General features: G+C 61.1%; 55 protein-coding genes (1 of these 55 cut by a window edge). 44 read left to right on the top strand and 11 right to left on the bottom strand.

The window, feature by feature from the left end:
• The 4 genes in view from iolC to iolG are tightly spaced (at most 14 nt apart) and all read left to right on the top strand, a layout consistent with a single transcriptional unit that may run on beyond the window.
• On the top strand, nt 1-539 hold the 3' portion of the coding sequence (iolC, locus tag GTF44_RS14195; protein WP_171562048.1) for a 5-dehydro-2-deoxygluconokinase. Its footprint begins 430 nt before the window's first position; only the last 539 of its 969 coding nucleotides appear in the window; its start codon lies beyond the left edge, outside the window; the stop codon is at nt 537-539.
• A 14-nt stretch (nt 540-553) separates the two neighbouring features.
• The gene (locus tag GTF44_RS14200; protein WP_171562047.1) at nt 554-1,396 is read left to right on the top strand and encodes a 5-deoxy-glucuronate isomerase; all 843 of its coding nucleotides are present in this window, start codon (nt 554-556) and stop codon (nt 1,394-1,396) included.
• Nucleotides 1,393-2,232: a class II fructose-bisphosphate aldolase gene (locus GTF44_RS14205; RefSeq protein WP_171562046.1), complete on the top strand. Its 840-nt coding sequence runs from the start codon at nt 1,393-1,395 to the stop codon at nt 2,230-2,232. The genes GTF44_RS14200 and GTF44_RS14205 overlap by 4 nt, the downstream gene beginning before the upstream one ends.
• A gap of 4 nt (nt 2,233-2,236) precedes the next feature.
• Entirely contained in the window at nt 2,237-3,232 is a 996-nt protein-coding gene (gene iolG, locus GTF44_RS14210) for an inositol 2-dehydrogenase (protein ID WP_171562045.1), read from the top strand.
• On the opposite strand, the gene hutU is transcribed toward iolG, so the two are convergent.
• Genes hutU through hutI form a run of 4 tightly spaced genes read right to left on the bottom strand, consistent with a single transcriptional unit; the run spans nt 3,229 to nt 8,400 of the window.
• A complete protein-coding gene (gene hutU, locus GTF44_RS14215; RefSeq protein ID WP_171562043.1) occupies nt 3,229-4,899 on the bottom strand; it encodes a urocanate hydratase in 1,671 nt (556 codons plus the stop codon). The genes iolG and hutU overlap by 4 nt on opposite strands.
• Nucleotides 4,896-5,696, bottom strand: a complete 801-nt coding sequence (gene hutG, locus GTF44_RS14220; RefSeq protein WP_171562041.1) for an N-formylglutamate deformylase — start codon at nt 5,694-5,696, stop codon at nt 4,896-4,898. Before hutG ends, hutU begins: the two co-directional genes overlap by 4 nt.
• A complete protein-coding gene (gene hutH / locus GTF44_RS14225; protein ID WP_171562039.1) occupies nt 5,693-7,216 on the bottom strand; it encodes a histidine ammonia-lyase in 1,524 nt (507 codons plus the stop codon). Before hutH ends, hutG begins: the two co-directional genes overlap by 4 nt.
• Nucleotides 7,207-8,400: an imidazolonepropionase gene (hutI, locus tag GTF44_RS14230; RefSeq protein WP_171562037.1), complete on the bottom strand. Its 1,194-nt coding sequence runs from the start codon at nt 8,398-8,400 to the stop codon at nt 7,207-7,209. The genes hutH and hutI overlap by 10 nt, the downstream gene beginning before the upstream one ends.
• Before the next feature lie 79 nt (nt 8,401-8,479).
• Between hutI and GTF44_RS14235 the strand changes: the two genes are divergently transcribed.
• Both GTF44_RS14235 and GTF44_RS14240 read left to right on the top strand, forming a co-directional pair.
• Nucleotides 8,480-9,841, top strand: a complete 1,362-nt coding sequence (locus GTF44_RS14235; protein ID WP_171562035.1) for a formimidoylglutamate deiminase — start codon at nt 8,480-8,482, stop codon at nt 9,839-9,841.
• A complete protein-coding gene (locus tag GTF44_RS14240; RefSeq protein WP_171562033.1) occupies nt 9,838-10,533 on the top strand; it encodes a GntR family transcriptional regulator in 696 nt (231 codons plus the stop codon). The genes GTF44_RS14235 and GTF44_RS14240 overlap by 4 nt, the downstream gene beginning before the upstream one ends.
• 37 nt (nt 10,534-10,570) lie before the next feature.
• Here GTF44_RS14240 and GTF44_RS14245 read toward each other — a convergent pair whose 3' ends face one another.
• Complete coding sequence (locus GTF44_RS14245; RefSeq protein ID WP_171562032.1) at nt 10,571-11,593, bottom strand: LacI family DNA-binding transcriptional regulator; 1,023 nt, start codon at nt 11,591-11,593, stop codon at nt 10,571-10,573.
• Between the two features lie 353 nt (nt 11,594-11,946).
• On the opposite strand from GTF44_RS14245, the gene GTF44_RS14250 reads away from it, so the two are divergent.
• From GTF44_RS14250 to GTF44_RS14270, 5 genes are all read left to right on the top strand, one after another.
• Entirely contained in the window at nt 11,947-13,248 is a 1,302-nt protein-coding gene (locus GTF44_RS14250) for an extracellular solute-binding protein (RefSeq protein WP_171562031.1), read from the top strand.
• A 70-nt stretch (nt 13,249-13,318) separates the two neighbouring features.
• Nucleotides 13,319-14,200 (top strand): ABC transporter permease subunit, encoded by an 882-nt coding sequence (locus GTF44_RS14255; protein ID WP_145216851.1) that lies wholly within the window; start codon nt 13,319-13,321, stop codon nt 14,198-14,200.
• A gap of 14 nt (nt 14,201-14,214) precedes the next feature.
• Nucleotides 14,215-15,135 (top strand): sn-glycerol-3-phosphate ABC transporter permease UgpE, encoded by a 921-nt coding sequence (gene ugpE / locus GTF44_RS14260; protein WP_171562030.1) that lies wholly within the window; start codon nt 14,215-14,217, stop codon nt 15,133-15,135.
• Between the two features lie 12 nt (nt 15,136-15,147).
• Nucleotides 15,148-16,200 (top strand): sn-glycerol-3-phosphate ABC transporter ATP-binding protein UgpC, encoded by a 1,053-nt coding sequence (locus GTF44_RS14265; protein ID WP_171562029.1) that lies wholly within the window; start codon nt 15,148-15,150, stop codon nt 16,198-16,200.
• The gene (locus GTF44_RS14270; RefSeq protein ID WP_171562028.1) at nt 16,197-17,201 is read left to right on the top strand and encodes an endonuclease/exonuclease/phosphatase family protein; all 1,005 of its coding nucleotides are present in this window, start codon (nt 16,197-16,199) and stop codon (nt 17,199-17,201) included. The genes GTF44_RS14265 and GTF44_RS14270 overlap by 4 nt, the downstream gene beginning before the upstream one ends.
• 57 nt (nt 17,202-17,258) lie before the next feature.
• Here the strand turns inward: GTF44_RS14270 and GTF44_RS14275 are convergent, their stop codons facing one another.
• Complete coding sequence (locus tag GTF44_RS14275) at nt 17,259-18,260, bottom strand: ester cyclase (RefSeq protein ID WP_171562027.1); 1,002 nt, start codon at nt 18,258-18,260, stop codon at nt 17,259-17,261.
• 119 nt (nt 18,261-18,379) lie between these two features.
• Between GTF44_RS14275 and GTF44_RS14280 the strand changes: the two genes are divergently transcribed.
• The 12 genes from GTF44_RS14280 (at nt 18,380) to GTF44_RS14335 (ending at nt 30,683) form a co-directional block, all read left to right on the top strand.
• On the top strand, nt 18,380-19,429 hold the full coding sequence (locus GTF44_RS14280) for an ABC transporter ATP-binding protein (RefSeq protein ID WP_171562026.1): 1,050 nt from the start codon (nt 18,380-18,382) through the stop codon (nt 19,427-19,429).
• Nucleotides 19,430-19,519: 90 nt separating this feature from the next.
• Nucleotides 19,520-20,749 carry an ABC transporter substrate-binding protein gene (locus GTF44_RS14285; protein ID WP_171562024.1) on the top strand — a complete coding sequence of 410 codons (1,230 nt, stop codon included), beginning with the start codon at nt 19,520-19,522 and terminating at the stop codon, nt 20,747-20,749.
• A 69-nt stretch (nt 20,750-20,818) separates the two neighbouring features.
• Entirely contained in the window at nt 20,819-21,844 is a 1,026-nt protein-coding gene (locus GTF44_RS14290) for a carbohydrate ABC transporter permease (protein ID WP_171562022.1), read from the top strand.
• 1 nt (nt 21,845) lies between these two features.
• On the top strand, nt 21,846-22,727 hold the full coding sequence (locus tag GTF44_RS14295) for a carbohydrate ABC transporter permease (protein ID WP_145216878.1): 882 nt from the start codon (nt 21,846-21,848) through the stop codon (nt 22,725-22,727).
• Nucleotides 22,724-23,263, top strand: a complete 540-nt coding sequence (locus GTF44_RS14300) for an ester cyclase (RefSeq protein WP_171562020.1) — start codon at nt 22,724-22,726, stop codon at nt 23,261-23,263. Before GTF44_RS14295 ends, GTF44_RS14300 begins: the two co-directional genes overlap by 4 nt.
• Nucleotides 23,264-24,574, top strand: coding sequence for a histidinol dehydrogenase (gene hisD / locus GTF44_RS14305; protein ID WP_171562018.1), 1,311 nt, complete (start codon nt 23,264-23,266; stop codon nt 24,572-24,574). It begins immediately after the preceding gene.
• A complete protein-coding gene (locus tag GTF44_RS14310) occupies nt 24,571-25,623 on the top strand; it encodes an ester cyclase (RefSeq protein ID WP_171562016.1) in 1,053 nt (350 codons plus the stop codon). Before hisD ends, GTF44_RS14310 begins: the two co-directional genes overlap by 4 nt.
• The gene (locus GTF44_RS14315; RefSeq protein WP_171562014.1) at nt 25,623-26,387 is read left to right on the top strand and encodes an SDR family NAD(P)-dependent oxidoreductase; all 765 of its coding nucleotides are present in this window, start codon (nt 25,623-25,625) and stop codon (nt 26,385-26,387) included. Before GTF44_RS14310 ends, GTF44_RS14315 begins: the two co-directional genes overlap by 1 nt.
• The gene (locus GTF44_RS14320) at nt 26,387-27,406 is read left to right on the top strand and encodes a LacI family DNA-binding transcriptional regulator (protein ID WP_171562013.1); all 1,020 of its coding nucleotides are present in this window, start codon (nt 26,387-26,389) and stop codon (nt 27,404-27,406) included. Before GTF44_RS14315 ends, GTF44_RS14320 begins: the two co-directional genes overlap by 1 nt.
• The gene (locus GTF44_RS14325) at nt 27,403-28,392 is read left to right on the top strand and encodes an ester cyclase (RefSeq protein ID WP_171562011.1); all 990 of its coding nucleotides are present in this window, start codon (nt 27,403-27,405) and stop codon (nt 28,390-28,392) included. The genes GTF44_RS14320 and GTF44_RS14325 overlap by 4 nt, the downstream gene beginning before the upstream one ends.
• Before the next feature lie 180 nt (nt 28,393-28,572).
• Nucleotides 28,573-29,541 carry a cupin domain-containing protein gene (locus GTF44_RS14330; RefSeq protein WP_171562009.1) on the top strand — a complete coding sequence of 323 codons (969 nt, stop codon included), beginning with the start codon at nt 28,573-28,575 and terminating at the stop codon, nt 29,539-29,541.
• A 17-nt stretch (nt 29,542-29,558) separates the two neighbouring features.
• A complete protein-coding gene (locus tag GTF44_RS14335; RefSeq protein ID WP_171562007.1) occupies nt 29,559-30,683 on the top strand; it encodes a cobalamin-independent methionine synthase II family protein in 1,125 nt (374 codons plus the stop codon).
• A 25-nt stretch (nt 30,684-30,708) separates the two neighbouring features.
• On the opposite strand, the gene GTF44_RS14340 is transcribed toward GTF44_RS14335, so the two are convergent.
• A complete protein-coding gene (locus GTF44_RS14340; RefSeq protein WP_216365162.1) occupies nt 30,709-32,736 on the bottom strand; it encodes a 4Fe-4S binding protein in 2,028 nt (675 codons plus the stop codon).
• 129 nt (nt 32,737-32,865) lie between these two features.
• On the opposite strand from GTF44_RS14340, the gene GTF44_RS14345 reads away from it, so the two are divergent.
• The 14 genes from GTF44_RS14345 to GTF44_RS14410 all read left to right on the top strand — a co-directional run bounded on the left by GTF44_RS14345 (nt 32,866) and on the right by GTF44_RS14410 (nt 45,068).
• On the top strand, nt 32,866-33,576 hold the full coding sequence (locus GTF44_RS14345; protein ID WP_171562005.1) for a biotin/lipoate--protein ligase family protein: 711 nt from the start codon (nt 32,866-32,868) through the stop codon (nt 33,574-33,576).
• Entirely contained in the window at nt 33,573-34,148 is a 576-nt protein-coding gene (locus GTF44_RS14350) for a DUF6505 family protein (protein WP_171562003.1), read from the top strand. The genes GTF44_RS14345 and GTF44_RS14350 overlap by 4 nt, the downstream gene beginning before the upstream one ends.
• A complete protein-coding gene (locus GTF44_RS14355; RefSeq protein ID WP_171562001.1) occupies nt 34,145-35,158 on the top strand; it encodes a DUF6352 family protein in 1,014 nt (337 codons plus the stop codon). Before GTF44_RS14350 ends, GTF44_RS14355 begins: the two co-directional genes overlap by 4 nt.
• Nucleotides 35,158-35,694: a DUF3305 domain-containing protein gene (locus GTF44_RS14360; protein ID WP_171561995.1), complete on the top strand. Its 537-nt coding sequence runs from the start codon at nt 35,158-35,160 to the stop codon at nt 35,692-35,694. Before GTF44_RS14355 ends, GTF44_RS14360 begins: the two co-directional genes overlap by 1 nt.
• A gap of 4 nt (nt 35,695-35,698) precedes the next feature.
• On the top strand, nt 35,699-36,442 hold the full coding sequence (locus GTF44_RS14365) for a DUF3306 domain-containing protein (RefSeq protein WP_171561993.1): 744 nt from the start codon (nt 35,699-35,701) through the stop codon (nt 36,440-36,442).
• A 340-nt stretch (nt 36,443-36,782) separates the two neighbouring features.
• A complete protein-coding gene (locus GTF44_RS14370) occupies nt 36,783-37,328 on the top strand; it encodes a molecular chaperone (RefSeq protein WP_171561991.1) in 546 nt (181 codons plus the stop codon).
• A 62-nt stretch (nt 37,329-37,390) separates the two neighbouring features.
• Complete coding sequence (locus GTF44_RS14375; RefSeq protein WP_145216927.1) at nt 37,391-37,600, top strand: hypothetical protein; 210 nt, start codon at nt 37,391-37,393, stop codon at nt 37,598-37,600.
• 2 nt (nt 37,601-37,602) lie between these two features.
• On the top strand, nt 37,603-40,566 hold the full coding sequence (locus GTF44_RS14380) for a formate dehydrogenase subunit alpha (RefSeq protein WP_171561990.1): 2,964 nt from the start codon (nt 37,603-37,605) through the stop codon (nt 40,564-40,566).
• Nucleotides 40,567-40,581: 15 nt separating this feature from the next.
• A complete protein-coding gene (gene fdh3B, locus GTF44_RS14385) occupies nt 40,582-41,178 on the top strand; it encodes a formate dehydrogenase FDH3 subunit beta (protein WP_145216933.1) in 597 nt (198 codons plus the stop codon).
• Between the two features lie 13 nt (nt 41,179-41,191).
• Nucleotides 41,192-42,220 (top strand): formate dehydrogenase subunit gamma, encoded by a 1,029-nt coding sequence (locus tag GTF44_RS14390; protein WP_171561988.1) that lies wholly within the window; start codon nt 41,192-41,194, stop codon nt 42,218-42,220.
• A 97-nt stretch (nt 42,221-42,317) separates the two neighbouring features.
• Nucleotides 42,318-43,427: an Mrp/NBP35 family ATP-binding protein gene (locus tag GTF44_RS14395; protein ID WP_171561986.1), complete on the top strand. Its 1,110-nt coding sequence runs from the start codon at nt 42,318-42,320 to the stop codon at nt 43,425-43,427.
• 3 nt (nt 43,428-43,430) lie between these two features.
• Nucleotides 43,431-43,586 (top strand): hypothetical protein, encoded by a 156-nt coding sequence (locus GTF44_RS14400; RefSeq protein ID WP_171561985.1) that lies wholly within the window; start codon nt 43,431-43,433, stop codon nt 43,584-43,586.
• A 1-nt stretch (nt 43,587) separates the two neighbouring features.
• Nucleotides 43,588-44,823, top strand: a complete 1,236-nt coding sequence (locus GTF44_RS14405) for a c-type cytochrome (RefSeq protein ID WP_216365160.1) — start codon at nt 43,588-43,590, stop codon at nt 44,821-44,823.
• Nucleotides 44,824-44,861: 38 nt separating this feature from the next.
• Nucleotides 44,862-45,068: a DUF6494 family protein gene (locus GTF44_RS14410; RefSeq protein WP_145216939.1), complete on the top strand. Its 207-nt coding sequence runs from the start codon at nt 44,862-44,864 to the stop codon at nt 45,066-45,068.
• 133 nt (nt 45,069-45,201) lie between these two features.
• Here GTF44_RS14410 and GTF44_RS14415 read toward each other — a convergent pair whose 3' ends face one another.
• The 4 genes from GTF44_RS14415 to xylB form a co-directional block, all read right to left on the bottom strand.
• Nucleotides 45,202-46,011 (bottom strand): substrate-binding domain-containing protein, encoded by an 810-nt coding sequence (locus GTF44_RS14415; protein WP_171561983.1) that lies wholly within the window; start codon nt 46,009-46,011, stop codon nt 45,202-45,204.
• A 4-nt stretch (nt 46,012-46,015) separates the two neighbouring features.
• Nucleotides 46,016-46,732, bottom strand: a complete 717-nt coding sequence (locus tag GTF44_RS14420; protein ID WP_171561981.1) for an energy-coupling factor ABC transporter ATP-binding protein — start codon at nt 46,730-46,732, stop codon at nt 46,016-46,018.
• On the bottom strand, nt 46,726-47,430 hold the full coding sequence (locus tag GTF44_RS14425) for an ABC transporter permease (protein ID WP_145216950.1): 705 nt from the start codon (nt 47,428-47,430) through the stop codon (nt 46,726-46,728). The genes GTF44_RS14420 and GTF44_RS14425 overlap by 7 nt, the downstream gene beginning before the upstream one ends.
• A gap of 150 nt (nt 47,431-47,580) precedes the next feature.
• Entirely contained in the window at nt 47,581-49,038 is a 1,458-nt protein-coding gene (gene xylB, locus GTF44_RS14430) for a xylulokinase (RefSeq protein ID WP_171561972.1), read from the bottom strand.
• A gap of 224 nt (nt 49,039-49,262) precedes the next feature.
• Here xylB and GTF44_RS14435 point away from each other — a divergent pair, with 224 nt between their 5' ends.
• From GTF44_RS14435 to GTF44_RS14465, 7 genes are all read left to right on the top strand, one after another.
• Nucleotides 49,263-50,294 (top strand): LacI family DNA-binding transcriptional regulator, encoded by a 1,032-nt coding sequence (locus GTF44_RS14435; protein WP_171561970.1) that lies wholly within the window; start codon nt 49,263-49,265, stop codon nt 50,292-50,294.
• 92 nt (nt 50,295-50,386) lie between these two features.
• On the top strand, nt 50,387-51,706 hold the full coding sequence (locus GTF44_RS14440; RefSeq protein ID WP_145216959.1) for a sugar ABC transporter substrate-binding protein: 1,320 nt from the start codon (nt 50,387-50,389) through the stop codon (nt 51,704-51,706).
• Between the two features lie 121 nt (nt 51,707-51,827).
• Nucleotides 51,828-52,706, top strand: a complete 879-nt coding sequence (locus GTF44_RS14445) for a carbohydrate ABC transporter permease (RefSeq protein ID WP_145216962.1) — start codon at nt 51,828-51,830, stop codon at nt 52,704-52,706.
• Between the two features lie 9 nt (nt 52,707-52,715).
• A complete protein-coding gene (locus GTF44_RS14450; RefSeq protein WP_171561969.1) occupies nt 52,716-53,546 on the top strand; it encodes a carbohydrate ABC transporter permease in 831 nt (276 codons plus the stop codon).
• Nucleotides 53,547-53,558: 12 nt separating this feature from the next.
• Complete coding sequence (locus GTF44_RS14455; RefSeq protein ID WP_171561967.1) at nt 53,559-54,563, top strand: ABC transporter ATP-binding protein; 1,005 nt, start codon at nt 53,559-53,561, stop codon at nt 54,561-54,563.
• Nucleotides 54,560-55,333 carry an L-iditol 2-dehydrogenase gene (locus tag GTF44_RS14460; RefSeq protein ID WP_367383410.1) on the top strand — a complete coding sequence of 258 codons (774 nt, stop codon included), beginning with the start codon at nt 54,560-54,562 and terminating at the stop codon, nt 55,331-55,333. The genes GTF44_RS14455 and GTF44_RS14460 overlap by 4 nt, the downstream gene beginning before the upstream one ends.
• Nucleotides 55,321-56,826, top strand: a complete 1,506-nt coding sequence (locus GTF44_RS14465; protein WP_171561965.1) for a mannitol dehydrogenase family protein — start codon at nt 55,321-55,323, stop codon at nt 56,824-56,826. The genes GTF44_RS14460 and GTF44_RS14465 overlap by 13 nt, the downstream gene beginning before the upstream one ends.
• Nucleotides 56,827-57,084: the final 258 nt, after the last annotated feature.

Here is a 57,084-nt window from a genome sequence, read left to right on the forward strand (position 1 = left end):
CAGAGCCCTCTCGCAGCGCGACATTTCACGCCTTCGATCTGGCCAAAGCCGCCGGGCTCCCACTGATTTTCGACATTGATTATCGGCCGTATTCGTGGCCCTCGGCGGAGGTGGCGGCGGATGTCTATTCCCGCGCCGGGGCCATGTGCGACGTGATTATCGGCAATGACGTGGAGTTCGGCTTCATGGCGGGGGATTACGATAAAGGGCTCGAAAAGGCCCGGTCGCTTGTGGCCGACGGCGCGCAGATTGTCGTTTACAAAATGGGCGAAAAGGGCGCGGTCACAATCACGCCCGAGCGTGAATTCCGCACCGGGATCTACCCGGCCAATGCGCTGAAACCCACCGGCGCGGGGGACAGTTTCATGGGCGGGTTTATCGCCGCGCTGGCCGCCGGGCGCGATGTGGAAGACGCCGTGCTGCGCGGCTCGGCCTCCGCCGCGATTGTCGTCTCGCGCGTCGGTTGCGCGCCCGCCATGCCCACCACCGAAGAATTGGAGGCATTCCTCGCCTCCCATGCCGGGCCGACAGCGGCCTGAAAGGACCCAGAAACATGCATATCCCGCCCTTTGACAATCAGAACAGACCCATCGTCGATGTGGATCATGATCTGGTGCCGCTGAACTATTTCAACATTGTGAAGCTCAAGGCCGGGGAGCATTTCGATTATGCGGTGCCGGGCTATGAGACTTGCGTGGTTCCCGCGACTGGGACGGTGACGGTTGAGGTGGCGGGCGAGACTTATCGCCATATCGGCAATCGCACAGTGGATGTCTGGGATGGCGAGCCGGAGGGCGTTTATGTTCCGACCGGTGAGGGCACGCGGATCACCTGCCAAACAGAGGCCGCTGAGGTGTTCATTGCCGGTGCGAAATACGATGAGGTTCTGAAGCCCTTCGCCGTGCGCGAGGCGGAGCTGGATTTGGTCCAATACGGCTCTGACGACACCAAAACCCATCGCAAAATCAAACACATCCTGGGCGCGGGGTATCACGACCGGGTGGGGCGGCTTTTGGTCTCCGAGCTTTATACCGTGGGGCAGGGTGGCTGGTCCGGCTTCCCGAGCCACAAACATGACACCGACCGTCTGCCTGATGAGACGCGCCATGACGAGACCTATAATTTCCGGTTCAAACCGAATTACGGGTCGGGCATGCAGATGTTGCAGCGTGTCGATAATGAGCCGGGCGATGCGTACCACATCGTCGATGGGTCCACGATTCTGATCGATAAGGGGTATCACCCCTGCGCCGTGCTACCCGGCTATGAGATGTATTATTTCACCATTCTGGGTGGGCTGAGCCAGCGCAGCTTGAAGCAATATTTTCAGCCGACCCATGAGGCGCAGCTTCATACCATTCCCGGCATCATGGATATGGTGGCCAAGTTCAAATGACGCTTGTGACCCTGTCGGAGGTTGTGCAACCCGCGCTCAAGGGCGGCTATGCGGTGGCTGGCTTGGTCTGTCTGGGCTGGGAAGATATGCGCGCCTATGTGGCGGCGGCGGAAGCTGAGCGGGCACCGGTGATTTTGCAGGCCGGGCCAAGCTGCCGGGAGCATACCCCGCTGCCGGTTTTGGGAAAGATGTTCAGGTATTTGGCGGACAGTGTTGACGTCCCCGTCGTGGCGCATCTGGACCATGGATACACGCTCGAAGAGTGCCGAGAGGCGATCGAGTCTGGGTTCTCTTCTGTCATGTTTGATGGGTCTCGGAAGACCCTGACTGAGAATATTGCCGAGACCGCCGCGATTGCCGAAATGGCGCATGCGGCAGGCGTATCTTGCGAGGGCGAGATCGGCTTTGTCGGTTATTCCGGAGGCGAGATGTCAGCAGGCACCGACCCAAGCGAGGCGGCGCAGTTTGCCCGCGAAACGGGGGTCGACGCCATGGCGATCTCGGTCGGCAATGTGCATTTGCAACAAGATCGGGAAGGCGGTTTGGACGAGCCCCGCATCCGGGCGATTGAGGCGCTGACGGAGGTGCCCTTGGTGATCCATGGCGGATCAGGCGTGCCTTTGGCGCAGCGTGAGGCGCTGGCCGCCGGTTCCAGCATCTGCAAATTCAATATCGGGACGGAATTGCGCATGGCCTTTGGTGCCGCGCTGCGCCAAGCGGTCACTGCAGATCCAGATCGGTTTGATCGGGTGCAGATTTTGAAAGAGACACATGATCCGGTGATGGATGCCGCGCGCGTGGCGATCCGGGCCGTCGGGGCCAGCGGGCGAGGGTAGAGCGATGTTGAGATTGGGAATTCTGGGTTGCGGCCGGATCGGCCAGGTACATGCCCAATCGATTGGCCAAGTGCCCAATGCAGAGTTGGTCGCCGTGGCCGATGCGATGCCCGCAGCAGCGGATGCGCTTGCGTCCGCGAGTGGGGCGGAAGCCCGGGCGGCGGAGGATATTCTGGGCGCGGGCGATATCGATGCCGTGGTAATCGGCACGCCGACAGATACCCATTTCGACTTGATCCAGGCGGCTGCCGCCAATCGGAAGGCGGTTTTCTGCGAGAAGCCGATCGATATGGATGTGGCCCGCATCCGCGCCTGCATAGACGCGGTCGAGGCTGCAGGGGTCGCCTTTATGTCGGGCTTCAACCGTCGGTTCGATCCGAATTTCGCCGGGTTGCAGCGGCGTTTGCGGGAAGGCGAGATTGGTGAGGTCGAGATTGTGACGATCCTCTCGCGCGACCCATCTCCGCCGCCGATCTCTTACATCGAAAGCTCCGGCGGGCTGTTCCGCGATATGATGATCCATGATTTCGACATGGCGCGGTTTTTGCTTGGTGAAGAGCCGGTGCGGGTACAGGCGGTCGGCGCGGCGCTGGTCGACCCGGCAATTGGGGCCGCAGGCGATGTGGATACCGCCGCAGCGATCCTAACCACGGCCTCGGGGCGGATTTGCCAGATTTCCAACTCGCGCCGGGCGACATATGGCTATGATCAGCGGATCGAAGTGCATGGCGCGAAAGGTCTGCTCAAAGCCGAAAACCAGTTGGAAAGCACCGTGGAATTGGCCACCGAAGCCGGGTTCCGTCGCGCCCCAACGCAGCATTTCTTCCTCGAACGATATGCGCAGGCATATGTGTTGGAACTGGCGGAGTTTGTCGGCGCCGTGCTGGATGGCAAGGCACCGGCGCCCAGCATTCACGATGGCCTCCGCGCCCAAGCCCTGGCCGATGCGGCGGATCTGGCGCTTCGCGAAGCGCGGCTGGTCGAGGTGGATCTGACCTAGCCGAGAATACCCGGCAGGCGTAGCCCGTGTTCTGTGGCGCAATCCCGGGCGATTTCATAGCCGGCATCGGCGTGGCGCATCACGCCGGTGGCCGGATCGTTCCAAAGCACGCGTTCCAACCGCCGGTCGGCATCCTCGGTGCCGTCGCAGACCACGACCATGCCGGAATGCTGTGAGAAGCCCATGCCGACGCCGCCGCCGTGGTGCAGACTGACCCAAGTCGCACCGCTGGCGGTGTTGAGAAGCGCGTTTAGAAGCGGCCAATCGCTGACCGCGTCGGAGCCATCTTTCATCGCCTCGGTCTCCCGGTTCGGGCTGGCCACCGAGCCGCTGTCCAGATGGTCGCGCCCGATCACCACCGGCGCGGACAGTTCGCCCGTCCGCACCATTTCGTTAAACGCGAGCCCGGCGCGGTGGCGGTCTCCGAGGCCGATCCAGCAGATCCGCGCGGGGAGGCCTTGGAACGCAATCCGCTCCTGCGCCATGTCGAGCCAGTTGTGCAGATGGGCATTCTCAGGGAAGAGCTCTTTCATCTTGGCATCGGTTTTGTAGATATCCTCCGGATCGCCCGACAGGGCGCACCAGCGGAACGGGCCAATGCCCTTACAAAACAGCGGGCGGATGTAGGCGGGCACGAAACCTGGGAAAGCGAAGGCGTTTTCCAGGCCTTCCTCCAGCGCCACTTGGCGAATGTTGTTGCCGTAATCCAAGGTCGGCACGTCGGCGTTCCAGAAATCCACCATCGCGGCCACATGGGTTTTCATGCTGGCCCGCGCGGCGGCCTCGACCGCTTTTGGATCACTCTCCTGTTTCTCGCGCCACTCAGCCACGCTCCAGCCTTGCGGCAGATAGCCATGGATCGGGTCATGGGCGCTGGTCTGGTCGGTCACCATATCGGGCCGGACGCCGCGCCGGTAAAGCTCGGGGAAGACATCGGCTGCATTGCCGATCAAGGCCACGGATTTCGCTTCGCCGGCCTTGATCCAGCGCGCGATCATCGCGAGCGCTTCGTCGAGATCATGCGTCTTTTCATCGACATAGCGGGTGCGCAGGCGGAAATCGGCCCGGGTTTCGTCGCATTCCACGGCGAGGCAACTGGCGCCCGCCATAACGGCAGCCAGCGGTTGCGCGCCCCCCATGCCGCCCAGGCCGGCGGTCAGAAGCCAGCGGCCCTTGAGATCGCCGTCATAATGTTGTCGCCCGGCCTCGGCGAAGGTCTCATAGGTGCCCTGCACGATGCCTTGGGTGCCGATATAGATCCACGATCCGGCGGTCATCTGGCCGTACATCGCGAGGCCGCGCTTATCCAGCTCGTTGAAATGGTCCCAAGTCGCCCAATGCGGCACCAAGTTGGAATTGGCGATCAGCACACGCGGCGCATCCTTTTGGGTGCGGAAGATGCCCACCGGTTTGCCCGACTGCACCAGAAGCGTTTCATCCTCTTCCAAGTCGGTCAGCCCGGCGACAATCCGGTCAAAATCCTCCCAGGTGCGCGCGGCACGGCCAATGCCGCCATAGACCACCAACTCATGCGGGTTTTCGGCCACGTCCGGATGCAGATTGTTCATCAGCATCCGCATCGGGGCCTCCGTCAGCCAGGATTTCGTGGTGATGTCCGGGCCGGTTGGGGGGAAGACGTCACGGGTGTTGTGGCGGGGATTGGTCATGGAGAGCCTCGCAGAGTTGGGGCCAGCCGAGCCAGCGCATGCAGGATATTGGAGAGAACCGGGCGGAGCACGGCGGCTTTGGCGCGGTCAAAGGCCCAAGGCGGGGCCTCGGTACTCAGATAGGTGGATTGTGCCAGTTCCATCTGGATCGCGTGGTAGCCCTCGCTCGGCCGCCCGTAATGGCGCGTGGTCCAGCCGCCTTTAAAGCGGCCATTCAGAACTGTGCTATAGCCATCGGCCCTTTGGCAGATTTCGTCAGTGGCGGTTTCGATCTCTGGCGCACATGTCATACCGCCATTCGTGCCGATGTTGAGATCCGGCAGCGTGCCCTCGAATAGAAATGGGATCGGAGATCGGATCGAGTGGCAATCATACAAGATCGCCACGCCGTGCAGGTCGCGCACCCGGGCCATCTCGGCGGTGAGCGCCGCATGGTAAGGCGCGTGAAAACGCTCCTGTCGGTCGGCGATGTCGGCGTCATTCGGTGGCTCGGTCCAGATCGGTCGCCCATCGAAATCGGTCAACGGCACCAGCGTGGTCGTGTTCTGCCCCGGATAGAGGCTCGCGCCCGAGGGGTCGCGATTGGCATCGATGACATAGCGATGGACATTGGCGCGAACCGTCGTCGCGCCGGGCAGAAGGCCGTCATACAGCCGATCCACATGCCAATCGGTATCGGCCAGAGCGCGCCCGGTGTCATTGAGCTTGGCCCAGATCTTGGGCGGAACATCGGTTCCGGCATGGGGCAGGCCCAAAATGACCGGGCTGTCCCCCTGGCTGACAGTCACGATGGTCATGGGAAGGTCAGCCCGATTGGCTCGATCAGCGCCCCATCCCGGATCAGCGCCGCTGCCGCGGTTATGTCCGGCGCGAGGTAGCGGTCCTCGGCCAAGCTTGGAACTGCCGCGCGGATCACGGCAATGGCGGCTTGCAAGCTTGGGCTGGTCTTGAGCGGCGCGCGGAACTCTACCCCTTGTGCGGCGCAGATCAGCTCTACGCCCAGGATCACGTCAAGATTATCCGCCATCCGAAGCAGCCGCCGCGCCGCATGGGCCGCCATGCTGACATGATCCTCCTGATTGGCGGAGGTCGGTGTGGAGTCAGTGGAACATGGCGTGGCCAGATGCTTGTTTTCACTCATCAAAGCGGCCGTGGTGACCTCGGCGATCATCAGGCCGGAATTCAACCCTGGCTCAGGCGTGAGGAAAGGCGGCAGATCATAGCTGAGCGTCGGATCAACCATCAGTGCCACGCGGCGTTGGGCGATCGCCCCGATTTCCGAGAGCGCGATGGCGATCTGGTCCGCGGCGAAGGCCACGGGTTCGGCATGGAAGTTGCCGCCGGAGACAATCAATCCTTCTTCAACCAGCACCAAAGGGTTGTCGGTTACGGCATTGGCTTCGATTTCCAATGTCCGGCCAGCTTGGGCCAAGAGGTCGGCGGCGGCACCCGTCACCTGTGGCTGGCATCGGATGCAATAGGGGTCTTGGACCCGTGTGTCGCCATCGCGATGGCTTTCCCGAATCTCCGAGCCGGTCATCAAGTCGCGTATCGCGCGGGCGACGGCAATCTGCCCCGGTTGACCGCGCAGCGCGTGAAGCGCGGGCTGCAATGGGGCGGTCGAGCCCATAATGGCGTCGGTGGAGAGGGCGGAGGCGATGAGCGCACCTTGCAAGCACCTTTCCGCCCGCCAAAGCCCGGCGAGCGCGCAGGCGGTCGAGAACTGCGTACCGTTGATCAGGGCCAGCCCTTCCTTCGGGCCCAAGACGAGTGGTTGAAGCCCTGCCAGGCGGAGCGCCGCACCGCTTGCCATGCGGTCGCGCCGATAAAGCGCGTCGCCCTCACCGATCATCGTGGCGGCCAGATGTGCCAGCGGGGCAAGATCACCCGAGGCCCCAACAGAGCCCTGCGCAGGGATCACAGGCGTCAGATCGGCGGCCAACATCGCCTCAATCATCTCGATGATCTGCCAACGAACGCCAGACGCACCGCGCCCGAGGCTGAGCAGTTTCAAGATCATCATCAGCCGGATGGTGCCCGTGTCCAACACGTCGCCGACGCCGCAGCAATGGGAGAGGACCAGATTGTGTTGCAGCGTTGTGGTTTGATCTGGCGCGACCTTCACGCTGGCCAGCTTTCCGAAGCCGGTGTTCACACCATAGATCGGCGCATCGCCCGCGGCGGCCTCCGCGACGATGGCGGCGGCGGCCTCGACCGCAGGTCGAGCGCTCCGATCAATCTCGACTGCGGCACCGTCTCGCCAAAGGCGTTCCAACTGAGCCAAGGAGGTCGCACCTGGTGTCAAAGTCACACGCATGTTGCCCCTCCGAATATCCGCTCCGAGAGCGGGTTGAACCCGATGCGGTAAGACAGTTCGGCGGGGTGCTCGACATCCCAAATCGCCAGATCGGCGCGCAGTCCTGGCGCGATCTGCCCACAATCGGTGAGGCCCAAGGCCTGCGCGGCGTGGCGTGTGACGCCTGCCAAGGCCTCCGCCGGTGTCAGCCGGAAGAGCGTGCAGCCCATGTTCATCGCTAGCAAAAGGGAGGTTAGAGGTGACGAGCCCGGGTTGTTGTCGGTTGCCAAGGCCATCGCGACGCCGTGTTCGCGGAAAGCGGCAATTGGCGGGATTTTCGTCTCGCGCAATGTGTAAAACGCGCCGGGCAGCAATACCGCCGCTGTCCCGGCTTTCGCCATGGCGGCCGCGTCTTCCGGCGTTGCATATTCGACGTGATCGGCCGAGAGCGCGCCATATTGGGCCGCAAGTGCTGCGCCGCCGAAGTGGGACAACTGCTCGGCATGAAGCTTTACCGGCAGGCCAAGCGCCTGGGCTTCGTCAAAGACCTGGGCGATTTGGTCTGGCGTGAAGGCGATCCCCTCGCAAAACCCATCCACCGCATCGACCAAGCCTTCGGCGGCGGCCGTGCGAAGCGTGGGAAGACAGACCTCCTCAAGATATGCATCAGCGCGCCTGGCATACGCCTCCGGCACCGCATGAGCGCCGAGAAAGCTGGTGATTACACGCAGCGGTCGGGCGATCTCAAGGGCGCGGGCGGTGCGCAACTTGCGCAACTCGGTGTCACGGTCCAACCCATAGCCGGATTTGACCTCCAGCGTTGTGATGCCTTCGGCGATCAGCGCGTCCACGCGGGGCAGGGCGGCCTCCAAAAGCGCCGCCTCGGACGCCGCGCGCGTGGCGTGGACTGTGGACATGATGCCGCCGCCCGCCTTGGCGATGTCTTCATAGCTCGCGCCATTCAAACGCAGCTCGAACTCTCCCGCGCGATGGCCGCCATGGATGATATGGGTGTGGCAATCGATCAAGGCGGGCGTTACCAACTTGCCGCCAAGGCTCCGGTGTTCACCCGATTGAGGGGGCATCTCTTGCTGCGGCCCGGCCCAGGTGATCATGCCGTCCGAGATCACCATGGACCCATCCTCAATGAGCCCATAAGGCGTGCCGGGGGTCATCGTGGCCAAGGTGCAATCGGTCAGGATCATCAAGGGCGACTCACTTGCGAAGAGACGTGGTTGCGATAATATGTATATACATATTAAATCGGTCAAGATGAGGATCGGGATGAGACGGATCTGGGCGGAACAGGCGCTTTTGCCCGAGGGCTGGGCCGAAAACGTGGCTGTTGAGATTGGCGCAGACGGGCGGATCGCTACTGTGACGACAGGTGCCGATCCGGGCGGTCAGCGTCTAACTACGTTGCTCCCCGCGCCGGCAAATCTTCATTCTCACGCGTTTCAACGGGCCATGGCGGGGATGACGGAACGGCGCGGTGTCCAGTCCGGCGACAGTTTCTGGACCTGGCGGCAGTTGATGTTCCGCTTTCTGGACCAGGTGACCCCGGATCATGTGGAGGCGATTGCGGCGTTTGTGCAGATGGAGATGCTGGAGGCGGGATATGCCACCAATGTGGAGTTCCACTATCTCCACCATCAACCCGGCGGGGCCGCTTATGCCAATATCGCCGAGATGTCCGAACGGATCGCCGCGGCGGCGGGGCAAAGCGGAATCGGGCTGACACTTCTGCCGGTGCAGTATCAGTTTGGCGGTTGCGATGGGCGGCCGCTTGGCCCGGGGCAGGTTCGGTTTGGCACCACGCCGGACACTTACGCAAAGCTGCAGGATCATGCGGGGCGGGCATTACACGCATTGCCTGCGGACACCGCGCTTGGTGTTGCGCCGCATTCCTTGCGCGCGGTGGCGCCGGGCACTCTTGCCGATATCGCCGAGCTGACAGAGGGGCCAGTTCATATGCATCTGGCCGAGCAAATCGCGGAGGTGGCGGAAGTTCAGGCGCATCTCGGCGCTCGACCGGTCGAGTGGCTGATCGGCAATGTTGCGGTCGACTCAAGCTGGTGTTTGATCCATTGCACGCAAATGCGGCCCCATGAGACCGAGGCCTTGGCCAAAACCGGGGCGGTGGCAGGCCTTTGCCCAATCACCGAAGCCTCACTTGGCGATGGCATTTTTGATGGGGTGCGCTGGCAGGCGGCAGGCGGGGCGTTCGGTATTGGATCGGACAGCAATATCCGCATCTCGCTTTCTGAAGAACTGCGGAGCCTGGAGTATTCGCAACGCCTGCGCGACCAGAGCCGGGCCACGCTTGCGACGCCTGAGCGCTCCACGGGCCGGGTCCTATTCGATGCGGTGACCCAAGGCGGCGCTCAAGCTGCGGGGCGGGCGAGCGGGGCCATTCAGCCCGGGCTTTGGGCCGATCTGATGGCTTTGGATGGCACGGCGGTAGACCTCGACGGCAGGCGGGGCGACGATACGCTCGACACGTACATCTTCGCAGGGGACGATCGGATGGTTACGGATGTCTGGGCCGCCGGTCGCCATTTGGTGCAAAGTGGACGGCATATTGGACATGACCGAATTACAGCTGCATATCGCGCCGCGATGATTGATCTGAGAGGGCGGATATGAAGCAGGCGCGCGGGACCGGCTGGCAACAGGTGCAGGACGAGGTTCGGCGGCGGATTCAAACCCGCGAATGGGCGCCGGGCGACGCGATCCCGAATGAAAGCGATCTGGCCGAGGAACTGGGCTGCGCCAGGGCGACAGTGAACCGGGCGCTGCAAGCGCTGGCCGACGATGGCCTGTTGGAGCGTCGACGGCGGGCGGGAACACGCGTGGCCCCTTTGCCGGTGCGCCATGCGCGGTTCCGTATTCCGGTTTTGCGGCAGGAGATCGAGGCGACGGGGGCCCGTTATGGCTATCGGCTTCTGACGCGCGAGATGAAGATGCCGCCGGTGGGGCTTCTCCCGTCCGAGGGCATATCAAAAGAGGTGCTGCATCTTTGCGCCCTACATCTCTCCGATGGGGCGAGCTTTGCCCACGAGGACCGCTGGATCAATCTCGCCGCGATCCCCGCCGCGGCAGAGGTGGATTTCGCGCAGATCAGCGCCAATGAATGGCTGGTTCAAAATGCGCCGATTTCCGATGGCGAGATCAGTTTCTTTGCTAAGGCCTGCACGGTGGAGGAGGCGGCCCTCTTTGGCTGCAACCGAGTGGATGCCCTGTTTCGGGCTGAGCGGAAGACCTGGCATGACGGGCAGTTGATCACCTTCGTGCGCCAAAGCTTTCGCCCAGGATATCGGATGACCACCCGGATTTGAGCGCACCACATAGGGTTTCGCCGCCAGGTCCCGGCTTTCAGTGTGTGCCGCGCGCGATCAGTTCCGGGTCGATCATGACGGTTTCGCTGTCTTTGGAGGGATCTTTAAGGCGCGCCTCCAGAAGGCGCAGGATCTCGGCGATGGTTTTGTCCAAAGGATTGCGGATCGTGGTGAGATCGAAATCCGGCCAAGCGCCAAGAGCGATGTCGTCGAAGCCAATAATCGACAGTTGATCTGGGACAGCGCGGTTTTGGTTGCGTGCAGCAGAGAGCGCCCCCAGGGCCATCGCGTCATTTGCGCAGAACAGCGCGTCGATATCGGAGGTCGCGAACATCGTCTCGGCGGCGGCCCGGCCGCCGTCGAATGTGTAGTCGGATTGCGTCAGGGCGCATAGTTCCAGCCCGGCCTCTGCCAACGCGTGTCGCACGCCCGCCAAACGTTCGGTTTCCGAAGACCAGGATGCAGGCCCGCCGATATAACCAAAGCAGGTCCGCCCGCGGGCCAAAAGGGTTCTTATCGCCAATTCGGCGCCATCCTTGTTCCGGCAAGCCGCACAGTCGGTCGCGGGGGCGTCGACCACTCGGCCCGATGAGATGACCGGAATGCTGAGCCTTGCGCAGTCCTGAAAGACCGAGGCTGGTAGACTGCCGCCGCGGACGATCACCGCGTCTAGCGGGTAGCGCAGAACCGAGCGGATCGATTGTTCGGTCAGTTCATCCGAACCGCTCAAGACCAGCGGCCATTTCTGGTGTGCGTTGAGTTCGGCGACCAACGCACCGACAAATGCAGCATCGTAGTGATTGGCCATGTCACCGGCGATAACGGCAACCAAATCGGTGCGGTTGCCCTGCAAACTCGCGGCCAGAGCATTTGGCCGATATCCCAAGCGCTTGGCGGTTGCCAGGATTGCGACCCGCTTTGCCGAATCGAGATAGGCCCCAGGTGTAAAGGCGCGTGAGACAGCGGATCGGGAGACGCCCGCCGCTTTCGCGACATCGGCGGCGGTGACCCGGCGGGCGCGCTTAAACGTCTCTTTCGAAACAGATTTCTCCGTCGACATCAGGTGAAACCCTCGCGGATTTGTGAGGCACAAAACAGCACGCCGCTTGCGTCGTTGTCATCAGTCTGTCACTCAATAGGGCTATGTGAACACGTGCGCAGAAAGAGCGCAATCCGACGGGGAACCTAACAAGGTTAGATCGAGCAGGCAGGGGCGCGGACGGCATGTAAGCCCGGTTGCGTCACGCGTCGTGCAATAGTCGCTTGGCGCCCCAACAGATTGGAGATCGTGTTCTGGTGTGCCGTTGCGGACATGTTGTTCGTGACGTTTTGAAGGCCTTTCTCTTCGAACAGGAGGGGGAAGGAACGAAACAAATGAAGCCATTTGGCATCCACAAGTGTTGGGAGCTCAGCATGACACTTAAAACAACCGCGGCCCTTGGCGTTGCATTCGGCCTGATGGCCGGCGTGGCCCAGGCCCAAACCGAGATTGAATTTTGGCACGCAATGGGCGGCCAGCTTGGCGAAAGCGTCAACGCGATGGCCGAGGAATTCAACGCCAGCCAAAGCGATTACGTGATCACGCCGGTTTTCAAAGGCACCTATGAAGAGACATTGACCGCCGGGATTGCCGCATTCCGCGCTGGTGAGCAGCCCAACATCATTCAGGTCTTCGACGCGGGCGCCGCGACCGTGATCGGCGCGCAGGGCGCAACCATTCCGGTGCAGCAGTTGATGGCCGAGAATGGCGTTGATTTCGACATCAATGACTACATCGCCGGCGTCCGGTACTTCTATGCCGACACCGAAGGCCAGATGATCGGCATGCCGTTCAACTCCTCCACGCCGATCTTGTATTACAACCAAGCGGCTCTTGATGCGGCGGGCGTTACGGCGCCGACGACTTGGGAAGAGTTCGCCGAAGTCACCGGCCCCGCGCTTTTGGAAGCGGGTTACGTGCCGCTGGCGCAGTCGCATCTGCCTTGGATCTTCACCGAGAACTTCTTCTCGCGTCACAACCTGCAATTCGCCTCGAACGACAATGGATATTCCGGCGTCGACACCGAGATCATGGTGAACCACCCCGCGATCCGCGCCCATTTTGAGGCGTTGGTTGAGTGGCAAGACGCTGGTCTCTTCAACTGGTATGGCACCGGTTGGGCCGATAACCAAAACCCGTTCGAAAGCGGCGACGTGGCGATGTGGCTCGGCTCCTCCGGCTCCTTCGGTGGTATCCAGGAACGCGTTGACTTCCCGTTCTCCGCGACTTTGCTGCCTTATTGGGAAGCCGTAACCACCGAGCCGACCCAAACCTTCATCGGCGGCGCGGCGCTTTTCGCCATGTCCGGCTTTGATGCGGCGGAGAACGAAGCCACCGCGGCCTTCTTCGAGTTCCTCGCGTCCCCCGAAGTGCAGTACACCTGGCACCGTGACACCGGCTATGTGCCGATCACCGAAGCCGCCTATGCGGTTGCGCAGGAAGATGGCCATTACGAGCGGTTCCCGGCGGCCGAAGTCGGCATCCAACAGTTGTCCTTGCCGGGTGGCGAATGGACCCGCGGGTATCGCATGGGCTTCTACGTTCAAATCCGTGACGTGATGAACCGGGAATACGGGCGCATCTTGACGGGCGATGCTTCGGTTGATGAGGCTTTCGAGACGATCCAAGAAGAAGCCAACGATCTTCTGTCGCGTTTTGCTCAGACTCAGGGCTAATCTAGACTGATAAACCTGCTCAGTGGCCGCCATCTGTGCGGCCACTGAGGTCTATTGAGGGGCAGATACCGTGAAGCGCACAACATTCCGAAACCCGTGGTTGCCGATCTTGCTGCTATCGCCGCAACTGGCGATTATTGCGGTGTTTTTCTATTGGCCGGCGGGCTATGCGATCCAATCGTCCTTCTATCTGCAGGACCCGTTTGGGTTCGGGTCCACCTTTGTCGGGATGGACAACTACTCGCGTTTGACGCGGTCGACGAACTACCTCGACTCGCTCAGTTTTACGGTCATCTTCACGCTTCTTGTGACCTTCTTGTCGCTGGCGATTGCCTTGGTTCTGGCGGTCAAGGCCGACAAGGTGATCCGCGGCGCGCAAACCTATCGGACGCTTCTGATGTGGGTCTATGCGATTGCGCCGCCGGTTGCCGGTTTGATGGGGGTTATGCTCTTCGACCAAAGCCGCGGTAACCTCACGCAACTCTTTCAATCCTTCGGGTGGGATTATCGGCTTGGAGTCAATTATTGGGACACAGCCACCGCGATGATCACTGTCTCGGTTTGGAAGCAGATCCCAGTGAATTTCATCTTCTTTTTGTCGGGTTTGCAGGCCATTCCACAATCGGTGCGCGAGGCCGCGATGATCGACAACCGCTCCGGCATGGGACGATTTTGGGACATCACCTTCCCGCTTTTGGCACCAACGGCGTTCTTCCTTCTGATCATCAACATCACCTACGCCCTATTCGACACATTCGGCATCATCGACACGCTGGTGAAGGGCGAGCCGGGCAACAACCCGATGACACTGGTGTATCGAGTGTTCGTCGACGGGTTCCGGGGCGGTGACCTTGGCGGCTCCTCGGCGCAATCGGTCGTGTTGATGGTGCTGGTCTTGATCCTAACCATTGTGCAGTTCCGCTTCTTGGAACGCCGCATCCATTACACGTGAGGGGGAGGGGCACGATGACCGATATGAGTGAAACAAGCACTGCCACCATCCCCGCCGCCGCCACGCCGGTGCAACGGCGCCGTCGGCGGATCCGCTGGGGCCATGTGGGCGACCATGTTATCCTGATCCTCGGGGCGCTTTTGATGCTGGTGCCGGTCTGGATGATGCTGGCCAGTTCGAGCCATGATGACATCACCATTCACCGCGAGGGCCTACAATTCTGGTTCGGCGATCAGTTGGTCGAGAATTACGACGCGGCGTTGTTTGAATATGGCGGCTTCACCGACAGTGTGAATGGCGTGACCATGTTGACCAACTCACTGATCCTGGGTCTTGGCTTCGCGATAGGCAAAATCATCGTCGGGATGATGGCGGCCTATGCGATTGTCTATTTCCAACTGCGGTTTGGCACATTGGCGTTTTGGATGATCTTCACCACGCTGCTCTTGCCGCTAGAAGTGCGGATCTTGCCGTCTTACGAAGTGATCCAGAATATGGGGCTGGCCAACACCTATACCGGTTTGATCGTGCCGCTCATCGCCTCGGCCACAGCGACCTTCTTCTTCCGGCAATTCTTCCGGTCCGTTCCCGAAGAACTGATCGAAGCTGCGCGGATCGATGGGGCAGGGCCTGTGAAATTCTTCATCGACATTCTGGTGCCACTCAGCCGCACCATGATCGCAGCGATGTTCATCATCATGTTCGTGTTTGGCTGGAACCAATATCTCTGGCCCACGCTGATTACGACCGATGAGAGCCTCTTCACCCTGGTGCGCGGCATCCGGCAGATCATTCAAGCCTATGCCGATGGCTCCACCACCCCCGAATACGGAGAGGCCGCAGCGCTGGCGATCATCGCCATGGTGCCGCCGGTGCTCATCGTCATTTTCTTCCAGAGCTGGTTCGTCAAGGGCCTGACGGAATCCGATAAGTAAGGATCAAATCACGTGGCAAATGTGACGCTCGATACTGTACGCAAGACCTATCCCAACGGGCACGAGGCGCTTCAACCGTGTAGCTTCGATATACCCGACGGGGAGTTGGTCGTCCTGGTGGGCCCGTCGGGTTGCGGGAAATCCACGCTTCTGCGGATGGTGGCGGGGCTCGAAGAGATTACCGAGGGCACGTTGTCGATCGGGGGTGAGCCGGTCAACGATGTGGACCCGGCAGATCGCAATATCGCGATGGTGTTCCAGAATTACGCGCTTTATCCGCATATGACCGTGGCCAAAAACATGGGCTACGGCTTGAAGAACCGGGGCCTGCCGCGGGGCGAGATCGACCAGAAGGTGCGCGAAGCGGCGGCGATGCTGAACCTTTCGGAGTATCTCGACCGTCGGCCCAGCCAGCTTTCGGGTGGCCAGCGGCAGCGGGTGGCGATGGGCCGGGCGATTGTGCGCGACCCGGAACTGTTCCTCTTTGACGAACCGCTTTCAAACCTCGACGCGAAACTGCGCCACCAGATGCGGATCGAAATCCGCGCGCTTCAGCGGCGTTTGGGCGTGACCTCAATGTATGTGACCCATGACCAGGTCGAAGCGATGACGATGGCGGATCGGATCATTGTGTTGAATGCGGGCCGGATCGAACAAATTGGGACACCGGCGGAGATTTATGGTCATCCGGCCTCGACCTTTGTGGCCAGCTTCATGGGCGCGCCGCCAATGAACTTGTTGAAGGGGACCGCCGCGAATGGCCGCATAACCATTGATGGTGGTCCGGCGCTGTCGCAAGTGGGGCAGGGAGCTGCGGCGGGCGCGGTTTCGGTCGGCATTCGGCCCGAAGATGTGATGCTGACAGCCGAAGGCGATTTGCCCTTCGATGTGCAGATCATCGAAGAATTGGGCGCGCAACGTCTGCTTCACGGGCAACTGGGCGGTCAGGCCTTTTCTGTCAGCGTTCAGAAGGACGAAGCCGCAGAAGCCGGGGGACCAGTGCGATTGGCGCTGAAACCCGATGCTGTGCATCTCTTCGACGCCGAAAAGGGCCAGCGTTTGTGACACAGATCTTTGCGGAACTGCCTCGGATCACCGAGGCAGACCGTGCCCGTATCTTATCGGCGACCCGCACGGCAGACGCGCATCGGGCCCTGTTGTCCGAGATGCCCGCTATGAGCGGCGTGGAATTGGGCGGTGAGGCCGCAGCGACCACGCTGCCAGAGCGCTTCAAGGTTGCCGCCTGGAATGTCGAACGCTGCCTATTCCCAGCCAAAAGTGCGATCCATCTTGCAGGCCACAACCCCAAAATTGTGCTTTTGAGTGAGATGGATAACGGCATGGCGCGGACAGCGCAGCGCCATACGACTGCCGAGATGGCCACCGAGCTTGGCATGGCCTATGCGTATGGCGTCGAGTTTTTCGAGATGGATCTTGGCGGCCCAACCGAGCGGCAGTTTTGCACCCAAGACTTCAATGAACGTGGCTGGCACGGCAACGGCATTCTCTCCTCGGTGCCGTTTGATCAGGTGGCTCTCTTCCGCCTCGACGAAGACGGGCATTGGTTCGTCACAGACAACGCGGGTGCGGGCGACACGGAGCAGCCGCGTATGGGCGGACGGATGGCCGTTGCAGCGATCGTGCCCGGCGCATCGGGGCCGATCTGTGTTGTCTCAACCCATTTGGAGAGCAACGCGGACGTTGCCTATCGTCATGTGCAATTTGCCAAGCTGCTCGACGAGGTTGATGGATTTGCGCCTGGTTTGCCTGTGCTCATCGGCGGCGATCTAAACACTGGAAATCACCTGCCGCCCGATTATGACTGGCGGTCCGAGACGTTGTTCGATCTGGCGCGGGACCGGGGTTATCATTGGGATCTGACACCGGAGGGGATCACGACCCGCAACAGCTTGATCACGCCGCATGACACGCGGCGGATGAAGCTTGATTGGTTCTGCGCGCGGGGTTTGACCGGCCAGTCGGGTCCGCTTCTGCCGTCGCTTGATCCGGATGGCACACCGCTTTCGGATCATGAAGCCGTCTTCTGCGAGGTTGGCGCGACCTGAGAATATCCGCCGCGCTGCGCCGAGTTTCGCGTCCGATGCTATGGTGATCCCCTGCGCTCATGATTGATGGCGTTGCGCTTCGGCCAGGAAATCAAAGCCCTGCATCTTCCAGAAATGGAGTAGGTCGATGAAGACCCAATTCTCGGCCAGTTTATCCCCCTCCCGCCGGTAGATGTCGATCACGCGGAACTCTCCGGCGATGTCGCTGCCGGGCAGGCCCATGAACCCTCCGGTGGGGCGGGCGGTGAAGTTCGGCCAGCCGAAAAATCCGCCATAGTTCCCCTCGGCCAAGCGGGCGATATGCGACGTGACGGACCGATCTGTCAGACCGGCGCGAAACGGCGCTGCGTGCTGCTTGGCATAGCGTTCGATGGAATAGGTGGACCCAATCCCCTCGGGCCCCCACCAAATCATGTCATCATGCCATGTCTGCGCCAGTTCTTCTTCCAGCGGCAGGCCTGAACGCCATTGGCCGAGGTCGCGGATCATCGCGTTGATGGTCGCGAGCGTCTTTTGGCCCTCTGCCGCAGGCTGATCTTCATAGAGTAGGCCATTATGGGTTTGCGGGCCGGGTTGGACCAAATGCGCTGCGGTCTGGTTGGAAAATGGGCTTTGACCGGCCTGCGCCATCAGGTGCGGAACATCGAAATACATCGCGGTCTCGGCAATCTGGTTTTCCTCGACGCGGTGAAATGTGCAATAGCGGAGAAAGGCCATCTTCGCGGTAGGAGCTATGCCGAGCCAAGGCGCGTCAAAGAGGCCCATCAGATGCCCCATCGAAACGACCCAGATGCTTTGGCCATCATCCATCTGATTTCGGCCCGCGAAGAAGACATCTTCGCGTCGCTGGAGCCGCGTGAGCGCGGTTTTGAGTGGCGACCAAAAGGTCTCTGCAACCGCCGCGGCGCCGTGCAACTCGCCAAAGGGATGGAACCCTCGCCAGACGTAATCCTCGGATGTGAAATCCGCCAGGGCCGGTAGCAAATCCGCTGTCTGAGCCTGATCCAGCGCCGCGTGATGCGCTCTGACAAGGTCTTTAGCGCTTTGAAAATGTTCCATAAAGCTGTCCGAACTCACGATTTTTGCATGCGTCTGCAAAAATATCTTGCCGTTTTTGACGCGGGTGTCTAGCCTTTTTGCAAAGGTATGCAAAAACCGATTCCACGGGGAGGACGATCTTGGCCGAGATCACTTTGGCGGGCGTTTCAAAACGCTGGGGGTCATTCGTAGGTGTCGATAAGTTCGACCTCACGATCGCGGATCGTGAGTTTCTGGTTTTGCTTGGGCCATCGGGCTGCGGCAAGACGACAACCATGCGTATGATCGCCGGGCTGGAAGACCCGACGGATGGGGAAATCAGGATCGGCGACAAGGTCGTGAATGATCTGGAACCCAAAGATCGCGATGTGGCGATGGTGTTTCAGAGCTACGCGCTTTACCCCAACATGAACGTCTACGAAAACATCCGCTTTCCCCTGCGCGTGCGCGGGATCGACCCGGCGGGCCATGAGCAAAAGGTCCGCCGCGCCAGCGCGATGGTTGAGTTGGATGAGTTCTTGCATCGCAAGCCGGCCGAGCTGTCCGGCGGTCAGCGGCAGCGTGTCGCGCTGGCCCGCGCAATTGTGCGAGAGCCCAATGTGTTTTTGATGGATGAGCCGCTTTCGAACCTGGATGCGAAGCTGCGCGTCTCGACGCGGGCGCAGATCAAGAACCTCAGCCACGAACTGGCTGTGACGACAATCTATGTGACCCATGACCAGATCGAAGCCATGACCTTGGCCGACCGTGTTGTCGTGATGGAAAAGGGCGTCGTTCAGCAGGTCGGCAGCCCGACCGAGATCTATGATCGCCCGGCAAACACATTCGTGGCGAGCTTCATCGGCAGCCCGGCCATGAACCTGATGGAAGGCGATGTCGCGGGCGGTGTTTTCAGTGCGGAGCGGACGGCGATTTCCGGCCTCAATGTGCCAGACGGCCCCGTAACGCTCGGCTTTCGAGCCGAGGACGCGGAGGTGTGCGAAAGCGGCGGGCAGATCACGGCGCCGATCTACACGCTGGAACTGCTTGGCGACGCCACAATGGTCAGTGTTCGGATCGGCGGGGCATTGGTCAGTGCGAAGACAGACAAAACATTCCGCGCCGAAATCGATGACATGATCTCGATCCGCGTTCCCACCGAACATGTGCATTTGTTCGATGCCACAACAGGGGCGCGGATCGATGATTGATGCCGAGGTTACTCACGTCCAATGGGCTGAGCGGCTGAGGAAAGATGCGGGATTTCAGGACGCATCGCGAACGGAAACAGGGAGGAAAACATGTTTCTAAGAAGTCTGACAACAACAAGTGTGTTTGCAATCGTGACCGCAACCGCAGCATTGGGCTGCGAGATTGACGCGCGGGTTAGTGTGGTCGGCAATGAGTTCCCGGCGATTCAAACCGTGGGGGCCGGGGCGCAGGAATGCACCGGCGCAGAGGTGTCCACGAACCTCACATCTGAGCACCAGTCGATCAACCTGCCGGGGATGCAGGGCACCCCGGCAGAATACACCACAGCGATCATTGCGAATTCGTCGATTGTGGCGCTGATGAATGAAGACGTGATCCGCCCGCTGGGTGATCTGGTGGCCGCCCATGGCGAGGGTCTGAATTCAAACCAGTTGATCACCATCGGTGGAGAGGTGATGGCCGTGGCCTTTATGGCAAACGCGCAGCATTTGGTTTACCGGGCCGACATTCTGGAACAGATCGGCGTGGAACCGCCCTCCACTTATGAGGAAATGCTGGCTGCGGCCGAGATGATCCGCGACCAGGGCATCATGGAGAACCCTGTGGGCGGCGCTTACGCCTCCGGCTGGAACCTGGCGCAGGAATTCAACAACATGTTCCTGGGATATGGGGGCACACATTTCGAACCCGGCACGGCGGTTCCCAATGTCAACTCCGAAGCAGGTCTTGCCGCGCTTGAAATGATGCGGTCGCTTTCGGACTACATGAACCTTGATTTCCTGACCCATGACAGCAACGCGACCAACGCCGAATTCCGCGCCGGCAACGTGGCGTTGATGAATATGTGGGGCAGCCGTGCTGCCACCATGTTGGACGTTGATGGCCTGCCGCAGGGTGTGATTGACGGGTTTGCCATTGCCGGGCCAATGACGGTTGGCGGCGGCGATATCCCGGCATCAACGCTTTGGTGGGACGGCTGGACCGTGGCCAGCAACATCAGCGATGCAGAGGCGGAGGCAACCTTCATCGCAATGATGAACGGTATCCGCCCGGATATCCTGGAAGACGAGACGGTTGCGGCGCAAGCCGTCTGGCTGATCCCTGGCTATGAGCCGACGGATGCCGCAGTCGGCGTTTTCGCGGCGGCCGAAGCGGGCACCATCCCGTACCCGATGCTGCCCTATATGGGCCTTCTGCACACGGCGCTTGGCAATGAGCTGGCCGATTTCATGCAAGGCAATGAAAGCGCGGAGCAGGCCCTCGCGGATGTGGAGGCGGCCTATACCGCCGCCGCGCGCGAGCAAGGCTTCCTCCAGTGATGCCCTTGCGGAGGGGGCCTGACCCCCTCCGCTCCAATTCTTCCTGAGCATGACGGCGACAGAAATCCGATGAAACATCGTACTTTCTTTTGGTTTTTCCTGCCCACAGGGCTGGCGATGTTGTTGTTCATCGCGGCGCCCATCGTGTCGGTGGTGATGCAATCGCTGTTTGCCCCGCATGAGGCCGTGCTCACGACGGTCGAAAGCTGCGGTCCGTTCGGATGCAGGGAAGAAACGACAATCGATCAAGAGGCCACGCAGGCTTTGCGCGATGCGCAGCCTCTGGGTCGCTTTGTGGGGCTGGATATCTATCTCGACCGTGGGCATCTGGCCGTGAACGAAGTGGCCGAGGCCTGGCGCACGTCCGGTGATTTGGGCACGTTTTTCGATGCGCTCGGCAATCTGCCCTTCTATCGCGCGATGGCTTTCACGCTGACCTACACATTCACCGTGACGCCGCTTTTGATCATCCTCGGGTTGATCATTGCGCTGGCAGTCAACACGTTACACCGCCATCTCAAGGGCTTGGTGATCTTCTTCTCGCTTTTGCCGATGATCGTGACACCCCTTGTTGGCTCTCTCATCCTGGTTTGGATGATCGATAGCCGTGGGATCATCGGAACATTCCTGCAATGGGCCGCGAATGACCCCGATCTGTCGATGAGAGCCTCAACCGGGCTGACCTGGGTCATGCTGATCGTCTATGGGGTTTGGCACTCGGCGCCCTTTGCCTTTGTCGTCTTTTATGCCGGGTTGCAGACCCTGCCCAAGGATCAGCTTGAGGCGGCGCAGATTGATGGCGCAACCCGCTGGCAACAGGTCCGGTTCGTCGTCATCCCGCATCTTATGCCATTGGTCACGTTCGTGGCGCTCATTCAGCTCATGGATAACTTCCGGGTGTTTGAGCCGATCGTGGGGTTCTCGGCCTCGGCCCATGCCACATCGCTGAGCTGGATCATCTTCAACGACCTTGGCGGCGAAACCCGGCAGCTTTCCGCAGCCTCCACCACATCCGTCATGACGATCATCGGCGTCGCGATCCTGCTGTCGCCCGTTCTGGTCCGCACATGGCGCGATTTTAAGGGCAAGCACTGACATGGCATCGAAAGCACAACGCACGCCAACCGGCCTGAAACTGGCCACCAACGGCTTTGTCATCATCTGGCTGATCCTGGCGGCCTTCCCGTTCCTCTGGACCCTGTGGGGGTCGTTCAAGGTCGAACTTGATTTCTTCTCGATCGCCGATTGGACCAACGCATTGACCGGCGAAAACACCGAAAACACCCATGGCAACGCCTTCACCGGCGCCGGGTATGAAGGCGCATGGGTGCAAGAGGAATTCTGGCGCTCTGTGTTGAACACATTCATCGTGTGTTTCTTTGTGGTCTGCACGTCTTTGACCATTGGCACCTTGGGCGGTTATGCCCTGTCGCGCTCAGGTTTTCGCTACACGTTTTGGCTGTTGATCATCGCGCTGATCTTTCGGGCCATGCCGCCGATCACGCTGGTCGCCGGATACCTTTTACCGTTCTTTGAATGGAACCTTTGGGGCATTCTTCCAACCACGATCATCGTGCTGGTTGCGATCAATCAGCCTTTCACACTCTGGATGTTGCACAGCTTTTTTCAGAACATTCCCAAAGAGTTGGACGAAAGTGCCAAGGTCGATGGCTGCACCCAGTTTCAGGCGTTTCGCCACGTGATTGTGCCGGTGATGTGGCCCGGTGTGATCACGACGGGTCTGTTCAGTTTCCTGTTGGCCTATAACGACTTCGCGGTGACCTCGATGCTGCTGAGCGAAAGCAACCGCACCATGGTTCCGGCAATCGCGGCCTTCCTGGGCACGACGCAGACAGAGGGCAATGTGATGTTTGCCGTGGCGGCGGTTGTATCGGCGACCGCACCGCTCTTCATCCTTGTGATGTTCTTCCAACGCCAGATCGTATCCGGCCTGACCGCGGGGGCGGTGAAAGGATGAAAGGCGCGCGACCAGAACAGGCGACGCTCAGCCGGGACACCGACATGTCCAAGACCGAGGCGACGCGCGCGGTGATCGAAGGCATGGTTGATGGCCTGAACGACCATCGCATCGATGATATCGGTGAGTTCTTTGCCGAAGGGTTTCGTTGGTTGGGCAACACAGGCTGCGGCACCAAGACCGGTCTGAAAGAGTTTCAGGAAAACTGGCAGCGTCCGTTTCAAGCGGCCTTCTCTGACAAGGTCTGCATCGATGAGGCGCGGCTTTACATGGGCGAATGGGCCGCGGCCTTTGGGCGCCAGGAGGCCACGCATAGTGGCGCGTTCCTCGGCATCCCCGCGACGGGGAAGCGTGTCGAGATCCGTTACATGGATTTCTGGAAAGTGGTGGACGGCAAGATCGTCGACAACTGGGTGAATGTCGATTTCGCCCATGTCGCCGCACAGTTGGGCGTGGACGTCTTTGGCGGCCATGGCTGGGAAGCATATGACCGGGGCGAGCGGCGGCCGCCGCACCCGAACCCTAAGGAAGATTAGATGGCCATCGAGTACCTCAAACGCAGCAAATCCGACGCCGAGAAAGCCGGTGACAATGCCAAGGTCAGCGCGGTTGTCGCGGAGACCCTGGCCGATATCGAGGCGCGGGGTGACGCGGCGGTGCATGAACTGGCGGTGAAGTTCGACAATTATGATCGGCCCTCTTATCGGCTCAGCACCGCGGAAATCGATGCGCTGATCGCGAAGGTCAGCCCGCGAGACATGGACGATATCCGCTTTGCGCATGAGCAGGTGGTCAACTTCGCCAAAGCACAACGCGCCAGCATGACGGATATCGAGGTTGAGACCTTGCCGGGCGTCATTCTGGGCCACAAGAACATCCCGGTTCAGTCTGTGGGTTGCTATGTGCCGGGGGGAAAGTTCCCGATGGTGGCCAGCGCTCATATGTCGGTGGCCACGGCCAAGGTTGCCGGTGTTCCCCGGATCATCGCCTGCACACCGCCGTTCAATGGCGAGCCGAACCCGGCGGTCATCGCAGCGATGCATTTGGGTGGGGCGGACGAGATTTATGTCTTGGGTGGGATCCAGGCCGTAGGCGCCATGGCTATTGGAACAGAGTCGATCGAGCCGGTGCATCTTCTGGTTGGGCCTGGAAATGCTTTCGTGGCCGAAGCAAAGCGTCAGCTTTTTGGCCGGGTGGGGATCGATCTTTTTGCGGGCCCGACTGAAACCATGGTGATCGCTGACGACACCGTTGATGCCGAGATGTGCGCGACGGATCTTTTGGGGCAGGCGGAACATGGCTTCAACTCACCTGCCTGCCTAATCACCAATTCGCGCAAATTGGCCGAGGAAACCTTGGCCGAGATCGACCGGATTCTCGACATCCTGCCGACCGCGCAGACGGCCTCGGCCAGTTGGCGCGATTTCGGCGATGTCGTGCTGTGCGATAGCCATGACGAGATGCTGCAAGTCGCCAATGACATGGCCTATGAGCATGTGCAGGTCATGACTGATCGCGATGATTGGTATCTTGAAAACATGCATTCTTATGGCGCGCTTTTCCTGGGGCCACGCACGAATGTCGCGAACGGCGACAAGGTGATTGGCACAAACCACACGCTGCCGACCATGAAGGCAGGGCGCTATACCGGCGGCCTTTGGGTTGGGAAGTACCTGAAAACGCACAGTTATCAGCGCGTCACAACCGATGAAGCCGCCGCGATGATTGGCGAATATGGCTCGCGGCTCTGCCTTCTGGAGGGGTTTGTGGGCCATGCGGAGCAGTGCAATCTGCGGGTGCGGCGCTATGGCGGTAAAAACATACCCTACGGGGCAGCGGCGGAATGACATCTGCCCATGCAGCCAACCAAGCAGCGCTCGGTCCGCTGCGCGCCGCCCAATATGATTGGGATGCGGGTGGGCTACGGGCTGCTTTGGATGCGGTTGTCGCCTCGGATGCGGTCATCCACTTATGTCACCCGTTTGGCGACCTGATCGGGCCGGATGCGTTTTTCAATGATGCTCTGGCCGTGCTGCACGCCGCCTGGCCGGACGTCGAACGGCGCGACTGGATCGTAATGGCGGGCGATACCGCGGCGGGGGAGGCTTGGGTTGGCTGCGCGGGCCATTTTTTTGGAACCTTTATGGCACCGTTGTTGGACATCCGGCCCACCGGCCATCTGACTCATATGCGGTTTCACGAGTTCTATCGGTTCGAGGATGGAAAGGTGGTGGAGGTTCAAGCGATCTGGGACTTGCCCGAAGTGATGATGCAAGCCGGGGCATGGCCGCTTGCGCCGTCATTGGGGCGGGAATTCTGTGTCCCCGGCCCGGCGTCTGACGATGGCCTGATACGGGCGGCGCGGGATGCGGCGCAGAGCCAAGCCAGTTGCGATCTGATCATCGAAATGCTGTCGCAGATGGTGCGCCATCCCAAGGACGGTGGCCCCGATGTGATGGAGCTGCCGCGGTTCTGGCATCCTGCGATGAACTGGTATGGCCCCGCCGGCATTGGGTCGGCGCGGGGCATTGCGGGGTTTCGAACCTGGCATCAGGTTCCGTTCCTCAACGCGATGCCAGATCGTGGCCAGCACAAGGGCGCGGTGACCCATCATTTGTTTGGAGACAACAACTACGTGGCTGTGACAGGGTGGCCCAATATGGCACAGACACTCACCGCCGATGGTTGGTTGGGAATTGCCCCATCCGGCAAGGGGGTTACCCTTCGTTCCCTAGATTTTTGGCGCATTGAGGGCCGAAAAATCCGCGAGAATTGGGTGCTTATTGACCTGCTGGATGTGTATCGCCAACTGGGTGTCGATGTGTTTGCCCGGCTGCGTGAATTTAACAAAGCGCGCGTGCCGGGTGTTGTCTCTTTTCCTTTGGGAGCGGCGTGATGGATCTTCCGCATACACCGTCTTTTCGTCTTGATGGCAAACGCGCCCTGGTTGCTGGGGCGTCCTCTGGCATCGGCCTCGCCTGCGCGGTGGCTCTGGGTGAGGCTGGGGCAGAGGTCACCGTTGCCGCGCGCCGCCAGGACGCGCTCGACGATCTGGTCGCCACTATGTCTGCGGCCGGGATGATGGCCCACGCGCTTGTGCTGGATGTGTCGGACGTGTCGGCGACCCAATCCGCGGTGGCTGAACATGGCCCCTTCGACATTCTCGTCAACAGCGCCGGTTTCGCCCGGCACAGCCCGGCGGAGGAGACGACCGAAGAGGATTTCGACGTTGTTGCGGGGCTAAACGTCAAGGGCGCCTATTTCCTGACTCAAGCCGTGGCAAAGGGCCTTATCGAGGCCGGAAAACCGGGCTCTCTTGTGAACATCAGCAGCCAGATGGCCAAGGTCGGCGGGCCCGATCGCGCGGTTTATGCCGCCACCAAACACGCGGTCGAAGGGTTCACAAAATCCATGGCGATCGAATGGGGTCGCAAGGGCATTCGGGTCAATACGATCTGCCCGACCTTCATTGAAACGCCTTTGACCAAGCAGACGTTTGACAGGCCAGAACGCCGCGCCTGGATCGAAGAGAAAATCAAACTCGGGCGGATTGGCAAGGTCGAAGACATCATGGGCGCCGTCCAGTTCCTGGCCTCGGATGCCTCTGCACTGATCACCGGAACGGCCCTGATCATTGATGGCGGGTGGACTGCGGAGTGATGAGTAAAACCAAGGTCACATCCTTCGAAGTCGCCGCCCGGGCCGGGGTCAGCCAATCGGCGGTCAGCCGGGTCTTTACCCCCGGGGCGTCGGCGTCGAAAAAGACCGTCGAAAAGGTCCGCAAGGCCGCTGATGAGCTGGGTTACCGCCCCAATGTCCTGGCCCGCGCCATGGTCTCGGGCAAAAGCCGGATCATCGGGCTTGTCGTCTCCTATCTGGATAATCAGTTTTATCCCGTCGCGCTCGAGGCCCTGTCGAATGCCTTGCAGGCGCAGGGCTATCATATCTTGATTTTTACCGCGCCAAACTCCGTCGATGGGGTCGAGGCCGTTGTCCAAGACCTGATGGACTATCAGGTGGATGGCATTATCGCCGCATCGGTTTCGATGACCTCGGGTCTTGCGGATCGCGCGCGGGATGCGGGCATCCCGATTGTGTTGTTCAACCGGGGTCAGGAGGGTGATGGGTTTTCTTGCGTCACGTCGACCAATCATGCAGGTGGGCGCAAGGTTGCGGAATTCTTACTGGCGGGCGGGCACAAGCGGATTGCCCATATTGCCGGGTGGCAAGGCAGCTCGACCGGGCGCGATCGCCAAGCGGGCTTCGTAGAAACCCTGCAGCAGGCGGGAATGGAGCCCTTCGCGTTGATCGATGGGATGTACAAACGGCCCGTTGCGATGGAATGCGCGCGTCAGCTTATTCAGGGCGACACGATCCCCGACGCGATCTTCGTTGGCAATGATCACATGGCTTTTGCGGTGATGGACGCGCTGCGGGAGGCCGGGATCACGGTTGGGCAAGACATCTCGATTGTCGGATATGATGACGTCCCGCTTGCCGGGTGGGCGTCTTATGATCTGACGACAGTCAGGCAGCCGGTCAACCGGATGGTGGACAGCACGGTTGAGCTTCTGATGAGCCAGATGGCCAATGATGCGCCGGAGCCGGGTTGGATCGAAATTGATGGCGAGCTCATTTTGCGCAGCTCAGCCCGCATTCCCAAAGGATGGTCGTCATGAAGGGGTTTGACCCGAAATTCGCGAATTTCCCCGATTACATCATCGGCATCACCAAGGAGATTTGGGAAGATCGCGGCATCGCGACTCTGCATGACTACTATGCGCCAGACATTGTGGTGCGGATGCCGGGCGGGGTGTCGACGGGCAATCAGAACGTGATCGGCGCAACGATGGCGACCTTGGCGGAGTTTCCAGATCGAACGCTTTTGGGCGAGGATGTGATTTGGTCGGGCACGCCGGAAGAGGGGATGCTGTCGAGCCACCGCATCTTGTCGACGGCGACCCATTTGGGTGAGGGTGTCTATGGCAAGGCGACCGGTAAGCCCTTGGTTTATCGCATCATTGCCGATTGCCATGCGAAAAATAACGCGATTGATGACGAGTGGCTGATCCGGGATCAAAGCGCGATCCTGCGTCAGATGGGGTGGGATCCAGTTGACTATACCCGCGATCTGATCGCACGTGAGGGGGGGGCAGAGGCCTGCGCGCAGCCTCTAACGCCGGAAAACGATATTGCGGGGCCTTACACAGGGCGCGGGAACTCAAATGAATGGGGTCAGCGCTACGCCGATATTCTGACCCGGATCATGGGCGCCGATATGGCCGTGATTGAGGCCGAATATGACCGCGCAGTCGAAACCGCATATCCGGGCGGTGACATCGGGCATTCCTACGCATCGGTCGATCGGTTTTGGATGGGCCTACGCGCTGCGTTTCCAGACGCGGTGTTTGAAATCCATCATCAGATCGGGCGCGACGACGCAACTATGCCGCCGCGCGCCGCCCTCCGATGGAGCCTGACCGGCACCCATTCCGGCCATGGCAGGTTTGGCACGCCCACAGGTGCCAAAGTGCATGTGATGGGCATGTCTCATGCCGAGTTTGGCGCGGTGATCCCGGGGCAGGTCAAGCTGCGTCGGGAATGGGCCTTGTTCGACGATACCGCGATTTGGAAGCAGATCCTGCTGCAGACCGGGAATCTCTAAATGGGCTTTTTAACACCTCATACGGATCGGCTCACCGGCCTAAGAGAGACGCAGGCCATGCGGCGGTTCCATGCGTTCCGCCAAAGCTTGCGTGCGCGCCGTCTGAACCTGCGACCGCCCGGGACATAAGAGAAGTCCAACCATTCTCTTATGTTCCGAACGCATCAAAGGATTCTCAACATGACGACCGCCACAATTCAGGACCGTATTGTCCGCTACGGCGACCTCAAACCCTGCAAAACCGCCTTTATCGACGCGCATACGCCGGGCAGCGATCAGAAGGAAAACTTCACCATTATCGGCGGGGGCGTATCTGAATCCCCCGATCAGCACGTCCATATCCGCGAGACGCCGGGGTTCAACATTGGCGCGGCTGGTCAGCCGCCGAAATGCCGAAACTCCCTCCACAGCCACACAACCGCCGAAGTGTTCTTCGTCCTGAAGGGCCGCTGGCGGTTCTTCTGGGGCAGATGGGGCAATGCCGGGGAGTTCGTGGCCGAGGAAGGCGATATCTTCAACATTCCCACCGGTATCTTCCGCGGCTTCGAGAATATCGGCACGGATTACGGAATGATCATGGCCATCCTGGGCGGTGACGATGCCGGTGGCGGTGTCACCTGGGCCCCGCAAGTGATTGAAGATGCGAAAGAACACGGATTGATCCTGGGTGACAATGGCGTGCTCTACGACAGCAAAAGGGGCGAAACACTGCCACCAGATGTGCAGCCGATGCCGCTTCTGTCGGAGGATCAACTGAAAGCGTTCCCAGAAGTGCCGGTTGAGGCCGTGGTGCGGGACTATGTCGCCCGTTATTGGGATTTGATGGCGCTGGCCCATGACAAACCTGCGAAGGTGATCGGCGAAGACGCGCTGTTGAAGGATAAGCCCGGCTTTGAGGTGGATTTTCTGACGCGCGGATCAATCCCGACCGGCAGGCATAGCCCCGAAAAACACACGGTTCTGATGCCGGTTCGCGGGTATTGGAAGCTGCGTTGGGACGGTGGCGAGACCGCGTTGAACCCGGGCGACACGGCACTTTTGCTGCCGGGTGAGGCCCATAGTCTCGAACCTTCGATGACTGGTGAGGCCAGCTTGTATCGGGTCACTGCGACGGATGATCCGGCTGGCGCCACTTGGTCAGCGGCCTAAACAAACGGGAGAGCCATATGACACAGATTTTGACGACCCATGTGGGCTCTTTGCCGCGGTCACAAGACGTGGTCGATTTCATCTTTGCCCGAGAACGCGGCGACGCTTTCGACCAAACCGCGTTCGACAACTGCATGACAGCGGCAGTGTCCGAGACTGTGCGGAAGCAAAAGGATGCAGGCGTTCAGATCGTCTCGGACGGCGAAACCTCGAAAATCAGCTATGCGACCTATGTCAAGGATCGCTATACCGGATTTGATGGGGACAGCCCGCGTAATGCACCGGCGGACCTGAAAAAATTCCCGACCTTTCTGAAACGGCTGGCAGCGGATGGCGGTACGCCAAAATATGCCCGCCCGATGTGTGTTGGAGAGGTGACATCCAAAGGCCAGGGGGAGTTGCAGAAGGACATTGTGAACTTCAAACGCGCCATGGCCGAACATGGGGTTTCACGCGGATTTATGAATGCTGCGTCGCCAGGTGTGATCTCTCTGTTTTTGCAGAACGATCACTATCCAACCCGCGACGCCTATCTCGCCGCACTGGCCGACGCGATGAAAGAGGAATACGAGACCATCGTTGCCAGCGGTCTCGACCTCCAGCTGGATTGCCCCGACCTCGCCTTGTCGCGGCACATGTTGTTCAACGATCTGAGCGATGACGAGTTTCTGAAGATCGCTGCATCCCATATCGAAGCTTTGAACCACGCGCTGCAGGATGTGCCAGAGGACAAGATCCGCATTCACATCTGTTGGGGCAATTATGAGGGGCCGCATGTCTGCGACATCCCGATGGCCAAGATGTTTGACACTTTGATGCGTGCCAAGGCCCGTTACGTGCTGTTTGAAACATCGAACCCGCGCCATGGCCATGAATGGGCTGTGTTTCGCGACCGCAAATCGGATATTCCCGACGACAAAGTGTTGGTGCCCGGTGTCGTCGACACCACCACCAACTTCGTTGAGCATCCCGCGCTTGTGGCCGAACGGCTTGAGCGGTTCGTGGACATCGTTGGGGCCGATCGCGTGATCGCTGGATCAGACTGCGGCTTCGGAACATTTGCCGGATTTGGGGCGGTCGACCCCGACATCGCCTATGCCAAATTGTCCGCATTGGCCGAGGGGGCCGCTTTGGTGCGGTGACAGCGAATCTGGGGCTTTCTCGGGGTCAGTGTGGTTTGCCGCGATCTTCTTCGGCGATGTGATCCTCGATCGTGCGCACGCGCCGGGTGTCTTCGGCATGCGGGTCGAAACCTTCGTTGACCACGGCCTCAACGCGGCAATCTTCGCACATTTCAAGGACCTTCAGGCGCTTATCGCCATCGTCGCCAACGAACATCCAGTGCGTGCTCAACTTCTCTTGAATCCGCGAGATCGCACTCTGGGTCGCAAATGGTTTGCCGCAAGAGGTGCAGCAGAAGGCAGGCTCTTCATTCAGGATGCGTTTGGGGGTTTCCCACGCCTCGAAATCGACTTGCGGCACCAGGGAAATCGCGTCTTCTGGGCAGGTCTGTTCGCAGAGCCCGCATTGTACGCAGGCGGTTTCGGTAAAGCGCAACATTGGCGCTTCGGGGTTGTCCAAAAGCGCATTGGCGGGGCAGGCGCCGGTGCAGGCCATGCATAAGGTGCAGGCATCGGTATCGACGACGACCGTGCCGAAAGGTGCGCCTTTCGGCAGCGGCACCTTTGTCGCCGGGGTCGGCGCGGCCCGGTTCATCTCAGCAAAGGCCATAACCAGAAGCCCGCGCTTGTCATCCGGCGGCAGGAAGCCCGCCGGCGCGGCGCGGCGCGGCGTGCGGGGCAGGGCGGCCAGTGCGGTTTCCAACTGGTCCGGATCGTCGGTTTCGATCAGGGTGCACGGGCCGTGACCTGTCGCTTCGGCGACCTCGGACACCAGCGCCAGCCCAGCCTCCAGCCCTGCAAGATCGTGCAAGGGGCGGGCCCGGCCCAGAAGCGCCACAGCACCCGCACCATAGGCAAGCGCGGCGGCCATCACCTCGGGACCGACCTGGGAAATCTCATTGACGGCAAAGGGGATCACATGCGCCGGCAGACCGTTGCCATAGCGGCCCGAGGCGTCGATCAGCGGCTCGCCATGGTCCGCATCGTGGAACAGCACGACCGGAGCCAGCGTGCCGCCCGCATCGTGCCAAGCCCGCAGCCCCGCCCGCAATTGGCGGGCCACCGTTGCCACATCGGGCAGCGCGTAAGACGCCGCGCCGGTTGGGCAGGCTGCGGCGCATTGGCCACATCCGGCGCAGATATTCGGATCGATCACCACACTGTCGCCATCGGGCATGATCGCGCCGGTCGGGCAGAGCGACAGGCAGCGGGTGCAGCCGGTGATTTCATTGCGGGAATGGGCGCAGAGATCGGCTGAAAAATCGATGAAGATCGGTTTGTCGAAGGTGCCGACCATTTGCGAGGTCGTGGTCACCAAACGGGCGACGGCGAGAGGGTCGCGCGGATCGGCACGGTAATATCCGGGGCGGAGCGCGTCGGCGGCGAAGAGCGGCGTGTCACCGGTCAAATCGATCACGAGATCGGTCCGTGACACCGCCCCGTCGCGTGCAGGCCCGAAGGTGAGCGTGCGGCGGGAAGAAGGTTCTGGCGCGGCATAATCATCAACCGTGAGGCTGAAGGCCCCCAAATGGCCCTCAGCCTTACGGATTGCACCTTGTAGGACCGGGAAACGGGTTTGGCGTGGCGGCGTCACGTCCGCGCCGGGTTTCAGAAGCACGGTGATATCAAGCGTGTCGGCCAGATCCTGTGCCACTTGCAACGCGACTTCATCACGGCCAAGCACCAGGGCGATGCCGTTGCTCTCCATTGTTGTATAAGAAAAGGCGGCCGGTTGCACCGCCGCCGCGGCCACCAGGGCCGCCATTTTCGGGCCGCTTTCTGCCGCCTCGGCGGTCCAGCCCGCGGTTTCACGGATATTGGCAAAGCTCAGATCGACACCGGGCGCTTCGGCCTCGGCAACCTCTTGAAATAGCGGCGCTTCCTGTGTGCACGTCACCGTCACCGGCCCACCTATTGCCAGGGCCTCGCGGAACCGGTCCAGATTCGCGCGGCAGAGCTGATGCGCCGCCGGATCGCCACTGCAGCCGGCTTTTTCAAGCGCCGAACCATCCGGGGTCATCGTGCCTTCGCAGGTGCAGGTCAGAATCGTCCGAGTGCGATCGGCATGAACCATGAGACGTGTGCCTCCCTTTTTCTGTTGCTTGCGCGCGTTGCCAACCCTTGTTCGGGACAACACTTGCGCTTGCTGCATTTCCCGTTAGGACTCTCCTGAATTCTCAGCATATGCAAGGCAGGTTCTGTTTTGGACGCACTCGCCCAGCCGCGGCAACTCGTGTTGCCCCCTCCCTATACCGCCCATTGGCTGCCCGATGGCAGCCCGTTTGAAGATGCACAGCGCCGCGCCGCGGAGGAGGGCGCAGGCACGCTTGTCTGGCAACAGACCGCCGGTGGGAACGGCCCGGGGCGGTTGGATTTTGCCGTCGTGCTAGAGCCGGACATGCCCCTGGAGGACGCGCGCAAAGCCGTGTTGGTCGGCATGGTTGCCTTGGGTGATGCGTTGGCGGCCCATGCGCCGCCTGAGCGTGATGTGCGATTTATCTGGCCGACCGGCGTGATCCTTGATGCAGGGCTTTTGGGAGGCATGCGCCTGGCTGTCGCGCCCGGCGCGGAAGAGGGCACGCCGCCCGATTGGATGGTTTTGGGTGTCGAACTGATCGCGGATCGCGATCACCTTGACCAGGCCGGGGAGAATCCCGGCTCTGTTTCGCTGAAAGAGGAAGAGTTCACCGACCCTCCGGCGGTTGTTGAAAGCTTTGCCGCGCATCTGATGCTGAATTTCGATCGCTGGATTCATGCTGGTTTCGATACCATTGCGCCGCATTATGTCGGGCGGTTGACCGATAAGGCTGCGATTAGCGACGCGGGGGAGCGGGTGCTGGACGCGACGGTGGAGTCGATCGAAAACGGTTTGGCGAAAGCGGATTGGCGCGACGCGGACGGGCCAAAGCTGTGACGCGACTGCTGCGGACGATCCGGCTCGACCAATCTGACACGGTGGTTTTTGCCCAGGCAGCAGAGCCCGGGGAATGGGCGGTGCCGGGCACCTTCCTCTTCGCAGGGCGACCACAAGAGAGCCTGAGCCGTAAGGAACAGATTGCCTTCCGCTCCGGATTTCTGGGCGTGACAAGTTTCGGCTGGTCGACCCTTGCGGTTGTTACCGAAACGCAAGGCGACGATCAGGATCAGGCGGTATTGGCGCTGGCCCATCAACTGGTGCACCATTTGGGCGCGCCCGATCTGGACGCCGCCTTGCCCGCCGCGCGGGAGGAAATCGCGCTGGCCAGCGATCTGTGCCGCGGGCATGATGAGGGCACGCTGATCGCGCTGCACCGGCGGATCGATGAGACCGGCGCGATGCGCGAACAGTTCCGCTCGTTGAAGCCGCGCGAGGAAACGGCGTTTTCCGCAGGCTACTTGCAGGGTCATGACAAGGCGTTCCATTTCGTCGAGACCGAAGACGACGAAGAAGAGCCCGGGATGCAGATCGATCTGACCGCCTTCGGCCGCGAGGAGGGGGAGCGATGAGAGAGTTCTGGGTCGCATCGGGCCATCATCTAACCCAACGGGGCGCCGACAACCGCCTGCACGTGACCGATGCGCTGATCCTGGCCTGGCTGGCGCGACCCGAAGTGGTGCCGCCCGAGGAGGCCTGCGCGGCGGAACTGGCGCTCTATGCAAAACTCCAGGCCGCGCCACAGGCCACCGTGACGCGGGCTGAGATCGACGCCATGGAAGACGAGGACGCGCGCGAGAATTGGACCTTCCTCATCACGATGCGCGACCGGCTCTTGCAGGCGGGGAGCATCGAGGCCGGCTATCTTGCGCTTTTGCGCGACGGCGTGCGCTTGCCGGTGCTCTTCTACAACCAACTGGTGCAGCTGATCCTCCGCAACGCGCTGGACGGCTGCGAGGACACCCGTGTCTTGCGCGCCGCCGAACTCTTTTTTCGTCCGCAACGCGCCCATGTGAACGATGACGCCTTGATGCTGGCCGATGATGAATTGGTCGAAGAGATCGAAGCGGCAAAGGACAGCTCTCCGTTGACGGCAATGCTGGGCAGCGGCGTCGAAGAGCTGGATGTGTTGGGTGATGAGAATGGTTGGACCTATTGGAGCCGCTCGGATGCACATACGATGGTTTTGCCCTTCGGGTCCGACCCCAAGGCGCGCGCGGCGCTTGGCACGGTGATCGAACGCTTTGTGATGCATCTTCTGGGGCATGCTGTGGTCGTCACGCCCCTGGTCGATGTGCAGGATGTCGATTTGCGGTGGTTCGTCGGGCTCGATCCGGTGGGAACGGATATCGGCAATGCGCTCTGGGATGGGGCGGTGCCGAAGGGTAAGCTTGTGGGGATTTTTGCGCTCAATTTCGTCTCTGAAGAGGCGCTGTTGCCAGCGGCGGTTGGGCATCCGGTCTATGTTTTGCTTGGGATGGGCGATGACAATGTGATCCGCTGCAAGCCGCAGAACCTTGCGATGGGCCTGCCTCTGGCCCCCGTGTCGCAGCGCGCGGCCAAAGCATCGGGGAATGTGTAATGCCGCAGGAGGTTTTACGCCTTGGCGTTGTCGCCGCGTCGCACCCGCCGGTCACCCGTTGGTCGGAGCGGGTCTTGCGCCCAGTTGCGGTGATGACTGATCTGCCAGGGTTGGACGCGGGCGTATTGATGAGTGATCGCGACGGGGTTCAGACCGTGTATTTGGGCGATCATGGACTCGTGCTACATTCGGGTGAGACCCGGCACTATATCGACAACCTGACCGCCAAACAGCCGTCTGTTTGGGTCGCGCTGGACGAGGGGCGGGTTTCGGTCGTGACGGTTGACCCGTATGAGGGTGAGGCACTGGCCAGCGATCCGGAGCGGGTTGTCGAAGCGGTACCGATGCCTCCGTTGCTGGGGTCCCGGCTTGATGCGTTCATCCAAGCGCATCACGTCGAAGAGGTGTTTTACAAGCGTAAGCGGGTGCCCGCGACATCGGCAGATGATCCGCGGGCACCGCGAATCCTGCAACCGGATGCCAAATGGGTAAAGACGCGCGGACGGTCTGGGCGCGGGCCGGGTAGAAAGGGCTAAGACAATGGCCGAGGATGAGAAGCGCCGGGATGAAGAAGGTTTCCTGACCGCTTGGTCACGCCGCAAGCGCGCGGCGGCACGGGCAGAAGCCGCCACCGCGACCGAGGCGGAGGAGGCTGCTGCCGAAGCCGAGGCCGTCGCGGATGTGGAGCCAGGCCCGCTCCCGGATGATGAGCCGGAGCTTGACGCCGACGAACTCGCCGCCCTGCCATCCATCGATGAGATCAGTGCCAAGACCGATCTTCAGCCCTTCATGAAGCGCGGCGTCCCGGAAGCGTTGCGCAAAGCCGCGATGCGCAAGGTCTGGCTCAGCAACAGTCTGATCCGCGACCATGACGATCCCGCCGTCGATTACGCCTGGGATTGGAATGCGCCTGAAGGTGTGCCCGGCGCCGGTGGTGCGTTGAACAAAGATGGGGTCTCCAAAATGGTTGATGATCTGATCAACCGTGATCGCCCGAAAGTCGACGCCGAAGACAAGGAGGGCGATAAAGCGGAAGTGGCTGAAACCACCTCAGATACCGATGAAGCAGCGATGTCGGATGGCGTGCCCACGGATGAGCAGATCGCAGCCCAATCGGATGCCCCATCTCCCCTGCCGACCGAGTCCGTGCGCCGGGCTGGGCACCCCGCGCCACGTCAGGAATCGAGGGAGACTCGCGTGGATGAGTCGTCATCGGATGGGTTGCAATCTGGGTCGGTGGAGGAGGCCGCGCCGCGCCGACACGGTAGCGCGGTGCCTGAATAATTCGTTCGAGTTCGCACAAAAGTCCGCATTTGATAGGTTTTTATAGGCCAAACTCATAGGTCTTTGCATTTCTTAATTTTTCCGTCGCATCCCCAAATCAAATTGCCTAACGTAAGCCTGTTGTGAGGCGTGGCGTTTGTCGGATTCCCTGAACGGCCGACTGGCGCTTTAGTTGCAGATGAAGTAATTAGTATAAAAGAACCCATCTTTGGAGCGGGAGGCTTCGTTGACTGGCGTAAGCAAGGGTGAAACCAAGCTAGCGATCGATAATCAGAGCGAACAAAGGGCCCAACACTGGGGCCTGTTGGCGTCTGTTCTTGTTGCTCCGCCATCGGCGGACATGCTTTCCGCTGTCGCAAGTCTGACGGGTGATGACACCGCCTTGGGTCAAGCTTACCAACGGTTGGCCAGCGCGGCTGAGGTTGCCGATGCGGCCGCGGTTGAGCGCGAGTTTTTCGAGCTTTTTGTGGGTGTAGGCCGGGGCGAGCTTCTGCCCTACGCCTCCTTCTATCTGACCGGGTTTCTGAACGAACGGCCGCTCGCCGATCTACGCCGTGATCTGGCGGTGATGGGCATTGAACGCGCCAAGGATCGTCACGAGCCCGAAGATCACATCGCAAGTCTGTCTGAGATCATGGCGGGTTTGGCCTCGGGTGAATTCAGCGCCGATGCGCTTGGCTGTGGCGCGGCTGGCGAGGCCGGGTTCTTCGCCCGGCATTTGGAGCCATGGGCACCGCAGTTCTTTGACGATCTCGCTGTTGCACCAAGTGCGGATTTCTTCCGCCATGTCGCAGAGATCGGCAGCCTGTTCACCGATATCGAAATCCGTGCCTTCGAACTGGCGCGCAAGCAGGACGGGACCGCTTCGGCGGTGACCGCCCATTAACGTAACAAACGCAATCTTCGGCGGGCGCATCTTCGCAGCGCCCGCTCATAAGGGAGGTCTCAATGGTCGAGAAGAAGGCGAAACCTGAAGGAATAAGCCGCCGAGGCTTTGTTGGCGCAATGGCTGGTGTATCCGTCGGCGCCGTTGCGGCCGGTTCGGCCCGCCCGGCCTTTGCTGAGGAAGTCGGGGATGAGCGCACCAAGCAGCGCTATCAGGAAAGCGACCATGTGCTCGCCTTCTACCGCACCAACCGCTACTATGAGGGACGCTGAACATGCTGGTCAAACGTAGATCCGCCACCGCGGCCCGCCCGGGCCTTCAATCCTTTTCTCAATCCGTGGCTGCACGCCCTGTCGACCGCCGGTCCTTCCTGCGGGGCTCGGGCCTGGCCGTCGGTGGCCTGGCCGCCGTCAGCGCCATCGGTGCTGGCACGATGCGCCGCGCCGAAGCTGGCCCGACCGATTTCAGCCAGCCGATTGAGGTTCGCACCAACATCTGTACGCACTGTTCGGTGGGCTGCACGGTGAAGGCCGAAGTCCAAGAGGGCGTTTGGGTCGGTCAGGAACCCGCCTGGAAAAGCCCGATCAACCGCGGCACCCACTGCGCCAAAGGCGCGTCGGTGCGTGAGCTGGTCCATGGGGATCGCCGCTTGAAATACCCGATGAAGAAAGAGAACGGCGAATGGGTCCGGATCTCTTGGGAGCAGGCGATCGACGAGGTCGGTGAGAAGATGCTGGAAGTGCGCGAGCGCAGCGGCGCCGATGCCGCCTATCTGCTCGGCTCGGCCAAGTTCTCAAACGAAGGCGCTTATCTGTTCCGCAAATTCGCGGCCTTCTGGGGCACCAACAATGTCGACCACCAGGCGCGGATTTGTCACTCGACCACGGTTGCAGGTGTTGCCAACACCTGGGGCTACGGCGCGATGACGAACTCTTACAACGACATCCGCAACTCCAAGACCATCGTCTTCATGGGCTCGAATGCGGCCGAAGCGCACCCCGTTTCGCTGCAGCACATCCTGACCGGTAAGGAAACCAACCGCGCCAATGTGATCGTGCTCGACCCGCGCTTCACACGGACCGCGGCCCACGCCACCGATTACATCCGGATGCGTCCCGGCACCGATATCGCTGTGATCTGGGGCATCATGTGGCACATCTTCGAGAATGGCTGGGAAGATACCGAGTTCATCGACCAGCGTGTTTGGGGGATGGAGCAGATTCGCGAAGCCGTACAGGCCTATCCGCCGGAAGAGGTGGAGCGCATTACCGGCATCCCGGGCGCGACGCTGGAACGTGTGGCGCAGACCTTTGCGACGCAGCGCCCGTCGACCTTCATCTGGTGCATGGGCGGCACGCAGCACACCGTGGGCACCGCCAACGTGCGGACCTATTGCAACCTGCTGCTAGCCACCGGCAATGTTGGCAACATGGGCAATGGCGCGAACATCTTCCGCGGTCACTGCAACGTGCAGGGTGCCACGGATTTCGGCCTCGATATCGGGTCGCTGCCTTGCTACTACGGCCTGTCCGAGGGCGGTTGGCGGCACTGGTCCCGCGTTTGGGATGTGCCGTATGAGTCGCTCCGGGCTCGGTTCGACGCCGTGCCGGCCAAAGGTGGTCGCGATGCACGGACGGCGCAGGAGAACATGAGCGTTCCTGGCATTCCATCGACCCGTTGGTTCGATGCGGCAACGCTGGATTCCGAAGAAGTCGATCAGCGTGACAATGTCAAAGCGATGATCGTGTTCGGCCATGGCGGTAACACGGTGCCCAGGATGGGTGCCTCGAAAGTTGGGATGGACGCGCTTGACCTGCTGGTCGTGGCCGACCCGCACCCGACGACGTTTGCCGCGCTGCACGACCGGACCGACAACACCTACCTGCTGCCGATTTCGACCCAGTTCGAATGTGATGGCAGCCGGACCGCCTCGAACCGCTCGGTTCAATGGGGTGAGAAAGTTGTCGAGCCGATCTTCGAGAGCGACAATGACTACGCCGTAATCTATCGCCTGGCCGAGCGTCTCGGTTTTGCCGATGAGATGTTCAAGAACTACGAGATGGTTCAGGGCAAGTTCTCGATGGAGCCGACGGCGGAATCGATCCTTGAAGAGATCAACCGTGGTGGTTGGTCGACCGGCTATACCGGTCAGTCGCCGGAGCGCCTAAAGGCGCATATGGCGAACCAGGATCAGTTCGACCTGGTCACACTGCGCGCCTTTGACGATGCGCCGGAAGAGGTCGCGGGCGACTATTACGGCCTTCCCTGGCCCTGCTGGGGCACGCCCGAGATGCGCCATCCCGGAACGCATATCCTCTATAACCCGAATATTCCGGTTGCAGAGGGCGGCGGCGGCTTCCGTCCGCGCTTCGGTCTCGAACGCGACGGTCAGACGCTCCTGGCCGAGGGCAGCTACCCGCCTGGATCGGATATCGAGGATGGCTACCCGCAGTTCACCTATGGCGTGCTGCAAAGCCTTGGCTGGGATAGTGAGTTGACCCCGGACGAGTTGGCGACGATCCAGCGTATCGGTGGCAATGATCCCGAACGGATGGCTTCGGTCAGTTGGTCGCTCGACCTCTCTGGCGGTATCCAGCGTGTCGCGATCGCCCATGGCTGTGTGCCCTTCGGCAACGGCAAGGCCCGCGCCGTGGCGTGGAACTTGCCCGACCCGATCCCGGTCCACCGCGAGCCGATCTACAGCCCGCGCCCCGATCTGGTCGCCGACTACCCGACCCGCGACGATGGGCGTCAGTTCCGCGTGCCGAATATCGGCCACACGATCCAGGCGTCCGCCGTGGATCGCGACGTTGCCAGCGATTTCCCCATCGTGCTCACCTCGGGCCGACTTGTGGAATACGAAGGTGGCGGCGAAGAAACCCGCTCCAACCCGTGGTTGGCCGAGCTGCAGCAGGACATGTTCGTCGAGGTCAACCCGGCGGATGCGGAAAGCCGCGGTATCGTCGATGGCGGTTGGGTCTGGGTTAAAGGCCCGGAGATGGACAGCCGCGCCCGCGTCAAAGCGCTCGTCACCGAGCGTGTGGCACCCGGCGTTGCCTTTATGCCGTTCCACTTCGCAGGCTGGTTCCAGGGCGAAGATCAGCGCGCCAAATACCCCGAAGGCACCGACCCGGTGGTTCTGGGTGAAAGCGTCAACACTGTAACCACCTACGGCTACGACCCGGTGACCGGTATGCACGAAGGCAAAGTGACCCTTTGCCAGATCGAGACCGCGTAAGAGAGGAATAGAACAATGCCAAGAATGAAGTTTCTTTGCGACGCGGACCGCTGCATCGAATGCAACGCCTGTGTCACCGCGTGTAAGAACGAGCACGAGGTGCCCTGGGGCATCAACCGGCGCCGCGTGGTCACCATCAATGACGGCCTGCCGGGCGAACGCTCGGTCTCGATGGCCTGCATGCACTGCACCGACGCGCCCTGCGCGGCGGTGTGCCCGGTGGATTGCTTCTACACCACGGATGACGCGGTGGTGCTGCACTCCAAGGACACCTGCATCGGCTGCGGCTATTGCTTCTACGCCTGCCCGTTCGGCGCACCGCAATACCCGCGAGTCGGCAATTTCGGCACGCGCGGCAAGATGGACAAATGCACCTATTGTGCCGGTGGCCCGGAAGCCGACATGACCGAAGCGGAATACGTCAAATACGGCGCAAACCGTCTTGCGGAAGGCAAACTGCCGCTCTGCGCCGAGATGTGTTCCACCAAGGCGCTTCTGGCCGGTGATGGCGACATCATCGCCGACATCTATCGCGAACGTGTCGTGACGCGAGGGTATGGCTCCGGTGCCTGGGGCTGGCGCAGCGCCTATGGCGAAACCGTATCTGTCTAAGGGGGGTAGACATATGACCATTCATACCAAGATGGCCCGCCTTGTTGCGGTCCTAGCTCTCGGGCTCTTTGCCCTGTTTGCGCAGCCGCAGGCGGCGCAGGCTCAGGACATCGTCAACCCGACGGCGCAATCGGTGACTGAAGACGCGCTTCTTGGAGCGCTCAGCGGTGATGCGCAGGTGCAAGGCCGGGTCACGATCCCGGATGATCTGTCGTCCGGGCTGATCAAACCCGGCAACCGGAACTGGGCGGATACCCATGGCGGTCCAGTGCGCACCACGACCTTGATTGCCGTCGTGGGCATGCTCGCTGTGCTGGTGGCGTTCTACCTGATCCGCGGCAAGATCCGGATCGATTCCGGTCCGTCGAGTGAGCGCATTTTGCGTTTCACCTCGATGGAACGTTTTGCCCATTGGCTGATGGCCGTGTCGTTCATCGTGCTGGCGATCACTGGTCTGAACCTGGTGTTCGGGCGGGCAGTAATCCTGCCGCTCTTTGGCGAAGGCGTGTTTGGCACGCTATCGGCCTGGGGCAAGGTTGCCCATAACTACATGGGCTTTGCCTTCATGCTCGGCCTGCTTCTGTCGTTCCTTTATTGGGTCGTGCACAACATCCCAGACAAGGTTGACCTTAAATGGCTCAGCCAGGGTGGTGGTCTTTTTGTGAAAGGCGTTCACCCGCCGGCCAAGAAGTTCAACGCTGGTCAGAAGGGCATCTTCTGGTCCGTGACCATCGGTGGCGCGGCGCTGTCCTTTACCGGCGTGATGCTGCTTTTCCCCGAGATGGCTGGTGGTGAGGCCGGCTGGCAACTCTATCAGGTGATCCACGGCATCGTTGCCGCGGTCCTGACCGCGATTGTCATCGCGCATATCTATATCGGTTCTGTCGGTATGGAGGGTGCTTACGATGCGATGGGCTCTGGCGAGGTTGATCTCAACTGGGCGAAAGAACACCATTCCCTCTGGGTGGATGAGGTTCAAAGCAAACAATCCCAAGACGGCGGCGAAGCGGGGTCACGCCCCGCCACGCAGCCTGCCGAGTGACTGATCCCGCCATGGCCGGGGCGCATTGATGCCTCGGCCATGGCACCAAAGCAGACCGTGCCTTCCTGCTTTTGCGAGATGCAAAGAAATGACCTCCATGATGGATGATGCCGACCTGCTTGCCGCCGCCCGCGAGGCGCTGGACGGGCTGATCTTGCCGGACGGCACCCCGCTTCTGGAGGCGAAAACCGTGTCTGGGCCGGTCTTGTCCGGCGGGCGGATGTCTCTCGCCATCTCGATCAAAGAGGCAGAGGCCGCAACCTATACCGATATTCGTGCCAAGGCCGAAGCGGCCCTGCGTGCCGCGCCCGGCGGCGATGGTGCCATCGTGGTGCTGACCGCTGAGAAAGCCGCCGCCCCCGCGCCGCCAAATCTTGGTAAGGCCAAAACACCCGCCGCGAAACCGCCCGTGCTGTCCGGTGTCCGTCACGTGATCGCTGTGGCCTCGGGCAAAGGCGGGGTGGGGAAGTCGACGACCTCGGTCAATCTGGCTCTGGGCCTGCGCGCCTTGGGTCTGAAGGTTGGCATTCTCGATGCTGATATTCACGGCCCGTCCTTGCCGACGCTCCTGGCGCTCCATGGTCGGCCTCGGCTTGGCAAAGACCGCCGCCTGCGCCCGATGCAGGCGTACGGTCTCGAAGCGATGTCGATGGGGCTGATGGTCGACGAAGAAACCGCGATGGTTTGGCGCGGCCCTATGGTCATGTCGGCGATCACGCAGATGCTGTCGGATGTCGATTGGGGCGAGCTCGATGTCCTGGTCATCGACATGCCGCCAGGCACCGGCGATGCACAACTCGCGATTGCGCAAGGCACGGACCTCGCTGGCGCCGTTATCGTTTCGACCCCGCAAGACCTCGCCCTGATCGACGCCCGCCGTGGGATCGCCATGTTCCGCAAAGTCGATGTCCCGATCCTAGGCGTTATCGAAAACATGGCGCATTTCGTTTGCCCCGATTGCGGGAGCCAGCACGCGCTGTTCGGTAGCGGTGGCGCGGCGGCCGAAGCGGCGCGTCTCGACGTGCCCTATCTGGGCGCTATACCGTTGACCACGGACCTCCGCACCGCCTCGGATAGTGGTCAGCCGATTGTCGCGCGGGATCCGGATGGCCCGCTTGGTATGGTATATACAGATATGGCCCGAACACTTTGGAGCACGCTTGATGCCGCTCCGCACTCACAACAGAAAACTCTACAAGGAGTATGAACCATGAAAGCTTTCATCGCCTCACTCGTCATCGGGGTCTTCATTGCCGGCGGAGCCTCCTTTGTTCTGAACGGTAATTTTCAAGTTGATGCGCATACGGCCTTCACCACCGAAGGGGCACGGGTCGGCAACCCCGGCGACAATCTGATCAACTACTGATTTGGCCGCGTCCGGCACCACCCGCATAGCTTTTGCGGCGGGTCTCGCGCTGCTGCTTGCGGTCGCGCCACCCGTACTGGCGGAGGATCTCCGCGGCCATGGCGGCCCGGTCCGCGCCCTCGCGGTGGACGGAAGCCGCGTGGTCTCCGGCTCTTTCGACACGCGGGCGATTGTCTGGGACGGCATCGTCGCCAGTCAAATCACCCGTGCCCATGCCGGTGCGGTGACGGCGGTTCTGCCGCTACCGGATGGACGCTTTGCCTCCGGCGGACAAGACGGACATGTCGCGATCTGGGGCAGGGGGGTAGACCCGCTCAGCTTTGAGTCCTGGCACGATATGCCAGTGGCCGATCTCGCGCCCTGGGCGGGCGGGATCGCGTCGGGCTCTTGGAATGGGCAGATCGCGCTTTGGGATGGCGAGGACGCACCGCGCTATCTTGACGGGCATCAGGGGCAGGTCACCGGGCTTGCGGCTTTTGGCGATGGTCTGGCCAGTGTCGGCTCCGATCTGCGCCTGCGCCTTTGGAATGCAGATGGCAGCGCCGCCTCGGTCACCGATTTACCAGCGCCGCCGAGTGATCTGGCGACCGACGGGGATGCGATCTTCATCGCCGGTGCCGATGGCTTCTTGCGGCGCGTCGTGCCGGGGCAGCCGAAGCAGACCCTGGAGCTCACGACGCGACCTCTTCTCGCGGTGGCCACCGGCGGCGGGCAGGTCGCAGTGTCGGACATGACCGGCGCGGTTTGGCTGATCGATCCGCAGACGCTAGAGATCCGCTCCGAGATCGCGACCGGTCAAGGCGCGGTCTGGGCGCTTGCGCTGAGCGATGACGGTTTGTGGACGGGCGGGAATGATGGCTGGATTCGGCGCTGGTCGCCCGAGGGTGCACCTCTTGGAACCGGTGCGGGTGTGCCAGAGCCGACCTTGACCAACCCACGCGGGGCCGAAGTGTTCCAAGCCTGCGCCGTCTGCCACACGCTGACCCCCGATGACGGGCAGCGCGCTGGCCCGACGCTTCACAATGTGTTCGGGCGGCGGATCGGCACCGCGCCGGGCTATGATTATTCCGACGCCTTGCTGGAACTCGACATCGTTTGGACGCCGCAGACAGTGTCGGAACTGTTCGAGTTCGGGCCCGACGCCTACACTCCCGGCAGTCGGATGCCGGAACAGCGTGTGCCGAGCGCGGCGGACCGCGCCGCCTTGATCGAGTTTCTTGAAACGGCGACGCGTTAAGCGCCGCCAAAATCTTCTAGATGAATCGGAGAAAGCTGATGAGCGAAGACTACAACATGTCGATGCGGAAGTTCCTCAAGCAGGTCGGCGTCACATCGCAACAGGCCATCGAAGACGCGATGCGCTCAGCCGGCGTCGACGCGACCGCTGGCAAAAGCTTCACCGCGACCATGACCCTCAAGGTCGATGGGCTTGATCTGGAACATCGCGTCGAAGGGAAGATCAGCGGGCGCGACGAAGACTAACGCATCGCGCAACCCGTTCGCGTCATGGGGCGTCGCCGGATGGGGCGAACGCATTGAGACAGAAAAACGCCGCCTCGAATGTTCGGGGCGGCGTTTCGTATTGAGTTTTGACGCTGACGTCGTCCAGCAGCCCTTATTGCGGGACCGCGCTGTGCACGAAGAGGGTCTCATCCAGAACGGTATAAGCGTTGATCAGTTCCTCGCCGCGTGGGCCGACCAGCCAGGCTTCCAACTCCATGACGGCATCATTGTTTACATGCGGATGCCGCTCAGGGTTCACAGGCAAGAGCGAGTAGGGGTTGAACATCTCCGGGTCGCCCGAGAAGAGCAGCGCCAGATCGCCTTTGTTGCCGAAGGTCAGCCAGGTGGCCCGATCCGACAGGATGTAGGCGTTCAGCCCCGAGGCGGTATTGAGCGCCGCGCCCATGCCTACGCCAACAGCGTTATAGGAACCACCCAGGGTCTCTGGGTCGACGCCCGCGCCAGCCCAAAGGGCCAGTTCCTTTTGATGTGTGCCGCTATTGTCGCCGCGAGAGACAAAAGCCGCGTCAACCTCGGCGATCTGGGCCAGAGCGCCGGCGGCTGTCTCGGCCGAGGCGACGTCTGCCGGGTCGCCAGACGGGCCAACCAGGACGAAATCGTTATACATGATCTCCCGCCAATGGGTCGCATGTCCGGCGGCCACGAAGGCCTCCTCAGCAGGGCGGGAATGCACGAGCACTGCGTCGACATCGCCGGCTTCGCCGAGGCGCAGGGCTTGCCCCGTGCCAACAACAAGAAGCTCAACTTCGATACCAAGCTCCTCTTGGATTTCTGGTAGAAGAACATCCGCGAGACCGGAGTTTTCAAACGATGTCGTGACGGCCATGCGCACCGTCTCCGCCAGTGCGGGTGCGGTAGACAGGGCAAGGGCGAGGGCGGCAATTAAAGCTCGGTTTTTCATACAGTTACTCCACGATCTGACCATTGAGAAAGGCGTGTGCTTCGGGCGTTTCTGGCGTTGAGAAGAATCTCTCTGCCGGACCTGTTTCGTGCACGCAACCATTGAGCATGAAAACTATTTCATCTGCAAGCCTTGCCGCTTGCCCAAGGTCATGTGTCGACATGACGATGCGCGTATCGCGGCTCTTTGCATCGGTCAGAATGGCCTCGATCTCACGCGTGGCGCGCCCATCAAGATTGGCGCAGGGCTCATCGAGAAACAGGATTTCGGGTTGCCGGATCAGAGCCCGCGCCAGGGCCAGCTTTTGCTTCTCACCGCCGGAGAGCACGCCCGCGGATCGGTCAAGCGCATGGCCGAGGCCCACTTGTTCGGCAATCTCTCGGGCGCGTTTGCGGGCTTCTGCCCGTTTTGTGCCGGCCACGGTCAGGGCATATGCGATGGAGTCGGTGACACTGCGGCGCATCATCGTCGGGGTCTGAAAGACGAAGGCCAGTTTGGTCCGGACTTCAGCTTCGGGGATCGACCAAATCAAGCTGCCACGTGCCGGACGTTCCAAACCCTGCATCAACCTCAAGAGGGTCGTCTTGCCAGACCCGTTCGGACCCAAAACAATCGTGACACCGGTTTTGCCGAGCGTCAGGTCAATCGGGCCGATCAGCCGTGTGCCGCGCCGTTTAACCTCGGCAGCCTCAACGCGCAGGGGGAGGATCGAATTCACCATGTTGCCGAACTCTCCGTCCGCGAGAGCGAGTGAATGAGGAGATTGACCGCGATCGCGAGGGCGATCAGCACAAACCCAAGGCCAAGCGCGAGGGCAAAGTTCCCTTTCCCGGTCTCAAGCGCGATGGCCGTTGTCAGCACCCGAGTGGCATTATCGATATTCCCGCCAACGATCATAATCGCGCCGACCTCGCCGATCCCACGCCCGAACCCCGCCAGGCAGGCCGTCAGAAGCGCGCGCCGTGCATCCCAGAGCAGGGTCGCCACCCGTTGGCGCTTGGTGGTGTTCAGCGAAATGAGCAGGTCATGGTACTCCGACCACAAATCCCGGATTGCCTGATGCGCGATGGAGGCGATGAGCGGCGTGACGATAATCACCTGGGCAATGATCATCGCGGTTGGCGTGAACAAAAGCCCCAACACGCCTAAGGGTCCGGCCCGGCTGAGGATGACATAGACGATCAAACCGACAACGACAGGCGGCAGCCCCATCAACGCGTTGAGGAGCGCGATCACCAAACGCCGCGAGCGGAACCGGTTCACCGCCAGCCATGCCCCAAGCGGCAAGCCAATCGCCGCCGCGATGACAACCGCCGTGATTGTGACCTGCAATGATCGCAGGGTGATTTCGACCAGTTCCGGGTCAAGCACAACAATCAGCCGCGCAGCCTCGACAAGCCCCTCGACAATTTCATTCATTCGTTGCGGCGTTTCATTTTGTTGCACTTGAAAGTCATTGACATGTGATACCATTTTATCCGTCGGACGAAAGGGCAATTTCCCCGCGTTTGATGTGGGGTTGGAATGGCATCGCTTGCGTCGGAAGAGTGGTGTCTTGTTTTGGGCGTTCTAAGAGCTTTTTGCGCCAGCCAACCGCACAGCGCTCAGTGCCGGATACATGGCCCGAAACCCCGATAGCCTCGCCATCAAGGCATCCGTTTCGCTTGTCGCGGGCTCGAACGAGGTTTTGACCTCTGGCTTCGTTATGATTGCGCCCTCTCGGGTGACGCCATGGGCAACGGCGGCCAGGCGCGCGGCCCCAAGCGCCGGGCCGATTTGGGCACCATCGCTGCGCCCGATCCGGCAGCCTGTCACGGTCGCGATCGTCTGCATCAGAAAATCGCTTTGTGTGCCGCCGCCAATCGCCAAAAGACTGTCGCAGGTGGTTCCGGCGGTTCGGAGCGCCGCCATTGCATCGGCGAAGGTGAAAGCGATGGCCTCCACCACGGCGCGCATCAAGCCGCCAGGTGTTGTATTCTCTCCAAGGCCGGCAAAACCGCCGCGGATCTCGGTGTCGCCATGGGGGGTACGCTCGCCTGTGAGATAGGGGAGGAAAATCGGCCCGGGTTCGGCAGACTCTGCCTCGGCAAGAAGGTCAGCGATGGGCCGGTCGAGAAGCTCTGCAAGCCATGCGATCGGACGCGCGCCGTTGAGCATTGCCGCCATCTGGAACCAGTGATCGGGAACCGTATGCGCATAGGCATGGATGCGGCTCTCGGGGTTCGGGCGGTATTCTGACGTGGTGACGAACAGCTGACCGGAGGTGCCGAGAGAGATGAAACCGTCACCCGCTGAGACCGCGCCGATCCCGACGGCGCCGGCCGCCGCATCGCCACCGCCCGCCGCGATCGGCACGCCAACCGGCAGCCCAAGCGCCGCGGCGGCCTCTGGCAGAATTGCGCCCGCGGTTTCGGAGCCGTACATAACCTCCGGCAACCAGGTCGGATCAGTCGCGCTGATCTCGCACATGCGGGCTGACCAGGTTCGCGTCCGTTCATCGAACCACGAGGTGCCTGCGGCATCCGACGGATCGGTGACAAACCGACCGTGGAGTCGAAAGCCGATATAGTCTTTTGGCAGCAACACGTGTGCGACCTTCGCGTGCTGCTCTAGTGCGTGGCGGGCAAGCCAAAGAAGTTTCGGCGCAGTGAACCCCGCCATGGGCAAAACGCCGGTGATATTGGCCGCCAGCGGCTCTGCCGCGATGATCTCGGCGCATTCGGCAATGGCTCTGGCGTCGTTCCACAAGATTGCGGGCCGGACGGGGTGCCCGTCTTTGTCCAGCAGGACGGCGCCATGCATCTGTCCCGACAAGCCGATTGCGCGAATCTCGGACCGAACGTCCGGGGGCAATCCTTGTACCGCCTCACAGGTGGCCGCCCACCAGGAGGCGCAATCCTGCTCGCTTGCGCCGTCGAACGGGTGATGCAGATCGAGGGGGTAAGACGTCATCGCCGCGACGCCGCCATTGGGCCGCATTGCACAGACTTTGACCGCCGAGGTTCCTAAATCGATACCCAGATACATTGCGCCTCCGCCGTTGAGAGCCGGCCCTGATAAGGGCATATTCCGTCTTCGCTTCGGGGGCCTTTCAGCGCTGTCCTGCGCCAATGTCGATCCCGCGAAGCCGGGCCAGTGCTGCCACGGCAGCGATTAGAACTTTACTCGCGTAATGTTTTGCAGGTTTTATTGGGGGCGTGGCAAGCCATATCCTCGGCTCGTAGAGAAATGATCGATACAAAGGCGATCCAATGAGTGAGCAAAAGATCCGCAATATGGAAGAGTTTGCGGCGGTGACCGGACTGTCGCGGCCGACGGTTTCCAAGTATTTCAACGACCCCGACAGTGTGCGGTCGTCGACGCGCACGCGGATCGAAGCGGCCTTGGAGCGCTATGATTTTCGTCCGAATATCTATGCCGTCAATCAGAACCGGCGCCTGACCAAGAATATCGGGATCGTCGTGCCCTACCTCGCAGACCCTGTGTTCGCAGAACATGCCCGCAGTCTTGAGATCCTCTGCACCGAGGCGGGGTTCCGGCCCATCCTGCTCAGCTCCCATGGCGGCAGTGGGCAAGAGCGCGAGAACCTCGACAGTCTTCGGTCGCTCAAACCCGCGGGTGTGTTGTTGGCACCGCTTGGGCGATCTTCGGATAAACGGGCGATTGAACGCTTCTGTCGCGATGTGCCCACGGTGCTTTTTGACAGTAATATTGAGGGGATGGGCGAAGCGTTCATTGGGTCCGATAATGCGAGTTTCGTCAATCAGACGGTGGATTATCTCTGCCGGAGCGGCGAGCCGCCCTGTTTTTTCGAGATGCGCACGCCCGCCAATCCGAATGCCAACAAGCGGCGGATTGCCTATATCGACGCGATGGCGCGCCATGGTGAGGAGCCGGTCGTGATCAGTATCGAAGGCGACGGCTGGGGCTTTGAGGAAATCGGGCGTCAGGGGGCGCATACCGCGATTGCCGCGGGCGATTTCAAGACCAACACCATCCTGTGCAGCAACGACCGGCTGGCGATTGGTGTTCTGGCGGCCTGTTACGAGCGGGGTCTGCGAGTCGGTCGGGGGGCCGGATTCGCGCTGCGGGTGGCTTCACATGACGATCATCCGTTTTCGCGCTTTACCTGCCCCGCCTTGACGACGGCGGCGCATAACTATGCTTCGGTGGCAGAGAGCAGTGTCGAAACCCTCTTTGAACTCATTGAAAACGGCGGGCATTTCCGGACACGGCCGGAGACGCTTTTTCCCGCGCATCTGGTTGTTAGGGCATCGGCGTGACCTTCAAAATTTACGCGCGTAAAAATTAAGTTGACGCGCGTATGATTCGGGCGCAATCTTTGGCGCATAACATCCAACCAGGGAGGATACGGATGTACCTGAAGACCGCGCTTGGCGCGTCGAGTGCGCTTGCGCTCTGCGTTGCCGCCACCGCCGCGATGGCGGAGTCCCATGCCACAACCATCACAATCGCCACCGTGAACAACGGCGATATGATCCGGATGCAGGGCTACACCGATCAATTCACCGACCAGACCGGCATCAATGTCGAATGGGTGACGCTGGAAGAGAACGTGCTGCGTCAGCGTGTGACCACAGACATCACCACAAATGGTGGTCAGTTCGACATCATGACCATCGGTATGTACGAGACCCCGATCTGGGGCGCAAATGGCTGGCTCGTACCGCTCGACAACCTATCGGAAGAATATGACGTCGACGACATTCTGCCTGCCATGCGTGGTGGGCTCAGCCATGACGGCACGCTTTATGCCGCGCCATTCTATGGCGAAAGCTCCATGGTCATGTACCGCACCGACCTGATGGAAGCCGCCGGGCTAGAGATGCCTGACGCGCCGACATGGGAGTTCATCCGCGAAGCTGCGGCCGCCATGACCGACCGCGACAACGACATCAACGGCATCTGCCTGCGTGGCAAGGCCGGTTGGGGTGAGGGCGGGGCCTTCATCACCGTCACCGCCAACTCTTTCGGGGCACGCTGGTTCGATGAAGACTGGAACGCGCAGTTTGATCAGCCGGAATGGGCCGAAGCGCTGAACTTCTTTGTCGATATGATGAGCGAGTCTGGCCCTCCTGGCTACGCAACGAATGGGTTCAACGAAAACCTGTCGCTGTTCCAGCAAGGCCGCTGTGGCATGTGGATCGACGCGACTGTCGCGGCGTCTTTCGTGACCAACCCCGACGACTCCACTGTTGCCGACTCCGTCAGCTTCGCCCTGGCCCCCGATACCGGCCTTGGCAAACGGTCCAACTGGCTTTGGGCCTGGGCCCTGGCGATCCCGGCGGGCACGCAGCAAGCTGATGCCGCGTTGCAGTTCATCGAATGGGCCACATCGACCGGCTATATCGAGCTTGTCGCTGAAAACGAAGGTTGGGCCAATGTGCCGCCGGGCGCGCGCACCTCGCTCTACGAGACCCCGGAATATCAAGAGGTCCCGTTTGCGCAGATGACGCTCGACTCGATCAACGCGGCGGATCCGACGAACCCGACCGTCGATCCGGTGCCCTATGTCGGCATCCAGTTCGTCGCCATTCCGGAGTTCGCTGGTATCGCCACCGAGGTCAGCCAGGAATTCTCGGCGGCCTATGCGGGTCAGCAGACCGTTGAAGAGGCTCTCGAAAATGCCCAGGCGCTGACCAACGACGCGATGGAAGCGGCGGGCTACCGCTAAACCTTCGCGCACGCAGCTCCGTGGGGCGGGTCCGTCCTGCCTCACGGGTTTTCTCGGCCAATCCTGCTAATCTGTCACTGTCCCGCGCGGGATCTGCCCCGCCAACATGAGAGATGTCCCCATGGCGACCCAACATTCCCGTTCTGCAGCAAGACTGATGATGGCGCCCGCCGTGATCCTGCTCCTGGGCTGGATGCTGGTGCCGCTGACCATGACGCTCTACTTCTCGTTCAAGAGATACCTGCCGATGCGGGGGGACTCGCTGGAACGGGGCCTCGATTGGGTCGGGTTTGAGAATTACGTCCGCTTCATCGGATCAAGCTCGTTTTGGCCAAGCGTGCAGGCCACGCTCCTGATCGTCGGTGGGGTTTTGGTCATCACGGTGGTTCTGGGCGTTCTGCTGGCGATCCTTCTCGACCAACCGTTCTGGGGGCAGGGCATCGTCCGAATCCTCGTGATCGCACCCTTCTTCGTGATGCCAACGGTGACCGCGCTGGTCTGGAAGAACATGTTCATGGACCCGGTGAACGGCATGTTCGCCCATCTGTGGCGGTTCTTCGGGGCTGAGCCAGTCTCTTGGCTCTCGGACGCCTCGGTGGAGTCGATCATCCTGATCGTGTCCTGGCAGTGGCTGCCCTTTGCGACGCTGATCTTGCTCACCGCGATCCAGTCGCTCGACAGTGAACAGCTTGAGGCCGCTGAGATGGACGGCGCCCCGGTTCTGGCCCGCTTCTTCTATATTGTGCTGCCGCATCTGGGGCGGGCGATCACCATCGTTATCCTGATCCAGACGATCTTCCTTTTGTCGATTTTCGCCGAAATCTTCGTGACCACGGGCGGGTCCTTCGGCACCCGGACGCTGACCTATCTGATCTTCCAGCGGGTCGTGGACAGCCAGAATATCGGCCTCGGATCGGCGGGCGGTGTCTACGCCATCATCCTCGCCAATATCATCGCGCTCTTCCTGATGCGCATCGTTGGCAAGAACTTGGATCGGTAGGGGGCGGATATGGCACGCGCAGTTTCCACACGTCGCAAGATCATCACCACCACAGTTGCTTGGGTGATCGGGCTGCTGATCTTCTTTCCAATATATTGGACGATCCTGACCAGCTTCAAAACCGAAGCGCAAGCCATCGCTAACCCGCCGCTGTTTTTCAACTTCGATTGGACGCTGGAAAACTACAGCGTTGTGCAGGAGCGCTCGGACTATATGCGCTTCCTGTGGAACTCGGTGATCATCGCCGGCGGCTCGACGCTTCTGGGCATCCTGATCGCGGTGCCCGCCGCCTGGTCCATGGCTTTTGTCCCGTCACGCCGGACCAAGGACATCCTGCTCTGGATGCTGTCCACCAAAATGCTGCCCGCTGTTGGCGTGCTCTACCCGATTTCGCTTATCTTCGTGCAGTTCAACCTGCTCGACACCCGTATCGGCCTGATCCTGGTGCTGATGCTGATCAACCTGCCGATCATCGTCTGGATGCTCTACACCTATTTCAAGGAAATCCCGGTCGATATCCTCGAAGCGGCGCGTATGGACGGGGCAGGCTTGCGCGAGGAAATCCTCTTCGTGCTGACGCCCATGGCGATCCCAGGCATTGCCTCCACCATCCTGTTGAATGTCATTCTCGCGTGGAACGAGGCGTTCTGGACGCTAAACCTGACGGCGGCTGGCGCAGCCCCGCTCACCGCGTTCATCGCCAGCTATTCCAGCCCCGAGGGCCTGTTTTACGCCAAGCTCAGCGCGGCCTCGACTATGGCGATCGCGCCGATCCTCATCCTTGGCTGGTTCAGCCAGAAACAACTCGTCCGCGGCCTGACCTTCGGCGCGGTGAAATAAGGGAGCGGACCGATGGGACGCATCACACTCGACAAGGTCCGCAAATCCTTCGGGGAGGTGGAGGTCATTCCACCGCTCGATCTGACCATCGAAGACGGGGAGTTTGTGGTCTTTGTCGGCCCATCGGGCTGCGGCAAGTCCACGCTTCTGCGCCTGATCGCGGGGCTTGAGGATGTCAGCGGCGGGGAAATCCGCATCGACGGGCAGGACGCGACCGAGGTGCCGCCCGCCAAGCGCGGCCTCGCCATGGTGTTTCAGAGCTACGCGCTGTACCCGCATATGTCTGTGCGAAAGAACATCGCTTTCCCGCTGCGCATGGCGAAACTGGATGCTGCCGAGCAGAAACGTAGGGTCGAGGCGGCGGCGGATGTGTTGAACCTCACTGACTATCTCGACCGGCGGCCTGGGCAGCTTTCGGGCGGGCAGCGGCAACGGGTCGCTATCGGGCGCGCCATTGTGCGCGAACCGGCGGCGTTTCTGTTTGACGAGCCGCTCTCGAACCTCGACGCGGCGCTTCGCGTCGGTATGCGGCTGGAAATCTCAGAGCTGCATGAACGGCTCAAGACCACGATGATCTATGTCACCCACGATCAGGTCGAGGCCATGACCATGGCTGACAAGATCGTGGTGCTGCGTGCTGGCAATATCGAGCAGGTCGGATCGCCACTGGAGCTTTACCGCACCCCACGCAACCTCTTCGTTGCCGGGTTCATCGGCTCGCCCAAGATGAACTTGATCGGCGGGGCCATCGCCGCCGCACAGAATGCCACGACCATCGGCATCCGGCCCGAACATGTGCGTGTGTCGTCGGAGGCGGGCGACTGGCCAGGCAAGGTAGGTGTCTCGGAGCATCTGGGCTCCGACACATTTTTCCATGTCACCTGCGAGGGGATCGACGAACCGGTGACCGTGCGCGTTGGCGGCGAGGTTGATCTGCATTACGGAGATCAAATCTTCCTAAGCCCAGACCTTGACCATCTGCACCGGTTCGGCGCTGACGGACTCCGGATCGCGTGATGCGACTGGAGGGTAAATCGGCGCTGATCACGGGGGCGGCCCGTGGCATCGGCAGGGCCTTTGCCGAGGCCTATGTTCGCGAAGGGGCGCGCGTTGCGATTGCGGATATCGACATTGCGCGCGCGCGTACCACGGCGGCGGAGATCGGGGACGCGGCTATTGCCGTTGAGTTGGATGTAACCAAGCAGGACAGCATCGACGCAGCGGTGACCGAGACGGTCGCGCATTTAGGCCAGATCGACATCCTGATCAACAACGCCGCGATTTTCACCGCCGCGCCCCTTATCGAGATCGACCGCGCCGACTATCAGCGCGTTTTCGAAATCAATGTGAGCGGCACGCTCTTCATGATGCAGGCCGTTGCCCGGCATATGATCGACCAGGGCATCAAAGGCCGGATCATCAACATGGCCTCGCAGGCTGGCCGGCGTGGTGAGGCCTTGGTTGCTGTTTACTGCGCCACAAAGGCCGCAGTGATCAGCCTGACGCAATCGGCGGGCCTAAACCTTATCCAACACGGCATCAATGTGAACGCGATCGCGCCGGGTGTGGTTGATGGAGAGCATTGGGATGGCGTTGACGCATTCTTCGCCAAATACGAGGGCAAAGCGCCCGGCCAGAAGAAGAAGGAAGTGGGTGAAGCCGTGCCCTACGGGCGTATGGGACGGGCCGAAGACCTTACCGGCATGGCGATTTTCTTGGCCAGCGATGAGGCCGATTACATCGTCGCGCAATGCTACAATGTCGATGGCGGTCAATGGATGAGCTGAAGCCAGATCAGGCACCGGCTCCGGTGCCTTTGTCGAACGCGACGCTCGACCATCTCCCTGCGGGTGTCGACCAACCGACCTATGACCGGACCCTTCTGACCCCCGGGATCGTGCATATCGGGCTGGGCAATTTCCACCGGGCGCATCAGGCCTGGTATCTGCATCGCTTGATGCAACAGGGAGAGGCGCTGGATTGGGCCATTCTCGGCGCAGGTGTCCGCCCATACGACGCCGAAATGCGGCAGAAACTGATCGCGCAGGATTGCCTCACAACGCTGATTGAACTGGCCCCCGACCAGTGTTCCGCCGAAGTGACCGGCCCGATGATCGACTATCTGCCAATCGAAGAGGGCAACGGCCCGCTGATTGCCGCGATGGCCGATCCCGCGATCCGCATCGTCGCGCTCACCGTGACGGAGGGGGGGTATTACATCGACCCCGTGTCGGGCGGCCTCGACATCACACATCCCGATATACGCCATGATGCCGAGACGCCTCGGCGCCCGCACACCGCCTTCGGCGCCATGGTCGCCGCCTTGCGTCTGCGGCGGGCGAACGGTCACCCGCCTTTCACGGGGCTAAGCTGCGACAATCTCAGCGGCAATGGGGCGATCCTGCGTCGCACCGTGACGGGGCTTGCGCGGCTGAGTGATCCCGACCTTGCCGATTGGATTGATGCCGAGGGGGCGTTCCCCAACTCGATGGTCGATTGCATCGTGCCTGCGACCGGCCCCGCAGAACTCTCACGCGCGCGGGATTTCGGCATCACCGACGCGGCCCCGGTGAGCCACGAAAACTTCCGGCAATGGGTTCTGGAAGATACGTTCTGCGCCGGTCGTCCGGATTTGGACAAGATCGGTGCGACCTTCACCGACGACGTGCATCCCTACGAAATGATGAAGATCCGCATTCTCAATGGCGGGCATCAGGTCTTGGCCAATGCAGGCGAACTTCTGTCTCTCGCCACCATCGCCGATTGTATGGCGCATGCACCGCTATTGGCCTTCTTTCGCAAGGTTCAGACAGAAGAGATCCTGCCCTATGTCAACGTGGTTCCCGGCCTAACTGCTGAGGCGTATCTCGCCCTGATCGAACGCCGCTTTTCCAACCCGGCGATCCGAGACACGACCCGCCGGGTGGCCTTCGACGGGTCGTCTCGCCATCCGGGCTTCATCCTTCCAGTGCTGCGAAGCGCGCGCGCTGAAGGCGGGTCTATTGAGGGGCTTGCCCTCGTCGAGGCACTTTGGGCGCGCATGTGCGCCGGAGTCCGAGAGGACGGAACAGAGATCGAAGCGAACGACCCGCAATGGACGCAGCTTCAACGCGTGGCCGAAGAGGCCAAGATCCGACCCCTGGCATGGCTCGAACAAGCTGGATTTTACGGCGATCTTGCGGATGATCCGGTTTTCTCGCAGACGTTTGAACGCTGGCTCGCCCTGATCTGGCGGCGCGGGCCCCAAGAGGCGCTTGCGACATATCTCGACCGGGCTTGAAGTGCGGCAGGGCGCTGCCGTCCCGAGACAATGCCGTCGGCTGGGCTTGTCGGCTTGCAGTAGGGCAGAGCCTCCGAGACGCTGCGCGTAATCGGTAGGAGGGGCAGGACAAGGCGACCATCGGGATCGTTTGCACCCTGATCAGAAGCTGGCCAGCAGGCGTGTGAACGCGTCGGTTCCTTATGATACTCCCTGGTTCGTGCCACATCGGTTCCATTCTGATCTTCCGTTTCCCAGACGCCAAGACAGATCTCAGCA

This window comes from Roseobacter sp. HKCCD6576-2, assembly GCF_013179285.1.
GTDB classification, from domain to species: Bacteria; Pseudomonadota; Alphaproteobacteria; order Rhodobacterales; family Rhodobacteraceae; genus Rhodophyticola; species Rhodophyticola oceani.

What these genes read in the sequence shown, in the direction of transcription:
- GTF44_RS14370 (WP_171561991.1), top strand. Translation starts at nt 36,783, where the DNA reads ATGCTTTCCGCTGTCGCAAGTCTGACGGGTGATGACACCGCCTTGGGT.
- GTF44_RS14205 (WP_171562046.1), top strand. Translation starts at nt 1,393, where the DNA reads ATGACGCTTGTGACCCTGTCGGAGGTTGTGCAACCCGCGCTCAAGGGC.
- GTF44_RS14240 (WP_171562033.1), top strand. Translation starts at nt 9,838, where the DNA reads ATGAAGCAGGCGCGCGGGACCGGCTGGCAACAGGTGCAGGACGAGGTT.
- GTF44_RS14380 (WP_171561990.1), top strand. Translation starts at nt 37,603, where the DNA reads ATGCTGGTCAAACGTAGATCCGCCACCGCGGCCCGCCCGGGCCTTCAA.
- GTF44_RS14235 (WP_171562035.1), top strand. Translation starts at nt 8,480, where the DNA reads ATGAGACGGATCTGGGCGGAACAGGCGCTTTTGCCCGAGGGCTGGGCC.
- GTF44_RS14320 (WP_171562013.1), top strand. Translation starts at nt 26,387, where the DNA reads ATGAGTAAAACCAAGGTCACATCCTTCGAAGTCGCCGCCCGGGCCGGG.
- GTF44_RS14465 (WP_171561965.1), top strand. Translation starts at nt 55,321, where the DNA reads ATGGATGAGCTGAAGCCAGATCAGGCACCGGCTCCGGTGCCTTTGTCG.
- GTF44_RS14440 (WP_145216959.1), top strand. Translation starts at nt 50,387, where the DNA reads ATGTACCTGAAGACCGCGCTTGGCGCGTCGAGTGCGCTTGCGCTCTGC.
- GTF44_RS14450 (WP_171561969.1), top strand. Translation starts at nt 52,716, where the DNA reads ATGGCACGCGCAGTTTCCACACGTCGCAAGATCATCACCACCACAGTT.
- GTF44_RS14340 (WP_216365162.1), bottom strand. Translation starts at nt 32,736, where the DNA reads ATGGTTCATGCCGATCGCACTCGGACGATTCTGACCTGCACCTGCGAA.
- GTF44_RS14420 (WP_171561981.1), bottom strand. Translation starts at nt 46,732, where the DNA reads ATGGTGAATTCGATCCTCCCCCTGCGCGTTGAGGCTGCCGAGGTTAAA.
- hisD (WP_171562018.1), top strand. Translation starts at nt 23,264, where the DNA reads ATGGCCATCGAGTACCTCAAACGCAGCAAATCCGACGCCGAGAAAGCC.
- GTF44_RS14300 (WP_171562020.1), top strand. Translation starts at nt 22,724, where the DNA reads ATGAAAGGCGCGCGACCAGAACAGGCGACGCTCAGCCGGGACACCGAC.
- iolG (WP_171562045.1), top strand. Translation starts at nt 2,237, where the DNA reads ATGTTGAGATTGGGAATTCTGGGTTGCGGCCGGATCGGCCAGGTACAT.
- GTF44_RS14200 (WP_171562047.1), top strand. Translation starts at nt 554, where the DNA reads ATGCATATCCCGCCCTTTGACAATCAGAACAGACCCATCGTCGATGTG.
- GTF44_RS14275 (WP_171562027.1), bottom strand. Translation starts at nt 18,260, where the DNA reads ATGGAACATTTTCAAAGCGCTAAAGACCTTGTCAGAGCGCATCACGCG.
- GTF44_RS14375 (WP_145216927.1), top strand. Translation starts at nt 37,391, where the DNA reads ATGGTCGAGAAGAAGGCGAAACCTGAAGGAATAAGCCGCCGAGGCTTT.
- GTF44_RS14400 (WP_171561985.1), top strand. Translation starts at nt 43,431, where the DNA reads ATGAAAGCTTTCATCGCCTCACTCGTCATCGGGGTCTTCATTGCCGGC.
- GTF44_RS14330 (WP_171562009.1), top strand. Translation starts at nt 28,573, where the DNA reads ATGACGACCGCCACAATTCAGGACCGTATTGTCCGCTACGGCGACCTC.
- GTF44_RS14360 (WP_171561995.1), top strand. Translation starts at nt 35,158, where the DNA reads ATGCCGCAGGAGGTTTTACGCCTTGGCGTTGTCGCCGCGTCGCACCCG.
- GTF44_RS14425 (WP_145216950.1), bottom strand. Translation starts at nt 47,430, where the DNA reads ATGAATGAAATTGTCGAGGGGCTTGTCGAGGCTGCGCGGCTGATTGTT.
- ugpE (WP_171562030.1), top strand. Translation starts at nt 14,215, where the DNA reads ATGACCGATATGAGTGAAACAAGCACTGCCACCATCCCCGCCGCCGCC.
- GTF44_RS14290 (WP_171562022.1), top strand. Translation starts at nt 20,819, where the DNA reads ATGAAACATCGTACTTTCTTTTGGTTTTTCCTGCCCACAGGGCTGGCG.
- hutU (WP_171562043.1), bottom strand. Translation starts at nt 4,899, where the DNA reads ATGACCAATCCCCGCCACAACACCCGTGACGTCTTCCCCCCAACCGGC.
- hutH (WP_171562039.1), bottom strand. Translation starts at nt 7,216, where the DNA reads ATGCGTGTGACTTTGACACCAGGTGCGACCTCCTTGGCTCAGTTGGAA.
- GTF44_RS14410 (WP_145216939.1), top strand. Translation starts at nt 44,862, where the DNA reads ATGAGCGAAGACTACAACATGTCGATGCGGAAGTTCCTCAAGCAGGTC.
- fdh3B (WP_145216933.1), top strand. Translation starts at nt 40,582, where the DNA reads ATGCCAAGAATGAAGTTTCTTTGCGACGCGGACCGCTGCATCGAATGC.
- GTF44_RS14455 (WP_171561967.1), top strand. Translation starts at nt 53,559, where the DNA reads ATGGGACGCATCACACTCGACAAGGTCCGCAAATCCTTCGGGGAGGTG.
- GTF44_RS14285 (WP_171562024.1), top strand. Translation starts at nt 19,520, where the DNA reads ATGTTTCTAAGAAGTCTGACAACAACAAGTGTGTTTGCAATCGTGACC.
- GTF44_RS14445 (WP_145216962.1), top strand. Translation starts at nt 51,828, where the DNA reads ATGGCGACCCAACATTCCCGTTCTGCAGCAAGACTGATGATGGCGCCC.
- GTF44_RS14365 (WP_171561993.1), top strand. Translation starts at nt 35,699, where the DNA reads ATGGCCGAGGATGAGAAGCGCCGGGATGAAGAAGGTTTCCTGACCGCT.
- GTF44_RS14315 (WP_171562014.1), top strand. Translation starts at nt 25,623, where the DNA reads ATGGATCTTCCGCATACACCGTCTTTTCGTCTTGATGGCAAACGCGCC.
- GTF44_RS14245 (WP_171562032.1), bottom strand. Translation starts at nt 11,593, where the DNA reads ATGTCGACGGAGAAATCTGTTTCGAAAGAGACGTTTAAGCGCGCCCGC.
- GTF44_RS14335 (WP_171562007.1), top strand. Translation starts at nt 29,559, where the DNA reads ATGACACAGATTTTGACGACCCATGTGGGCTCTTTGCCGCGGTCACAA.
- GTF44_RS14435 (WP_171561970.1), top strand. Translation starts at nt 49,263, where the DNA reads ATGAGTGAGCAAAAGATCCGCAATATGGAAGAGTTTGCGGCGGTGACC.
- GTF44_RS14295 (WP_145216878.1), top strand. Translation starts at nt 21,846, where the DNA reads ATGGCATCGAAAGCACAACGCACGCCAACCGGCCTGAAACTGGCCACC.
- GTF44_RS14415 (WP_171561983.1), bottom strand. Translation starts at nt 46,011, where the DNA reads ATGAAAAACCGAGCTTTAATTGCCGCCCTCGCCCTTGCCCTGTCTACC.
- GTF44_RS14250 (WP_171562031.1), top strand. Translation starts at nt 11,947, where the DNA reads ATGACACTTAAAACAACCGCGGCCCTTGGCGTTGCATTCGGCCTGATG.
- hutI (WP_171562037.1), bottom strand. Translation starts at nt 8,400, where the DNA reads ATGATCCTGACCGATTGCACCTTGGCCACGATGACCCCCGGCACGCCT.
- xylB (WP_171561972.1), bottom strand. Translation starts at nt 49,038, where the DNA reads ATGTATCTGGGTATCGATTTAGGAACCTCGGCGGTCAAAGTCTGTGCA.
- GTF44_RS14310 (WP_171562016.1), top strand. Translation starts at nt 24,571, where the DNA reads ATGACATCTGCCCATGCAGCCAACCAAGCAGCGCTCGGTCCGCTGCGC.
- hutG (WP_171562041.1), bottom strand. Translation starts at nt 5,696, where the DNA reads ATGACCATCGTGACTGTCAGCCAGGGGGACAGCCCGGTCATTTTGGGC.
- GTF44_RS14395 (WP_171561986.1), top strand. Translation starts at nt 42,318, where the DNA reads ATGATGGATGATGCCGACCTGCTTGCCGCCGCCCGCGAGGCGCTGGAC.
- GTF44_RS14355 (WP_171562001.1), top strand. Translation starts at nt 34,145, where the DNA reads ATGAGAGAGTTCTGGGTCGCATCGGGCCATCATCTAACCCAACGGGGC.
- GTF44_RS14390 (WP_171561988.1), top strand. Translation starts at nt 41,192, where the DNA reads ATGACCATTCATACCAAGATGGCCCGCCTTGTTGCGGTCCTAGCTCTC.
- GTF44_RS14325 (WP_171562011.1), top strand. Translation starts at nt 27,403, where the DNA reads ATGAAGGGGTTTGACCCGAAATTCGCGAATTTCCCCGATTACATCATC.